Here is a 57,671-nt window from a genome sequence, read left to right on the forward strand (position 1 = left end):
TGGGAGAGGGTCGGGGTGAGGGAAGCCGCTCCACCGAGCGCCCCTCACCTTTTTTCATGGCCGCGGAACGGCCTGGAGGGGCAGTTCCACGGTGAAGGTGGCGCCCTGGGCGGGCGTGCTCTCGGCCGTCACCGTGCCGCCCATCGCGGAGATGATCTGCCGCGTCACGTACAGGCCCAGGCCGAGCCCGCCGTAGTGCCGCTCCGACACGCCGCGCTCGAAGCGGTTGAAGATGCGCCCCATGGCCTCGGGGTGGATGCCGATGCCCTCGTCCCGGACCACGAGCCGGGCCCGGTCCTCGCGCTGTTCGACGTGGAGGTGGACGGGCTTGCCGGCTCCGTACTTGAGGGCATTGGACAGCAGGTTCGTCAGCACCTGCTCCAGCCGGAGCCGGTCCCACTGGCCGGACACCGGCCCCTCCGTGTCGAGGACGAGCGCGCACCTGGCGTGTTGCGCCTCGGGTTGGAAGCGGGCCAGGACCTCGCGTGTCACCTCCGTGAGGTCCACCTCCTCGAGCAGCAGCTTCATGCGGCCGGTGGTGATGCGCGACACATCCAGGAACCCGTTCACCAGGTCCGACAGGCGCTTCACCTGCCGGCGCATCATCTCCACCTCCTTGCCCAGGCGCACCGCCAGGGGGGAGCCCGGCTCGGCCCGGATGCTCCGCTCGAGTCCCTGGAGCCGGAGGCTCAGCGGGGTCAGCGGCGTCTTCAGCTCATGGCTGGCGACGGAGAGGAACTCGTCGCGGAGGCGCACCGCATCTTGAAGCTCGACCAGGAGGCGCTCGCGCTCGGCCTGCGTGCGCTGGTCCTCGGTGGTGTCCCTCAGCTCGATGACGAGCCCCGTTGCCCCGTCCCCCTCGAGGATGGGGCTCGCGGTGAAGGCGACGGGGTAGAAGCCGCCATCCTTGTGGACGAAGACGTCGTGTCCCCGCTCCTGGCTCCGGGTCGCCAGCGCCCGGTCGATGGGGCACTCCGAGAGGGGGTAGGGCGTCCCATCCGGCCGGGTGTGGTGGATGCAGTCATGGAGCGGTCTGCCCCGCAGCTCCTCCAGGGTGAAGCCGGTGAGCTGCTCGGCCGCGGGGTTCATGAAGACGCAGTGTTGCCGGTCGTCCATCATGAAGAGACCCAGCGTGGCGTTGTGGGTGATGGTCGCGAGGCGCCGCTCGGTGCGCTCGAGGCCGCGCCGTGCCAGCACCTGCTCGGTCACCTCGAAGCCGAAGACCATCACCCCGTCCGGCCTTCCGTCCCGCCCGGGCATGGGCTGGTAGACGAAGTTGAAGTAGCCGGTGCGCGGATGAGAGGGGTCGCCCACGTGGGCGAGGGCCTCCTTGCCGTAGACGGGCTCTCCCGTCTGGTACACCCGGTCCAGCAGCTCGAAGAAGCCCTGGCCCTCCAGCTCGGGCTGGGCCTGCCTCACGCTCCTGCCCAGCAGCTCCCGGCCGCCGAGCAGCTGCGCATGGACGGGGTTGCTGAACTCGAAGACGTGCTCGGGTCCGCGGTGGATGGCGATGATGGCCGGAGCCCGCATGAAGAGGGTGTGGAGCCGTTCGCGCTGGGCCTCGGCATCGGCCTGGGCGGTCCGCGTGTGCACGTTCAGCCGGATGATGAGGGTGGAGATGGCGAGGAAGAGGGAGATCGACAGCAGGTCCTCCGGGCGCACGGAGAACGCGAACCGTGGGAGCAGGAAGAAGTAGCTGGCCGCCAGGGCGGAGAGGCCAGCGCTCAAGAGGCCAGGCCCCCACCCGCCGTTCCACGCCGAGAGAATCACCGCGCCGAAGAAGAGGAGGAACGGCGTGGCCCTGACGTAGGGGTACAGCGTGAACTGGACCAGCAGGGCCGCGGCCGTCACCAGGAGGGCGAAGCCATGGCTCATCAGCGAGGAGTTGTTCCTCCCGCCGCCCAGACGCGACTCACCCGTCGTGTCCGCCCGGTGTCGCGACTCCAGTGGCACTTCTCCTTCCATCACACCCCGCTGCGTAACAGACCGGGGAGTCAACCGCACTGGAGTCGTGGACCTGGAGCCGGTTCTGAACAGCTCCGGGGACCCACCTGACGAGAGGCCAACGCCCGAGCGCTCGTCCACATGCACCCGCCTGCTTCCGGACGCCTCCGGTGCTTCAGGGCGACGACGGGAGCGAGGTGGAGGGCGGCCCCACGGAGGGGCGGAGGGCCGGGGGCATGTCAGAGGTGGCGGGTATACCGGAGGCACCCTCGGTCGACAGGCGCATCCCCGGTCGCGGTGTTCGGCGGACCACCGGTGCTCGAGGAGTGTTGACCCCTTCGCGTCAGCGGAGCGTAACGGTCGTCCGAAGGGCCCGCGGGCCCCGTGCTTTGGGAGAGGCACGGGGTTCGCGGGAGCTGTTTCGTTCCTGTCTTGTTCCAGTGTGTTTCAGCCCCCGGCGCCGGGCCGGATGACCTTCTGCCAGGCGAGGCTCGTCTGCTTGCGCGCGAGCCGCTCCTTGCGCCGCTCCTCGGCCTCGCGGAAGGCCGCGCGCTCCGCGTCCGTCTCCAGCTCGAGTGGCGGCACCGCAATCCGCTGCCCGGTGGCCGAGACGGCCACGAAGGTGAGCAGGGCGCTCGTGGCCATGTGCTTCTCGCCGGTGAGCGGATTCTCCGCCGTCACCGTCACGCCCACCTCCATCGACGTGCGGAACGTGGCGATGACTCGCGAGTGCAGCGTCACCGTCCAGCCCACCTTGATGGGGGCGTGGAAGTGCAGGTCATCCATGGAGGCGGTGACCACCACCTGCCGGCAGTGGCGCTGGGCGGCCACGGCGCAGCAGATGTCGATCCACTCCATCACCTTGCCGCCGAACGCGCTGTTCACCGCGTTGGCGTCCGAGGGGAGGATCATCTGCGTCATCACCACTTCGGACTCGCGGGCGCTCTTGGCGGGGAGCTCGGACGGCTCGGACACGGCGGAAACCTCAGGCGAGGAAGGTGGAGACCCGGTCGAGGAACTCCTCGCGTCCCCGGCCGGTGCGGATGTCCTGGTTCGTCACGTCCAGCACCAGGCAGTCCACGCCGTACTTGTTCTGCAGCACCATGGGGAACGTGGCGTAGTACCCGTTGAGCCCGCGCAGGAAGCCCTTCTGGATGCCCTTCTCCTCCTCGCGGCCCCGCTGGCGGATGCGTCCCAGCAGCACGTCCACCGTGGGCACGTCGAAGCAGATGATCCGGTCCGGGTGCACGATGTTGCGCGTCAGCCGCTGGAAGTACTCGAAGTACAGGTCCAGCTCCGCGTTCGTCATGTGCCCCAGCCCGTGCAGGTACTTGGCGAAGATTTCCGGATCCTCGTACAGCGTGCGGTCCTGCACGCAGCTCTTCTTCACCGAGTGGATGAGCTCGTGGTGCTCGACGCGCCGGATGAGGAACTCCAGCTGCAGGGTGAAGGACCACCGCCCCATGTTGGCGTAGTAGTCCTTGAGGAAGCGGTTGTCGATGACGGGCTCGTCGAAGAGCTCGAAGCCGAAGGTCTGGCTGATGATCTTCGCGGCCGTCGTCTTGCCCGCGCCGATGTTGCCGGCCAGCGCCACGAAGCGCTTGGCGCGCGGCGCACGCACGCGGCGCACCGTGTTGCGCGCCGGGGCCTCGGGAGGGGACTCGGGCGATGAATCCTCGGGCGCGGCCTGGGGCAGGACGGTGTTGGGGGCTGTCGCGGCCTTCGGAGCGCGCTTGCGCGTGGGGGAGCGGGGCATACGGGCCATGGGCTTAACGCGGCTTTGGCTGCTCGTCCAAGACTCGGCGCAGAAGGTCCGGTCTGTCCGTCATGATACCCCCGATGCCCTCGGCCACGAGCCGGCGCATCTCCTCCGGGTCATCCACCGTCCACACGTTGCACCACTTCTCGTGCGCGTCCACCGCGCGCAGCAGGGCCTCGTCCACCAGGCGGACGTCTCCGAAGTAGAGGGGCATGTCCAGCACCGTGTAGCGCCGCTCGTCCGGTGGCTGCTCGCCCGCCCGCACCGAGAGCACGAAGGCCGTCAGCGCCTCACGCGGGTAGAAGTGGCAGGCGTCCGGCATCACCCGCGCCAGCCGCTCGCCCACCGCGTCCTGCTCGCTGCCGATACAGACATGTTCCAGCGCGCCTTCCTCGCGCAGCACCTGGAAGAAGACGTCCTCGATGCCCGGCACGTCCGGCTTCACCTCGATGTTGATGCGCAGGCCCCGGAAGGCGCGCAGCAGCTCGCGCAGGGTGGACAGCTGCACGCCCTGGCCCCGGAAGGGGAAGGTGCGGCCCCCGTCCGGGGTGAAGTGGTAGCCCGCGTCCAGCCGCCGCAGCTCGGCCAGCGTGTGCGCCGCGAGGGGGCCCTCGCCGTTGGTGCACCGCTCCAGGGTGTCGTCGTGGAACACCACCAGCTCGCCGTCGCGGGTGAGGTGGACGTCCGTCTCCAGCATCTGCGTGTGGTAGCGCTCCACCGCCATGCGGAAGGCGGGCAGGGTGTTCTCCGGCGCCAGCAGCGAGCCTCCCCGGTGGGAGATGTGCAGGGTGGGGGTGAGGCCACGGAAGTAGGGGTGTCTGGGGGGCGGCATGGGAGGGAGTCTCCGGGCGGGGCATGGTTCCTTGCCGGGGTTCATGGCCCGCCGCTATAAGGCCGGCAGAAGAGGCCGGAAGCGCGGGATTCCTGGAACTCCCGCGCGGGCCCATCCACAGGAGACGCCACCATGATTCCCCTGCGCAAGAACTTCGGCGCGGCGGCCCTGGTCGCGGCCGCGGCGGTGTTGGTTCCCGGCTGCGGAGAGGGGCCGAACCCATTCAGGTGGGGCGCGGGCGGCACGCCCGGCTGCACCGGCGTGTGCAGCGAGGACGGAGGTTTCCCGTGGGATGCGGGCTCCCCGGCCGATGGTGGCTCCCAGGCCGACGCGGGCACGGAGTCCGCTCCCGTGGTGATGACCATTTCCGAGGCCCGCGCGCTCTCCGACACCGACAGCCAGACGCGGGTCCTCCTCGAGCGCGTCGTCATCCACACGCTCGACCGCGTGGAGCGCCGCACCGAGGGGACTCAGGAGCAGGTGCGGGCCTGGTTCTGGGTGGTGGATCCCGCGCGTCCCACCCAGGGGCTCTGGGTCCACAAGGACTGGACGGACCCGCCCGTGGACTTCGTTCCCCAGGTGGGGCAGCGCGTGGACCTCATGGGCTCGATCCAGAGGGAGTCCGCTTTCGAACAGTTCCATGGCTACCGGACGGGCCTCGCCCGGGTGGAGCTCCGGCTGCTCGGCAGGTCCGTGGTGCCCGCCGACAACTTCGTGTTCCCGGGCTTCGGCGACGCGGAGGGCGGGGCCGCCCGTCCCAATCCGGAGCTCCTCGGCACGCGGGTGTTCGTGCCCGGGCCTCTCGTCGTGACCCACCCCTCGCCCCCGGCCTTCCGCTTCTCCTCCGGCTTCGAGGTCTCGGGCGGAATCCTGGTGAGTACCCGGTACCTCTCCGGAGCCGGCGCTCCGGACGGCGGCCCGGGAGGGTGCGAGGGGCTGCCCCTCCTCCTCGCGGATGGGGGCACCGGGGTTCTCTTCCCCCTGGGCCTCCGGGGGGTGTGGGATACCTACACCCATGTGCCTTGCGAGGACGAGGGCCCTGGCGGGACGTGTGTGCCGGACCCCGAGGGGGGCCGGGTGCCCGGGACGGAATCGCCGGACGGTGGGCCCGGCAACCGGTTCACCCATGTCCTCCATCCCTGGAGTTGCGGCTGGGACCTGGGGAGTGGGTGGGACGCGGGGAGTGCGGGCTCGGGCGGGTAGCCGAACGGGCGTCAGGTCTGCTATCCCACATCCGGTTCGCGCCCCACCACGGAGGTGGGGATTGCGGGTAAGCTCGGAAACAAGCTCAGCGTTTCACGTCGACGACTCCTGGGGGCTCCCATTCCCGAGAACGCGCCACAGACCGCCACCCCCTTTGGCAAGTACCTCCTCATCAAGCGGCTCGCGATGGGGGGAATGGCGGAGCTCTTCCTCGCGCAGGAGCCCCCCAGTCCCGAGCTGTTGGTAATCAAAAGGATCCTCCCGTACCTGTCGGAGGAGCCGGAGTTCGTCCAGATGTTCCTGGACGAGGCGCGCATCGCCGCGCAGCTGCATCACCCCAACATCGTCCAGCTCTTCGGGCTGGGGAAGATTGGCGAGAGCATCTTCATCGCCATGGAGTACCTGGAGGGCGTGGACCTCCGGCGCATCCTCGCGGAGGAGGCGAAGTTCACCGCCTCGGTGCCGTACGCGGTGGCCGCGCGCATCTGCGCCCAGGTGGCCTCGGGGCTCGAGTACGCCCACAACTCCAAGGGCGTGGATGGACGTCCCCTGGGGCTCATCCACCGGGACGTGAGCCCGCAGAACGTGATGGTGACGTACAACGGCGCGGTGAAGCTGGTGGACTTCGGCATCGCCAAGGCCGAGGCCCTCGCCGAGCGCAGCAAGCCGGGCGTCATCAAGGGCAAGTTCCTCTACCTCTCGCCCGAGCAGGTGATGCAGGAGCGGTTGGATCACCGCTCGGACATCTTCGCGCTGGGGGTGATGCTCTATGAAATCACCACCGGGCGCTCGCCCTACGCGCGGCCCACGACGGAGGGCATCCTCTACGCCATCCGCTTCGAGAATCCGTCCCCGCCGCACCTCATCCGCGACGACTACCCGGAGGAGCTGTCGCGCATCGTGATGAAGTGCCTGGTGAAGGACCGCAACCAGCGCTACCAGCGGGCGGCGCAGGTGCAGGCGGACCTGGAGGAGCTGCTCGAGTCGGGGCTGCTGCGGCAGAGCGACGACGTGGCGGCCTACATCGCGCGGCTGCTCGGGGAGGAGGAGGAGCGCACCATGCTCCACGTCCCCATCCCCAAGCCGGGCGGGCGCAAGGACTCCTCGGTGCAGCACGCCGCGGGCCTCGCCGCGCGCCCCACGCGCCGGCCCAGCGCGCAGAACGTGCCCTCGGCGGTGGATCCCAACGAGGCCGAGCTCGCCACGGAGATGGCCCGCCCGCGCGACATGCTCGCCGCCGTGGCCCTGGGTGACGAGGACGACGACGACGAGCCCACCGCCCTGGGCACGGTGCCCGGACGCACCTCCTCCCTTCCCGGGACGCCGCGCGCCGTCACGGGCGAGTCCACGTTGCAGGATCGGCCAGCGCGCACGCCCGCCTCCGCGGCCCGGCGTCCCACGCCCGTGCGCAAGCCCGCCGTCTCCGGCTCCGTGGCCGCGTTGGATCGCCGCCGCGCTCCGCCCGTGCCCGACGAGGACGAGGGCGCCAGCTCCGTCTCCGTCACGTCCTCCACGGTGAATGAGCGCGGGGGCGCGTACGACGACGACGACTCCCAGCCCGACTCCCTCGCCGACGAGCTCTCGCAGACGCATGATCTGCCGAGCCCCCCCGTGCGCCGCCCCGTCCGGGTCCAGGACGACGACGACGACGATGCCGAGTCCACCGCCGGGTACGATCACAGCTTCGTCACCCAGTCCGAGACCTCCCGTCCCAAGCCCGCCGGCAAGCAGCGCGGCCTGCGCCTGGTGGTGGCCGCGCTGGTGACCCTGCTCGTGGTGAGCGCGGGTGGAATCGCGTGGTTGTTCCTGACGGGGTCCAAGCCAGAGCCCGCGCCCGCGCCGCGCAGGCCCGTCACCTCCACCCGGGATGAGGTTCCTCCGGAGACCGGGGCCGCCCCCTCCACCGGGACCGGAACCGCTTCGGACACCGCTGACTCCGCCGCCACCGGGACGGGCACGGGGACGGGCGCCACTTCCGCCACTCCCGAGACGGGCACGGGCACGGGCGCCACCGCGGCCGACCTGGGTGCGACCGGGACTTCCACGGGAGCAGGTTCAACTACCTCCGGCACCGAACAGGGGAGCGAGACTCCGGAGCCCTCCGCGTTGGCGGCGGGTGGGACGCCGACCGAGGAGCCCGCCGAGACTCCGACCCCCGAGTCCCCCGCAGAGGTTCGCGTACAGTTCAAGGCACCCGCACGGACGGTGATGCGGGTGGCGGAGAGAACCGTGCGTCCCAATGGCGTCCTGCCCCTGCCTCCCGGAACCATCGAGGTCACCTATAAGTGCGCGAATCGAGGTCCTTGGAAGAGCAAGGAATTCGAGGTTCCCGGGGATTCGGACAAGCCGGTCGTCTTCAGCCTGAGCAAGCGGGATTGCAGCCCCCAGAAGACCCGACGGTAAGGGTCCTCGGGGGGGACATATGCGGTGGGCTCCCCCTCCAGCGGACAAGTGGGCGAGGGTACGCGGGAGTGGATATAAGCCGTTGGAATTCCAGGGGATTTGCTCCGCTCATCTCGTTTACACGTGTCAGACGGGTCTTTAGAATCCGGCCCGTCTATGGCGCGCGCGAAGAAGAAGAACCTGGCGAAGAAGCGAAGCTCGCCGGCGGGGCGGATCGCCCGTGAGCAGCAGTCCCTTGCACCCGAGCCCAACCGACTGCTGAAGGTATGGCGGCGAGTGCTGGAGCGGCGGCTGCGCACGCGGCTGCGGGCCCCGGTGGCGGTGGAGGTCCACGACAACACACACACGATGCTCACGTTCCAGCGACACCGGGCGCTGTGGCGGCTGAGGCTGCACCACATGTTCCTGGCGGCGCCGGACGAGGTCATCCACGCGCTGGCGGGCTACGTGCGCACCGGCGACGCGGAAGCGAGCGTGCTGCTCGACAAGTTCATCGAGCGCAACAAGGCCTACATCCGCCGCGTGTCTCCGGCGCAGATGCGCAAGCGCCTGCGCATGGAGCCGGTGGGGCAGCACCACGACTTGGGCCGCATCTTCGAGCGGCTCAACGAGCGCTACTTCCGGGGCCGCATCGACGCGGCCATCACCTTCGGGCCGGCGCCGCGCGTCACCCGGCCGCGCAAGAGCATCAAGATGGGCTCCTACTCGGCGGACTCGCGCGTCATCCGCATCCACCCGGCGTTGGATCAGCCGGTGGTGCCGCGCTACTTCGTGGAGTGGATCGTCTTCCACGAGATGCTGCACCACGTGTACCGGACGCGCCGGGGCGAGGACGGGCGGCGCTGCATCCACCCGCCCGAGTTCCTCGAGCACGAGAAGCGCTTCCACGACTACTCGCGCGCCCAGGCCTGGGAGATGGAGAACCTGGATCTGTTGCTGCGGGCGCGGGTGTCGGCGTGAGCGGGGCCTCCCCGGAGTCACAGGGGAGGCTCAGGGGAGGATGATGCCACCGGGGCTGCGCCGCTCCGTGTCGGCTGACGGGGCCCGCTGCTGCTCGGCGGCACGGGCCCTCGCCCGGACCTCGGCGGGGTCTCTCGCCTCCGGCGCGGCGCGCTGCGCCATGGTGACGAGCAGGGCCTTCTCGAAGAGGCGCTCGGCGTAGCGCGAGGGCGGTTCGGTGACGCCATGCGCGAGCCTGCGGGCCTCGGCGCGGGCGAGGCGGGCCGCTTGCTCCTTGCCGATGCGCTCGAAGTGGAGCGCCATCTCCCACAGCCGGCCCGAGTAGAGCCGTCGCATGGCCGGGGTGGCGAAGAAGGCATGGGCCTGGGTATGGGCCGCCTGGATGATCTCCTCGTTGCGCTGGGCCATGGTGAGCGCGAGTGGGCTCGCCTCGAGCTCGTCCACCGTGCGGGCCAGCCGCTCCAGCTCGGCCACGGGGGGCAGCCAGCCACGCATCTCCGGCTCCTCGTGGAGCTTGTGGCCCTCGTAGGCGAGCCGCTCGTCCTCCGGCTCCGGCGGAGGAATCTCCAGGGGCACGTCCCGCGCCTGCACGCCCAGGTGCCGCAGCACCGTGTCGAGCCCCTGGGGGAAGGGGGTGTGCGTGCGCAGGTTGAGCCCCGCGGCGGCGCCGAGGCGCTCCAGGGCCTCGGCGTGGGAGAGCTCCACGGCGGCGTCGTCCCCGGGGCGGGTCGCCTGCTTCACCACGCGCCGGTAGTCGCCGCGGCTGAGCTCCGTCACCTGGAGGCGCAGCACGCCCTGCTCGTCCGAGGAGAGGAACTGGGTGGCCTCCACACCCCCACCGCGCAGGGGACGGGCGATCTCCAGCACGCGCTCCCCGGTGCCGTCGATGCTGGTGAGGAGCGCGGGCAGCGGCTCCGGGCCCGCCGCCACCCCGGGGTGTGAGGCGTCGGAGGTGGAGGGGCGGGGCGCTTCAGCGACGTCGATGCCACGGGAGCGCAGCCGGTAGAGCGCCTTGCGGGCCGCCTTGGCGAGCCCCTTGTTTCCAGAGGCCGCGAGCGCCTCGGCGAGTGCGGGCTGACCGGCGAGCACGGAGCCCTCGAGCAGGGCGAGCGCGAGGGGCTCGGGGAGGGCCTCGACGTCGGCGGGCGGGGCGGAGGCGGGCTCGGCCGCGAACGAGCGGGCGCGCTCCACCGCGTCGGAGGGGAGGCCGGGCACCGGCGTGCCGGCGCGCAGAGCGTCCAGCAGCGGACGCGGATCGGCCAGAGGGCTCTTGGTGGGCATGCACGGACAGGTAAGGCACCGTCCGCGGCGCGGTGAGGTGGGCGGGGGCCGGGCGTGCCGGGTGACGACCACTGGCCCACACTTGCCTGGCCCGAGCGTTCAGCGGCGGCGCACCAGCCAGCTGTTGCCCGACTCGGCGGCCACGGCGAGCTCCTGACGGAGCCGCTCGCCGAAGATGCGCGAGGGGTGGACGCCGCGCACGAGGAAGTGGTCGTACGCGGGGCCCTGGGTGGCGTAGTCGAAGTCCTGGGGCCGCCACTCGGAGGGGAAGGTGGGAGGAGGCGTGCCGCGGTAGCGCAGGGGGGAGTGGGGGGTGAGGGCGAAGCTGAAGTTGGTGCTGCCGCCGCGCGCGCGGGCCAGCTCGGCGGCGCCGTGGAGGAAGACGGGGTGGCGCACCACGCGCGAGCCGCTGTCGAAGATGAGCCCCATCACACGGGGCCTGGGCGCGGTGGCCTCCGCGAGCACATCCCACTCGGCGGCCTCGCGGGAGAAGGCGCGGAAGCCCTGGCCCAGCACGAGCGCCAGCACCAGGGCGCAGGCGGCGCTGGCCCAGAGCAGCGGGCGGCGGAGCGCGGGTTGCGTCACGGGGAGGCTCGCCACGGCGAGCACGGCGGCGAGCTGCGCGTAACGGGTGTTCAGGTAGTAGATGTAGCCACGGATGTCGAAGGGGAGCAGGAAGTAGAAGCCGAGCGCGATCAGCACGAGCCCTGGCAGGCGCCAGCGGGCCACGGGGCCCTCGCCGCTGGAGTCACCGCGCACCACGCCGAGCACGAGGGCGCACGCGGCCACGACGCCCACGGCGTACAGCGGCAGGCGATCCGAACCATCCCGGAGCAGGTTGGCGAGCACCTCGAGGAGCTCGGCGCGGTTCTGCGTGAAGCTCTTCCAGGCGAGGTTCCGCGGCGACAGCATGGGGCCCCAGGCCTTCCAGGGCGCTCCCGTCTGCACCTCGGAGGGCTGGCCCAGGCGCAGCACCACCCACGACAGGAAGAGCACGACACCGGGCGTCACGCCGAGGAGCGCGGGAAGCCGGGGCCGCAGCCGGGCCTGGAAACCGCGGGCGCCGGCGTCCTCGGGGACGGGCGTGGTGAGGAGCAACCAGGGCAGGGCGAGCCCGAGGAAGGCGAAGGCCTGCACGTGGAAGAGGAGGACGGCGACGAGGCTCGCGGCGAGCCCGGAGGCCCAGAGGGGGCGCTGGCCCGCGCGGGTGAGGGCGTGGACGAAGAAGCCGCAGCAGAGCAGGGCGAGTGGCAGCGCGGCGAGGTAGTTGATGAAGCCCCAGCCGAAGTTGTCGCCATAGGCGAGCGGCAGGGCGAGCAGCGAGGGCCACGGGGGGCGCCCGAGTCCGCGCAGCAGGAAGGCGAGCGACAGGGGCAGGCCCACCACGTAGGCGGAGAGGAAGAGGCGGTTGGCCAGGTCGAGCGGGAGCAGCCAGTTGAGGAGGCTGACGGCGTAGTAGTAGCCGAGGTAGGGCGTGAGCTCGTGCCGCGCGGCGAAGAGCTGGGGGTAGAGGGTGGTGGGGTCGTCCAGCCGGTGGAGGACGGAGATGAGGTGGAGGTGCTGCGGCAGGTCCACCATGGGCAGATGCGAGGACACCCACAGGGGCAGGGCGCCCAGCACGAGGGCGGCGGTGTAGACGAGGCGATCGGTTCGCGCGGACACGGGTGGGCCGGACTGTACGTGGCGCCTCCGCGTGTCGCGAGCACTCCGCGCGGCCCGAGGAGCCTGCTCGCGGGGCGGCCCTGCTGGAGACGGGTGTGGGGCGCGTTCCCCCGGGTTTGGACAGGGGGAAACCGGTGGGATATAGCCTGGAGGGATTCGGGTCTGTCACCCGGGAGGACCGTGAAGATGAAGCACATCGGGATGACGCTGGCGGCGGTGGTGGTGGGCGGCGTGCTGCTCACGGCGGGACAGGCGGAGGCGTGCGAGGGTCACCGCGCCAGGGCCGTGCCCGTGCCCGCGCCGGTGGAGCCCGGCGAGCAGGAGACGGCGGCCGCGGTGAAGCAGGACGCGGCGAAGAAGGACAAGGCGGACGAGCTGCACGCCGCGAAGTGCCGGTGCTCGAGCGCGGCGGACTGCACGTGCAAGAAGGGCTCGTGCGAGTGCCCCAAGTGCAAGAAGCCCCGTCAGGATGTGGTGCCGGCGCTGGAGGCCGGGGGCACGCGGGAAGTCCGCGAGGTGCGCCTGGACGCCTCGGCGGGCGTCTTCATCTGACGGGCTTCTCGGCCTTCACCACGAGCAGGGGAGGCAGCCGCAGCCGCGCGAAGCCCGCGAGTCCCACGGCGGACAGGGCGTCGCGGAGCTCGTCCTCCTCGCGAGGGTGGAGGCCGGCGCGGCGCTGGACGAAGGTGGAGGCCCTGCCCGGGGGCAACCAGGTGCTGGCCACGAAGCGGCCGCCCGGACGCAGCACCCGCGCCACCTCCAGCAGCAACCGGCCCACGTCGGAGATGAAGTGCAGCGAGTGGGACAGCAGCACCGCTCCCAGCGAGTCATCCTGGAAGGGCAGGTAGGGCGCCTCGGCGCGGAGGAAGTCCACGTGGATGCCGGCCTCGCGGCCCTGGGCCACGGCCTCCTCGAGCATCGCCCGGGACAGATCCATTCCCACCACGGCGGGCAGGTCCGGCTCGCGCGCCAGGCGCCGGGCGAAGAGTCCGGTTCCCGTGCCCAGGTCCAACACGGGCGCCTCCGGATGGCCCAGCAGCGAGCGGTACAGCAGGTACTCGCTGTCCCTATCCAGGGGCGGCGCCGCGAGGGCGCGCTGCAGGGCGGGGCGCACGTAGCGCTCGTAGGAGCGGGCGATGAGCCGCTGCTCCATGCCGCGCTGGGCCAGCGCCGAGGAAGCCGGTTGGTGTGCCAGGTCCGCCACGCCCTCGGTCACCGGGAAGCTCGCCTGGCACTCGGGACAGTGCAGGGGCCCGAAGACGAGCTGGGGAGTGTCCTGGTCCGGCGTCAGCTTGCCGCGCCGGCATCGGGGGCAGCGCAGCAACTGGAAGAGGGTGCGATTCAGCCGCTGATCTCCTCGGTGGAGACGAGGATGGGCCAGCCGCGGGCCATGGCCTCGCGGAAGAAACCGGCCAGCTCGTGCCGGGCGCTGTTCACCGCGCCGAGGAACGGGTCGATGAGGGACTCCTCGCCCAGGCTGCGCCCGGGGTTGAGCTCCACCGGGTGGCCGCAGCGCTCGCAGCGGATGGAGACGGAGCGGGCCAGCGCCACGGGCACGGCGTAGCGCGCGTTGCACTCGGTGCACTTCCACACGAGTGCCCGCTCGCCCGCGTCGCGCCGGGCCAGCGACTCCAGCTCATCCGCCAGCCGCAGCAGCGCGGGCAGATCCTGCGGCGGCTGGGCGAACACGGCGGACGGACCGAAGCCCGACCCGGGGCTGCCCAGGCTGGGAGGCTTGTCCCCCTTGAGCAGGGCGCGCAGGCGGTCCTTCGCCTTCACGTCCCGGAACTCGGCGCTCGCGAAGGCTCGCTCCACCGCCTCGTGCAGTGGCGGAAGCTCCGGCTCGAGCCGCTCGTCCGAGGGCAGGGACTGGGGATGCGCCACCAAGCGGTGGCCAGGGATGGCGACGAATCGGAAACCCACGGGCCTCAGATCGCACCGCGCCGCGTCCGGTGCAAGGCACGAATACGGGGCGATGCCGAAATTGCCACGCCCGCGACAGACGGCGCGGCGCGTCAAACCCTCACTGTGACCATTCGAGCATCCGCTGCAGCGGTGCCAGTGCCGCGGCCTGCAGGTCCGCCGGCAGCGTCAACTCCGGCGTCTTGTCCTTCATGCACCGGTAGAGCTTCTCCATCGTGTTCAGCCGCATATAGGGGCATTCGTTGCAGGAGCAACCATTGTCCGGGGGCGCGGGGATGAAGGTCTTCTCCGGGGCGCCGCGCTTCATCTGGTGGAGGATGCCGGCCTCGGTCACCACGATGAACTCGCGCTTGGGGCTCTTGAGGACGTGGTCCAGCAGGCCCTTGGTCGAGCCGATGTAGTCGGCGTGCCGCAGCACGGCCTCCTCGCACTCGGGGTGCGCCACCACCTCGGCTTCGGGGTGCTGGACCTTGAGCTGCACCAGCCGCTTCTCGCTGAAGATCTCGTGGACGATGCAGCTGCCCGGCCACAGGACCATGTCCCGGCCGGTCTGCTTCATCACGTAGCGGCCCAGGTGCTGGTCCGGGGCGAAGAGGATGCGCCTATCCTTGGGCACCTGGTTGACGATCTTCACCGCGTTGGAGGACGTACAGATGACGTCGCTCATGGCCTTCACGGCGGCGGAGCTGTTGACGTAGCTCACCACGAAGTGGTCCGGGTGCTTCTCCTTGAAGGCCCGGAAGGCCGCCGGGGGGCAGCGGTCGGACAACGAGCAGCCGGCCTTCAGGTCCGGCAGCAGCACCAGCTTTCCGGGATTGAGGATCTTCGCCGTCTCGGCCATGAAGTGGACGCCGCAGAAGACGATGACGTCCGCCTTCGTCTTCGCCGCCGCCTGGGCCAGCGCCAGGCTGTCCCCGACGAAATCCGCCACATCCTGGATCTCGCTCTCCTGGTAGTAGTGCGCGAGGATGACGGCGTTGAGGTTCCGCTTCAGTTCCTGGATTTCCCGCTCGTAGTCCACTTCGGCGCCCATCGCGTCTCCCTTCCGGTTCATTTAACCGGGGGTCCGGATGGGGGCAAAGGACGAATACCCCGGGAGCGCCTCATGGCGGCTCCGGTGACGTCCGGCCAGGCGAGCGACCTCCTGGTTCACAGGACGGCACCGCCCGGAGCGATCCCCCATGGACACTTGACGCCAACCATCCCAGGAACCGCTAAGATATTCCCGGGACCGCATTGGCTGCGGATGAAGCCCGATCACCTGGTGTCCTGGATGCTGGACGTTGGAAGAGGCTTTCTCGTGGCACGAGCGGTAGGGGGAGGGGCGGCACGGGCACGTGGTCCGCACCCGGAAGAGCGTTCGACTTGCGCCGGGTACGGTTGAGCCTGCCTGCTGAGGAGGGGTCCATGAGTGTCCCGATTCGAGACGTCCTGGTGGTACATCCGAATGCAGGCAGGCGGGCCGCGCTGGCCTCGGCTCTTCCCTCGTACCGGGTGGTGGCGGTGGAGTCGAAGGTGGAGGCGGCCTTCAAGATGGCGGATGCGGCGCCGGCCCTCATCATCGCCCCTCCGGACGATGCCCGGCATTTCCTGCGCCAGGTGGCCAACGCGGCCCCTGACGCGCTGCGCGTCTTCATCTGTTCCAAGTCCGATCCCGCCGGCCTGGCGGAGCTGATGCAGAGCGCCGCCGAGGGCCACGTCTTCAGCGTGCTCGATGACGCGCTGTCCGGCCCGGAGCTGGGCCGCACCATCTCGCACCTGTTGCAGCACCAGGGCTCCGCCTTCGCCGCGGTGCCGTCCGCCCTGTATCCGGTGGCCTTCGAGTGCAACGAGCAGAGCTACTCGGCCCGGTGCGTGGAGATCGGCAACTTCGGGGCCACGCTGCTGCTGCCGGAGGACGTGCCCGCCGCCGGCTTCCCCCCGGGCACCACGCTCGAGTCGGTGCGCATCGAGCGCGAGGGGCGGTTGCTCTTCAAGACCACCTGGGCGCACGTGCAGCGGGCGCAGCCCGCGACGGACGAGCTCGGCACCCACCTGCGCCTGGGCATCTCCTGGGCCACGGCCATGCACCCCCCTCCGCCGGTGCCCGGCGTGACCATGGAGGAGCAGTCCGAGGTGGTGGCCACGTTGCGCAAGGGGTTGCGGCGCGAGGCCGTGCTCTGGATGCAGCGCGCCAACGACTCCTCCGTGCAACTGCGCCTGGAGGAGCCCGTCGTGGAGCTGCTGGACGGGGTGGCCGTGCTGCGCTGCCGCTCCGCCGGCATGCTGGAGTGCTCCAGCGGCGACGAGGTGGACCTCTTCTTCGAGATGGGCGGGCAGAGCTACTCGGGGGTGGCCCAGCTCCTCGCCCAGGACGCCGACGGCAGGCTGACGGTGCGGGTGCCGCGCGCGCTCGTCATCCGCAACTGGCGCAGCCTGCCGCGCTTCAAGCCGGAGCCCGACAACCGCTTCCTCGTCTCCTTCCTGGCCCCCATCACCGGCCAGCCCACCACCCGGGCCCCGTTGGATTTGAGCGTTGGCGGGCTCTCCTTCCCCTTCGACGCCTCCAGCGAGATCATCCCCGCGGGCTCGCGGCTCGACGCCACGCTGCTGCTGCCGGACGGCTCCTCCACCCAGTGCCAGCTCGAGGTGCGCTCCATTCACGCGCTCCCCTCGGATGGCCGGCAGGATGGGGGCTTGCGGCCCTTCCGCGCCGGGGCCCGCTTCTCGGGGCTCGCCCAGAACGCCCGGGACGCCATCCTCCGGGCCTTCATGCACTCGCGCTGCGCGGCCATCGCCGATGGCAGCGATGTTTCCTTCCAGGAGATCTGGCGCCTGATGGAGGAGGCCCGCTACCGCTTCCATCCGGACTACCCCTTCGGCGATGAAGCGGCGTTGGCGCTGCTCCAGGACACCCACCGGAAGGTGTACTCCAAGGGAGACCTGGGCCGCTGCCTCGTCTATTCCAACCCGCAGGGCCTGCAGGGGCAGATCGCCGCCCTGCGCGTCCACTCCCGCACGTGGATGGTCCAGCAGCTCGCCGTGCGGCCCGGGGTGCGCCGCAACGAGCAGATCTCCTACGAGCTGAGCAACCTCGTCGTCGAGCTGGGCGAGGTGCAGCACGACGTCGAGTTCATCCGCTACTGCTGGCGCAAGGACAACCGGTGGCCGAGCCGCCGCATGGGCTGGTTGGCGCGCGCCATGGAGACGCCGGGCCTGAGCATGTTGCAGCACTTCTGCTACATGCGCCTGCCGCTGGGTTCCGAGCCCCGTGTCGCGCCCGAGGGGTTGCCGCGCGTGCGCGAGGGCGTGCGCACCGACTACGTGTGGATCGAGCTGCACCTGCGCGACCGCGGGGAGCTGGTCCGCGTCTTGTGCGAGGATCTGCTCACGGACGAGGTGGATCTGCGCGTGGTGAGCGAGCGCTTCCGGGCGCAGGGGCTCCACCGCAGCCGCCGCGTCTTCGTCGTCGACGGGGAGTATGGGCCGCTGGCCATCGCCCTCTCCGAGGAGGGCACCCCGGGGTTGTGCCTCATCGAGAAGACCAACTCCTTCTCCCTCCTCGTTCCCAACCGCAACCATCCCCAGGCACGCGCCGCCGTCCAGGCGCTCATCCAGCGCTGCATCGAGCAGTCCCAGGAGCGGGGCCGTCCCTCCGCCATCGCCCTGGTGGACGAGGAGGACACCGAGCTCCTCCAGCAGGCGGGGTTCGAGCACCTGGGCCGCTTTTCCGAATGGATCTTCCACCGCTCGATGATCCGCCGTGGCTGTGAGCTGTGGCGCTCCGTCTTCGAGCGGCTGGGGGGAGCTGTTAATCTCGAATGGACAACCGAGGAGACCGGGGAGTGAGATACCTGATGGAGTCTACGGACGAGACGCGCCGGCTTCTCGTCCAGGAAAGAACGGGCAACGCCCGCGACGCGTTGCTGCTATCGGGACTCAAGCCCGGAGACCGGGTGCTCGATGCCGGGTGTGGTCCGGGTGGCATCTCGGAGATGATCGCCGAGCTGGTGGGGCCCACCGGCCATGTCACCGGGGTGGACCTCAGCGAGGAGCGGCTGGCGGAGGCGCGGCAGATCAACCGCCGCCGCTCGAACATGCGCTTCCAGCATGGGGACGTGCGCCGCACGGGCCTGCCGGACGCCTCGTTCGACTTCACCTGGTGCCAGTTCGTCGTGCAGTACCTGCCGGACCGGCACCTGGCGCTCCAGGAGTTCATGCGCGTCACGCGTCCGGGCGGCCGGGTGGTCATCTCCGAGTTCGATGCGTTCGGCCTGCAGAACTGGCCCTTCCCCGAGGAGCTGCGCGAGTGGTGCCACCGCTTCGTCGACGCGGTGCTGCGCGTCACGGGCTTCGACATCAACGTCGGCCGGAAGATCTTCACCGAGATGCGGCAGATGGGGCTGGGCAATGTGCGTGTGCACCTGCTGCCCTACTACATCATCGCGGGCACGGCGAACCCGGAGATGATCCTGGACTGGCAGACGCGCTTCTCCACGCTGGAGCCCGTGGTGGCGCCCGTGCTCGGTGGCCTGGAGGCCTACCGGGCCATGTGCCAGAAGTACCTGGAGTTACTGGCGGATCCGGACGCTTTGAAGTACTCGCCTCTGTTGGTGACAGAAGGAACGAGACCTTGAACCCATCGGTAGCCGAGAGTGGGCTGGAGCCCCGTCCGGACAATGCTCCGGAGGTGAGCGTCCGGGTCACGTCCACGCTGCTGCTCCACTTCGAGCGGCAGTATGGCGCCACCCGGCTCGCGGAGGTCTTCCGGGACAATCCCTTCAGTCTCTCTCTCGCCTACCTGCGGACCCCCACCAACTTCATCTCCCTGGGCTTCCTGGAGCGTCTGGCGGACGTGCTGGTGAAGGAGTCGGGGGATCCGCAGTTCATGCGCAAGGCGGGCATCTCCATGGCCGCCAGCCCCGAGGCGCTCGGATTCGTGTACTACATGATCCGCGCCTTCGGCTCGTTGGAGATCTGCTTCCGCAAGACGGTGGAGCACAGCTCCAGCTACAACCGGGTGGGCCGGTTCGAGATCGAGAAGCTCGAGCGCGAGCGGCTGGTGCTCTCCTACCGCAGTGCCGTGCCCGAGACGCGCCGGCACATCTGCGAGCTGCGCATGGGCCAGTTCGCCTCGTTTCCCACCATCTGGGGGCAGCCGCCCGCGGACGTGAGCGAGAGCCAGTGCCAGGTGCAGGGGGCGGACTGCTGCCGCTACCACCTGCGGTGGATGGATCCGCTGCCCATGTGGGGCCGCTACTCGGGGCTGGCGCTGGGCGCGCTGAGCGGGGTGGGGGCCAGCATGCTGGGCCTGGGCCATCCCGCCTTCACCGTGACGTCCATGTCGCTGGCCGGCGTGTCGCTGGGCAGCTGGGTGGACCTGCGCCGGGAGATGCGCCGCAAGGACGATGCCCTCAACGAGCAGGCCCAGGGAATGATGGGCTCGCTCGAGGAGCTCCAGCAGCGCTACGACGAGATGTTCCGCATCAACGTCGCACTGGAGGACCGGGTGGCCGCGCGCACGCGCGAGCTGACCGAGACGAACGTGCGGCTGGAGGCGGCGCTCGCCAAGCAGCGGGAGCTGGACCGGCTCAAGAGCGAGTTCTTCGACAACGTCAGCCACGAGCTGCGCACGCCCCTCACGCTCATCCTCCTCACGCTGGACTCGCTGCTGCAGCGGGGCCCGGAGGAGTTCGCCCCGCCGGTGCGCCAGCACCTGCAGACGATGAACCGCAGCGCCGCGCGCCTGCTGCGCCTCATCAACAACCTGCTGGACTTGACGAAGCTGGAGGCGGGCAAGACGAAGCTGCGCTACGAGCCGTTGGACCTCCAGGGCTTCCTCTCCTCGCTGCTGGTGCCCTTCGAGGTGCTGGCGGACAGGAAGGGCGTGGTGCTCGAGCTGGAAGGGAACGTGACCACCGCGGTGCACGTGGACGTGGCGCACCTGGAGAACGTCTTCCAGAACCTCATCTCCAACGCCCTCAAGTTCACCACGCAGGGCACGGTGACGGTGCGCCTGCGCGAGGACGAGCAGTGGGTGCACGTGGAGGTGATCGACACGGGCGTGGGCATCGCCACGCAGGATCTCTCGGTCATCTTCGACCGTTTCGCCCAGGCGGACTCGAGCGGCACGCGGCGCTTTGGCGGCACGGGCATCGGTCTGGCGCTGGTGAAGGAGACGCTGGAGCTGCACAAGGGCGGCATCGAGGTGTCCAGCGAGCTGGGCAAGGGCTCCAACTTCCACGTGCGGCTGCCCAAGGGCTCCGCGCACGTGAGCGAGGATCTGCGCGCGGGCAACGGGGAGCCGACGTTCCGGCCCACGCGCCGCTCGGCGGACATGGCGGCCCTGGTGGAGCCGGAGGGTCCTGGCGCCATCGACACGCCGGCGGTGGAGGCGTTGCCGCTGCCCTCGCCGGACGCCGTGGCGGGCCCGGATGCGCCGCGCGTGCTCATCGTGGAGGACGAGCCGGAGATCCGCGCCTTCCTGCGCCAGGTGCTCAAGCCCTACTACCGGCTGCTGGAGGCCACCAACGGCGAGGAGGGCCTGAAGGCGGCGCAGAAGGAGCGGCCGGATCTGATCGTCTCGGACGTGATGATGCCGGTGATGTCGGGCATCCAGATGCTCGCGGCGCTGCGCGGCTCGCCGGAGACGGTGGACATGCCCATCATCATGCTCACCGCGCGCCAGGAGGTGGACGCCAAGGTGGAGGGCCTGTCCATGGGCGCCAACGACTACCTGGGCAAGCCCTTCTCGCCGAGGGAGATGCTGGCGCGCATCGAGGCGCAGCTGCGTCTGCGGGACGCGGCGGTGCGCGCGGCGGAGAACGAGCGGCTGGCGGCCACGGGCCTGCTCACCTCGGGCTTCGCCCACGAGGTGCGCAACCCCCTCAACGGCCTGATGAACGCGCTGCTGCCGCTGCGCGAGAGCCTCACCAGCGGAAGCCCCGACACCGCCATGGCCGTGGCGATGTTGGACCTCATCGAGGAGTGCGGGCAGCGCATCCGCGGCCTGGCCGAGGGCCTGCTGTCCTTCGTGCGCACCGGCAGCAAGGCGGTGGCGGTGGACCTGGGCGCGTCGCTGGACGCCAGCGTGCAGGCGCTCTCGTGGCGGCTGCCGCCCGGCATGAAGGTGGAGCGCGACTACCAGTTGCCCGAGCCGGTGTGGGGTGATCCGGGCTCGCTCAACCAGGTGTGGGTGAACCTGTTGGATAACGCGGTGCGTGCCATCGGGCCGGACGGGGTCGTGAAGGTGGCCACGGCGCGCGATGGTGAGGACGCGGTGGTGTCCATCATCGACAACGGCGTGGGCATCAAGCCCGAGCACATGGAGCGGCTCTTCCAGCCCTTCTTCTCCACCCGGGACGCGGGCGAGGGGACGGGCCTCGGGCTGGCGCTCTGCCAGCGCATCGTCCTGCGTCAGGGCGGGCGCATCCGCGTCTTCAGCGAGCTGGGCAAGGGGACGCGCGTGGAGGTGCGGCTGCCGCTGGAGGCCAATCCGGATCGGATCCTCCCGCCGCTGATGGCCGAGGGGAAGGCCGTGCAGCCGCACTGGCGCACGTAGGCCCGGCTGGCGAGCGTCACCGTTCTTACGGGTAGGGCGGGCTTCTGGTACAACCAGGAGCCTTTTTTCTTTTTCTCCCCTACCGCAGGAAACCATCGCATGGCACAGAGCACGGCCGCCCCGGCCCGGGGTCACCCCAAGGGCCTCTATCTGCTGTTCACCACCGAGATGTGGGAGCGCATGAGCTATTACGGCATGCGCGCCCTGCTGGTGCTCTACATGGTGGGCGCCACCGACAAGGGCGGCTTTGGCTGGAGCCAGGGCGACGCGCTGCGGATCTACGGTCTGTACACGGGCCTGGTGTACGCCACGCCGGTGCTGGGCGGGTACCTCGCGGACCGGTACCTGGGGCAGCGGCTGTCGGTGACGCTGGGCGGCATCCTGATGATGCTGGGCCAGTTCGTGCTGGCGATGCCTGGAAACTCCGAGACGCTCTTCTTCACGGGCCTGGGCCTGCTGGTGGTGGGCAACGGCTTCTTCAAGCCGAACATCTCCACGATGGTGGGCGGGCTGTACGCGCCGGGAGATCCGCGCCGGGATGGTGCCTTCACCATCTTCTACATCGGCATCAACGTGGGCGCGTTCCTGGCGTCGGCGGTGTGCGGCACGCTGGGTGAGAAGTTCGGCTGGATGTATGGCTTCGGCTCGGCGGGCGTGGGCATGGGCCTGGGCGTGCTGGTGTTCCTGGCCTTTGGCAAGAAGCTGCTGGGCGACGTGGGCCTGGCGCCGAAGCCGGTGGAGCGCAAGGCGAGCGCGGTTGCGGCTCCGGCGCAGGCGCTGACCCGGCAGGAGTGGGATCGCGTGATCGTGATCCTGGTGCTGGCGCTCTTCGTCGTCTTCTTCTGGGCGGCGTTCGAGCAGGCGGGTGGTCTGATGAACCTCTACACGGACGCGAAGGTGGACCGGAACGTGTTCGGCTTCGAGGTGCCCACGACGTGGATGCAGGCGGTGAACCCGCTGTTCATCATGCTGCTGGGACCGATCTTCGCGGAGATGTGGACGGGGCTGGGCCGGAAGAACAAGGATCCGTCGATTCCGGCGAAGATGGCGATGGGCCTGCTGCTGCTCTCCTTCGGCTTCGTGTTCATGCTGGGTGCGTCCAAGCAGAGCGAGGCGGCGGGCGGCAAGGCGGCGCTGATGTGGGTGGTGGCGGCCTACTTCTTCCACACGGCGGGCGAGCTGTGCCTGTCGCCGGTGGGCCTGTCGATGGTGACGAAGCTGGCGCCGGCGCGGTTCGCCTCGCTGCTGATGGGGGTGTGGTTCATCGCGAACGCGGTGGCCAACTACCTGGCGGGTCTGATTGGTGGCTACGCGGAGAAGCTGGGCGAGTTCGACCTCTTCATGGCGATCACGGTGGCGACGGCGGTGGCGGGCGTGGTGCTGCTGGCCATCTCTCCGTTCCTGAAGCGGATGATGCACGGGGCGGACGAGATGAAGCCGGTGGCGGAGGAGCAGCCGGGCTCGGAGCCGCAGCCGAAGATGGCGTAACACCCTCTCCCTCTGGGAGAGGGCAGGGGTGAGGGAATTCCCGCCTCAAAGAGAAGGGCCCCGGTGAACACCCCCGGGGCCCTTTGCTTTTTGATTTCCCCTCTCCCCTCGGGAGAGGGACGGGGTGAGGGTATCGAGGCCCCGGGTTGCCCCGAGCGCCTCCCCCCGTGGACCTCGGAGCCTGCTACTTGCTCACGCTCGCGAGAGGAGGCTGGGCGCGGTCTGGAACGGGGCCGGAGGTATCCACCTGGTAGTAATCGCGGACCTCGAACTTCCGGGCCATGAGGGCCATGCCCACGGCGGCCAGCAGCGCGAGGCCGCCATAGAAGAAGAACTGGCCGGAGCCGGTGAAGACGTTGAGGGCGGCGGCGATGGCCACGGCGATGTTGGCGAGCGAGGAGGTCAGGAGCCAGATGCTCTGCATGATGCCCTTCATCTCACGCGGGGCCTGGGTGTAGGCGAACTCGAGGCCGGTGGTGGAGACGAGGATCTCCGAGAGCGTGAGGACGACGTAGGGCAGCAACTGCCAGGCGATGTTGAGCGTGGTGCCCCGCTCGATGACCACCTGGTAGTAGCCGGCGATGGCGTACGAGAGGGCGCCCACGGCGAGGCCCAGGGGCATGCGGCGCAGGGGGGTGAGCTCCCAGCCGCCGCGCTGGAAGGCGGGGTACACCACGCCCACGAGGAAGGGGATGAGGATCATCACCAGGGCGGGGTTGACGAACTGCATCTGGCTGGGCTGGAAGGTGACGGGGCCGACCTGCGGATCCATGGCGCGGGCCTGGATGACCCAGGTGGAGGCCTTCTGGTCGAAGAGCATCCAGAAGAAGGGGATGGTGGGCAGCAGGAGGGCGCTGATGCGGAGGACGGCCTTGGCGCCCTCGACGGCCTCGGCGGGGTGCTCCTTCGCGGCGCCGTCGAGCCAGTGCGAGCCCTGCCCGCGGTGGCGCAGCGCGGAGCCGACCACCTTGAGGAAGGAGTGGGGGTTGGGGCCGGTGGGGGGCACCCTCACGTAGTGATGGCGGCCGGCCCAGAAGATGGCGGTGGCGATGAACATCAGGATGCCGGGGATGCCGAAGGCCACCGCGGGGCCGAAGTGCTTGAGCGTGAGGGGGATGGTCAGCGAGGCGAAGAAGGACCCGAAGTTGATGGTCCAGTAGAAGATGGCGAAGACCTTCTTCACCAGGTGCTTGTTGGACTCGTTGAACTGATCACCCACCATGGCGCTCACGCACGGCTTGATGCCGCCGCTGCCCAGGGAGATGAGGACGAGGCCGGCGTAGAAGCCGGTGGCGTTGTTCTCGAAGATGGCCAGACAGGCGTGGCCCAGGCAGTACACGAGGCTCAGCGAGAGGATGACCTTGTACTTCCCCAGCCAGCGGTCGGCGAGGTAGCCGCCGAGCAGGGGGCAGAAGTACACGCCCGCCATGAAGAGGTGCATCAGGCTCTTGGCCTGGGCGGAGCGGGCGCCCTCGTCGGGCACGGCGTTGCGCAGCAGGTAGTCGATGAGGAACACCGTGAGGATGTTCCGCATCCCGTAGAAGCTGAAGCGCTCGCAGGCCTCGTTCCCGATGATGAAGGGAATCTGGGGGGGGAAGCGGGCGCTGGACGTCGCGGGGGGGGCGGCGGTGGACGGACTGGCCATGGACGGGAGGGTTACTCCAGCGGTGGCCCCGAGCACAACCCTCAGCGGCACAAGCCTCAGGCCAGTTCGCGCGCCTCCTCGTCGTCCAGCTCGAGCAGGGGCTTCAAACCGTGCTCGTAGAAGACCTCGGTGGAGACCTGGATGGGGAGCGAGACGTACTTGCCGCTCCGCTCATCCACCCAGTGGAGCAGGAGGCCGCGGGAGACGAGGTGCTCCAGGAGCGCCCGCAGCCGCGGTTCCGGCAGGTCGGGAAATGCCTCTCGCAGGCTGCCTTCCGGGCGGGGCACCTCGCAGAATTGGAAGACCGCCATTTCCGGACCCGCCAGCCGAAGCATGCGCGGCGCTCCGTTGCGCCCATCGCACACATACAGGATGCCGTCCATCACGCACGAGAGCAGGGAGAAGGGCCGATAGGTCTTCTTCCACTCGTACGTGGCCTGGATGAAGTCGTTGATCGCGCGGCGAAGTCCGGCATCCTGATCGAAGTCGTGCTCGTATTGGAAGAAATAGGCGATGTCCGTGGTGTCGATGGGACACCCCGCGAAGATGGCCTCGTAGATGGGCGCTGGCCGGACGTTGCGGATTCCGTACTTCCCGGGCGAGAGGAAATAGGGGCTGAAGCGCTGCAGCACGACCGGGACGACATACTTCGGGGGCGGGAGGTGCTGGATGAGCGGAACGAGAGCGGTCATCCGCTCGTAGTCCTCGCGCGTCTCCCCCGGGTTGCCCCACAGGATGCCGTAATGCGGCTCGACACCATTCGACGTGCAGTCGCGCAGGAAGCGGACCTGGTTCAGCCCTGTCGTCCCCTTGTCCATCCGCTTGAGAATGTGATCGCTGAAGCTCTCGATGCCGGGCTGGACCGCCGTCACGCCGGCTTCCGCCAGGGCCCGTACCTGGTCTCCTCGAAGGTTGGACTTGGTCTCGTAGAACAGCTCGATGCCCAGTTCCTCGTGCAAGCGCTTGAGGCCGGGCAGGAAGGTCTTGAGGTAGGCCATGTCGAGGATGTTGTCCGCCGCGGAGAACTGGCGGACGCCATGCCGGAGGAATTGGGACCGCAACTCCGCGATGACCCGCTCGGGTGACTTGGTCCGGTAGCTCAGGTTGGTTCCATTCAGCCCGCAGAAGGAGCACAGGTGCTTCTGTCCCCACCAGCAGCCGCGCGAGGACTCGAAGGGGAGCCGTGTTTCCTCCTGGAGGCCGGTGTTCTCATGCTGCGAGAAGAAGTCCTCGTAGTCGGGCACCGGCAGCTCATCCAGGGCCAGGGAGGGGGGCCCCCGGTCATGGCGGAGCGCTGTGGGGACGAGCTCACGGCGACGCGCGAGCTGGCCCTGGCGTGGACGCGAGGGAGCCGATCGACGGGGCTGCGCTTCCTCAACGCCTGGACGAGTGGGACGATGAGTGAATCGGCCTCTCCGGAGACGACGACGTCGATGACGTCGAAGTGGCGAAGGAGCGCCGGCCCCATGACACCGTCACACCCGGCGCCACCGAAGAGGATGATCATCTCGGGAAAACGCCCGCGGATGCGCTCGGCCAGGGCCAGGCTCGCCGTGAGCTGGTGGTACCCGGTCGTGAAGCCGACGATGTCGTAGTCGTCCCAGGGGATGCGCGCCATCGCGCTGTCCAGGAACCGGGGGACGTGCTCCGTGGCGATCCGCAGGAAGCCCTGCTCCGCCTCCTTCAGCGCCTCGGACGTCCCGTCACTCCCCTCCCCGCCGCGACCGACGCACTGCCGCCAGAGCTCCCGGGCATCCACTTCGGGACGGAGCGCCGTGGTGAAGCACAGCTCCGCCTCGACCTTCTCGCGCAAGGCGTTGTAGTGCGCTTCGCCGATGGCGACGGCGAACGGGATGTTGAGGTACTGGATGTCCGAAGCGATTCCCGCCTGCTGCCCGATGGCCTTCAACGTTCCCAGGCCGAGACTTCCCCATGACGGTGCGGCGAACGGCATGCTCACATAGAGGACCTTCGGCATCACTCACCTCGCTGATCGCAGTGGGCAACGAGCGTCGACAGGAGTTGCCACTGGGTGGGATTCGCTAGCAACAGGGCCTCGAGCTGCCGCCCCACGACCGCGCCGGTCAGGAGCCTCTCCCATCCGCGAGCCCGCCGGCTTCCTTCCGGCAGGGACAGCCGGACGGGTGCTTCGAAATGGCTGAAGACGTGAGTCCCCTCGCGTTGGATGCGAACGGGCAGCAGCAGTGTGCCAGGCCGCGCGCACAGTCCGATGAACGCGGCGGACACCGGCCAGCGGCGCCCGAGACACTGGACGTAGCACACCTTGTGACCCTTGTAGACGAAGTCGGGGTAGGTCAGGAGGATGCCGCCGCGCTCGAGCGCTCCGATGATGTCTCTCGGGGTCCGGGCCAGCACGAGCTCGTCGAGCTGAAAGGCTTTGTGGACCCGGTTGAAGACATCCTCCCGCGTGAGCCCCTCGCCATAGACGACGAGGGGCCTCCCCACGAACGCCTCGCGGGCAAACCACAAGGCGTCCTCGTAGGGAAGGATCATGGGCGTGAGCAGGATGGTGGGCGCGCCAGTTGTCGGGCCCACGTGGTGCTGGCCACTCATGGAGATGGACAGCCGGGGTGGCACGGGAGCGCCAGCGGCGACGGCGCGCCATGCCGCGGTGCGCTGCCGAATCCACAAGAGGTGCTCCAAGTGGCGCTTGACGAACTCCTCCTCGTCGAGTCCGGGCGGAAGGGCCTGACACGCCGCCCGGATCGTCATCGACAGGAGCTGGAGGGGGGGCAGGTCGGCACCCGCGGGCGGATTCCGGGGGAGGGCGATGTTTTGCAGATCCTTCTCCGAGATGGTTTCCAGCAACTGCTCGACGTTCCAGCTACGGGGAGCCCCGGTCCGCTCGTGCATGGAGGCTGCTCCAGTAGTCACGGAGACGTGTGGAATCCGCCAGGCTGGCGGAGATACGATCGAAGGCGTTCAGCGAGACCTGGCACTCGAGCTCATCGACGCCATGGAGGTTGGGCGAGCGGGCCATGCAGGTTCCGCCACAGACGGCCAGCCAGATACAATGGCCGCACTTGCCCTTCGTGACATCACGTGAGCGGATACGTCGGGCCACCTCGGACTGCCGGGCTTGCGCCAACGACACCCGCGCGAGGTTGCCGAGATTGGAAAGCGGGCCGTGGGGATCAATGCAGTCGCATGCCTCGAGCCGGCCATTGGCGGACACCGAGAGGAGATCCCGTGCCGCGCCACAGCGGCGGCGCAAGCACATGTTGCGGCCTGGGCCGAAGAGGAAGTTCCCGGTGTATTTGAGCACCGGGGAGACCGCAAAACCATCGAACTCCCCGTCGACTACCGCGTCGAACAGGTCATTCCAGGCCTTCACCAGCCGCGAGGCGTCCAGGGAGAGCTCCTGCCTGCGTCCCCTCCCGATGGGCTGGAACAGCGACCAGTCCCAGCCCCGCAGGCCGCAGCCCTGGAAGTAGCGCGAGAGTCCCAGGAGCTCCTCCTGGTTCACGGCGGTGATGGTCGCCATGGCGGCGGACGCGCGGACGAACTCGGGAAAGCGTTCCAGCGCCTGCTGGAAATCGCCGTGCGTTGCCGCGCCGTTCTTGCTCACACGGAGCGTGTTCTGACGGGGCGGTCCGTCGAGCGAGAACCCCCAGTGCAGTTGGTGTTCGAGCGAGAACCGGACGGAGCGCTCGTCGAGCAGGCTGAGGTTGGTCTGCCCCGTGAACTCGATGCGCTTGCCAGCGCGAGCGGCCAGCGCCCTGGCGGAGAGGACGATCTGTTCGATGCGGTCGAACAGGAGGAAGGGCTCGCCCCCATGGAAGATGACCTGGAGCCCCTGGGGCGCCAGCACGAGCGCCTGCGCGATGGCCTCGAGTGCCATGTCCACGCTCAGGTGGGTGGTGGCGTCCTCGGGCTCGAAGTCGTAACAATAGGTACAGGCGTAGTTGCAGGCACTCGTCAGCTTGAGGATGACGGTGTTCAGATGGCGCGGCTCGGGGCTCGAGCCAGCCCCGATGCCCTGGGCCCGGAGCTCCCCGGCCACCCGTGTCCGCAGGGTCTCGAGCTCTGGCGTCAGGCGCTCCGCCGGCAGGGCCAGGAGCTTGAGCAGAGGCTCGCTCGAGGCGGGGATGTACGCCGAGCGCCCTGTCTCCCGGTCCATGACGAGGAGCTTCTCCCCCCTGCGCAGGGCTGACAGGCGTGAGGGCTCGAAGCCTGGCTCGGGTTCACTCATTTCTTGCGCTCCTTCTTCCTGGCCACGGACGCCCGGCTCCTCTTCTTCGTCGTGAGCACCGCCTTGACGGACTTCTGCTTCGTGAGGACTTCCGCCGGGATGGGCTGCCGGAAGACCTCGGGATCGATGATGACGTCGTGGCCCAGATCCGTGCGATCGCAAGAGCGTGACCAGCCGATCAGGATGCCAATGTCGATTCCCATACGGGCGCTGTTGGTGAGATTGAGCCGGTTGATCCCCAGCAGCGAGCTGTTCTTGGGAAGGCCCGAGGCCGCCTTCCTGGACATGTCGAGAGCCAGCTTTTCGAGCTCCTCGTTGGACAACTCGGCCAGATTGATGTCTGGCGGTACCTGGAGGGAAATCTCTCTCACTTCTCTGGGTTCTGCTTTGACCTCATCGTCGCGAGCCATGGCGGAGTCCTCTGCGCGAGGGGACGTTTCGTTCCACCACCCTACCGCCCCGCTTCATGGCGGACCAATTGTCTGGGATTGAAGGTGTTTGGAGCTTGGCTCCAGGCATCACCGGATGTGGAGGGATGGACACTGCCATCCGTCCACGGCGTGAACCCGTGCCGCTTCGCGCATGCGCAGGGCCACGACGACGCCCGAGATGGCAGTCATCGCGGCGACCAGCGCGATGGCCGGGCAGCGGCCCCCTGCGGCGGATGGCCCGGAGCTGACGCGGGGGGGGCTGGAGGCGGTGGGGGAGCTGCGCCGCCCTCTGCTCGCGGGGGGGGACCCCTCCATGGGCGGCGCCCGCCAGCTTCCGGCGAGTTCCCGTCTACGAGAACAGATCCTCCTCCTCCTCGGAGGCACTGTCGTATCCGCTCTGGAATGCGTTGCTGGTACCGCCCTTCTTGAACTCGAGCTTCTCGTCCTTGAGGTCCTTTCGCGTCTGCTTCTTCTTCTTCGCTCCTTGCGTCAGATAGAGCGACCGGTACATGGTCGGTGTGACCTCGTCGACGATCTGATCGTGCAGCCACTGCATCACCTCGACGGAATCCTCGTCCTCTCTCTTGATACGCATGGAGACGATCCTGTCGAGCCCCGTGAGCGACGGAGCCCAGAAACCTCCGGGGTTCGGGTTGAACTGGATATTGAGCCCCATGCGATCGCGCGCGTACCGCAAGACGAGGCTACAGCCCGCGCACGGGCGCTTCTTGCCGTAGACGTGGGCCAGCCCCCGGTGCGCGGAGAGGTAGAGGCCGAGGACCAGCTTCTGCTCCGCGTGCATGCCGTCGCCGCCACCGGTGACGAAGAGGATCTTTCCTTCGTTGCTTTCGTCGTCGAAAGCCTCCCGGCATGACTCCTCTTTCGAGATGTCGAGCGTCCCGAAGAAGGAGTCCTCTCGGGTCAGGATTCCCATGAGCACGTTCACCGCGTCATCACCCAGGAGCTCGAGTCCCTCGAATACGTTCGTGAAGTGCAGGGTGTTGCCCTGGCTGCGGTCGTCGTTCTTGTGTGTCTCTTGCAGCAGGCTGAAGAGCGGATTGATGGGGCTGGAGTTCGACGACTTCCGCTTCTTCGCGCGGCGCAGCTCGCTCTCGACCGCGTCGCGCAGGTATCTCACGAGCTCTCTCAGCGACCCATCCTTGTTGGCCGCGACGACGATGCGATCGTTCACGTGCATCGACTGCACCTCGTCCTCCTTGTCCTGGCAGAGGCCGAGCTTGACGAACCAGAAGATCTGCGCGCTCAGCCAGCGGAGCACCTGCGCGTGGCGCCGGTCCTGGAAGTCTTGTGCCCCGCGCAGGACGATGTTCTTCGACCAGAACCCGCTGCGCTCCTTCAGGTTCGACTCGAGGGTCACCGACCGGAACCTCCTGGCCACGCGCTCCTTGTCGTACCGGCGCTTCTTGACGTCCTTGTTGCGCTCCTCCTGCTCCTCGTCGCTGGGGTCCTCGCGCTTGCGCTTGTTCAGGCCCTCCTTCTCGCTGTTGTCGAGGAGCCCGAGCGTTTGCGGCTTCTTCTTCGTGGGTGCGACGAGCTGCTTGACCTTCCAGTCGGGCTCGTGCCGCCGGCACTCGCAGCGATTCGGCTCGCTCTTCTGGTGCAACCGGCAGGCGCCGGTCCCGTAGCCGCACCCCTGGCACTTATACGAGAATGCTGCCTCGTTCTTGCACTGCTTGACGTGGCACCTCATCGCAGCTCCTCCACGGTGGTGGCTCGGAAGAATACACCGGCTCGAATCGGCGACAGGGAGCCGATGGTAGGGATGTGCAGCTTCAACCGAGGACGGTGAACCCTCAGCGGGTGCTGTTCATCCGCGCAGGGTCTCTGCTCAGCTCGAGGGCGGGAGGGACCCCTCCGGGCCCGGTCTCGCCCAACTTGTCCAACAGTCGGACAAGTTCGTGAAGAGCGCGCCCGGGAGGCGGGCCGCACTCGAGGCAGTGACTTGCGTCGACGGTGCGGACAGTCCCACCCCTGAAAGCACTGTGTTCCGCTGGCTCAGCGCAGCAGCGCGAGCGTGATGGGCGGCAGCGCCAGCACGGCCACGAACAGACCGCCCCACACGAGCGCCTGCTGGTTGCGCGCGCCATCCAGCGCGTCCATCACGCGCTCGTCGAGCTTCTCCTCGGCGAGCTCCTCGAGCCTCTCGAACGTCAGCTCCACGGCGTTCCGGTCGCGGCTCTCCTCGCCGATGAGCTCGATGAGCTTCGTCTCGATGTGGAGGCACACCTTGAGCTTGAGGCGCCGGAAGATGGAGCGGGAGAAGCCGCCGAGGCCCGACTCGTCATCATCGCTCGTGGCGTACGCGGTGATGGCGCGGCTCAGCACGTCCCGCAGCTTCTGGATGGGCAGGGGCTTGCGGAGAAGCTCCGGCGTGTTCACGCCCTCCACGAGGCCCTCGGCCCGCTCGAAGACGCGCGCGACGATGCGCTGGCAGAGCTTGTGCTTCCGCACGAGGTTCATCGCCACGCGGCCAATGCCGCGCCACAACCCCGCGGTCCCCAGCCCGATGGCCCCCGCCGCCATGTAGACGAGCAGCAGGCCGTAGACGAGCACCCCCCAGTTCTCCGACGGGTGGTTGAGCAGGCCGGTGCCCTTCTCGACGAAGAAGGCCACGATTCCGAGCACGAAGCCGGCGGCGCCGAGCCCGAGCGCCCGGGAGCCGACGGTGGCCGCGGCCGAGGCGATGGCGCCGGTGATGGGACCCATGTCCCTCAACGAGCGACGCGGCGCGGCGGCGGCGGCCCTGCGGCGCGTGTCCGAGTACTCGAGCTGCTCGTTCTGGATGGGTGCGTTGCTCACCGTTTCTCCCCCTGGGATACCGACGTCGAAAGAGGGCGCCACGATAGGTCGGTGTGTGCCGGGCGCTCAACGTCCCCCTGGCGGTCCGATGGGACTTCCACGGTCATGCGGTCCGGGCTGTGGGCTGCTGTAGGCAGGAGCGCCCTCGCTGTCACGTGGCATCCGCCGTAGACTCTCTCCCAGAGAGGTGATCGCCATGAAGTCCGGACTGAAGACGGGTCTGGTTCTCGGGGGAGGGGCCGCGCGAGGGGCCTATGAGGCCGGAGTTCTCTCCTACCTGCGCGAGGAGCTGGAGCCGGAGCTTGGCCGGCCGCTGAGGCTGGACATCCTCGCGGGCACGTCGGTGGGAGCCATCCACGCCTGCTACCTCGCCGCGACGAGCGACCAGCCAGCCTTGCAGGGCCGGGGCATGCGGGCGCACTGGACGGGCATGAAGGTGGAGGAGGTGCTCCGGGTGGGCGTGGGAGACGTCTTCCGGGTGCTGCGCGAGGCGCTCGGCAAACCGGCGCCCCATCCGCGAGATCTCCAGTACGGCGGGCTGGTGGATCCCCGCGGGCTGCGGGCCATCGTGAGCCGGGGCATTCCCTGGCTGGGGATCGCCCGCAACATGCGCAGGGGCCATATCGACGCGCTCGCGGTGAGCGCCACCCACGTGGGCAGCGGACGGGCCTCGGTGTTCGTCCAGCGGCGCGAGGGCGGAATCCCCACGTGGGGCAATGATCCCTCGTACCAGGCGGAGGCCACGCGCATCACCCCGCACCATGCCCTGGCCTCGGCGGCCATCCCGGTCGTCTTCCCGGCGGTACGCCTGCGCGGCGGGCTGCACGTGGATGGAGGGCTGCGGCTCAACGTCCCCATGAGCCCGGCGCTGCGGCTGGGAGCGCAGCGGGTGATCGTCATCTCGCTGCGGCACGAGGCCCTGCGCGCCCGGAAGGCCATCGGCACGCAGGAGAGCACCGAGCAGGAGCGCGAGCAGGCCCTGGCGACCGCGCCCTTCCTCGCGGGCAAGATGCTCAACACGCTGATGATGGACCGCACGGACCAGGATCTCGGCCGGCTGCGGCGGCTCAACGCCATCCTCGAGGCGGGGACGGTGGCCTACGGGCCAGACTTCGCGCGGACGCTCAGCGGCGTGCTGGGACACCACCGCAGCCAGCCCCTGCGCTACGTGCGGGAGCTGCTGGTGCGGCCCTCGAAGGACATCGGCGCGCTGGCCGCCGAGTACGTCCGCACGCCCGACTTCCGCCGCCGCAGCAACGGCCTGGCGCACAAGGCGATCCTCCGGCTGGTGGATCGGGATGCCGCGCACGAGGCGGACCTGGCCTCGTACCTGCTCTTCGACGGTGGCTTCGCGGACATCCTCATCGACCTGGGCCGGCAGGATGCCCGGGCGCTGCGCGACGAGTGGCTGCGCTTCTGGTCGGACGAGCCGCAGACCGTGGCGGAGCGGGCCACGCACCCTCCCGCGGCGAGCGCCGCCTGAGTCCCTGGTGCCGCTCGACCGGCTCAGAAGGTGTAGCGCAGGCCGATGCGCACCTGCCTGGGTGCCTGGTACTGGATGGGCTTCTTGAACTCCGGGTTGGCCGCGGTAAGGGGCCGGCCGTCGACGGTACGGACCCTGTCCGGGGTGAGCTGGCCTGCCTCCACCTCTGTTTCGAGCGGCAGCACGTTGGCGTAGGTGTAGTGCTCGTTCACGCGCGTCACCTCCTGGAAGTTGAACAGGTTGAAGGCCTCCAGGTGGAGGGACACCTCCTTGTTCCTGGCGACCCGGTAGCTCACCCCGAGGCGGGGGTCGATGCTGTGGACCCACGGAGTGCGCTCTCCGGTGGAGCCGCGCGGCAGGATGAAGGTCTCACCCATGCCGGCGCGTGGGTGGCCGCCCAGGTAGTTGATGGGGGTGCCCGACTGGCCCCGATAGGACAGGCCGAGGCTGGCGGACAACTTCGGGGTGAGCTCGAACTCCTTGGCACCGAAGACCCTGACGGTGTGCGTGCGGTCGTTCGGCAGCGGACCCGAGCGGTTCGTCTGCTGGGATGCGAAGTGGATGTCGGACCGGAGCGTCGGCTCACCCCAGCCGGCGATGGGCCGGAAGCTGCCCGCATGGTTTCCGTGCAGGCGCGACCAGGTGTAGCTCGCCTGGGCCCTCCAGCCCTGGGAGTAGAAGAGCTGGTTCAGCGCCACCGTCACCGCATCATAGGTGCGCTCCGCCTTCTGGAAGTCGCTGGCGATTCCCAGGCCGGGGTTGCCCAGGAAGCTGGGGCCGAGGTCATCGCCGCTGTCCAGGTTCTCGACGACCGCATCCAGCGCGCGGTGGGTATAGGTGGCGAGCACCCAGGTTCCTGGCAGGAACTCATATTCCGCGCCCGCGACGAGCTCGCTGGACGATGGGGGAACGAGACCGGGGTCCACGGGCTCGTCATCCGAGGAGGAAGGGAAGACCCCATTCAGCAGCGCGAGCGGCATCTGGCCGCGGTACTTCGCGTAGTGGGTGAAGAGTCTCATCTGGCCACTGTTCAGCGGATCCACCACCAGCCCCACGCGCGGCGAGAACTGCTGGCCCAGCGCGAAGGTCCGGGGGTTCTCGAACGTGTGCAACCACTGCGCGTCGTAGCGGACTCCCGCGTTCACCGTGAACCTGCGGGCGAAGGTCCAACTGTCCCGCACGAAGCCGCCAAGGGTGTCGCGGTCGTACCGGGCCGTCTGGTTGGAATCGTACCCCGCGCCGTTCCAGTAGCGGCTTCGGGTCCGCTCGTAGGACAGGAGTTCCGCGTCCAGGCCGGCCTTCACCACGTGGTTGCCGAGGAGCTCCGTCATCCAGGTGGCCTGGGCGTTGGCCTGATAGCGGTCCACCTTGTCGAGGGACATGAGATCCTCGCCACCCAACTCGTAGTACTGGACGGGACATCTCTCGAGCTGCTCGGCCACGTCGGCGCCGCAGTAACCCGCCACGTCCGGCATGGAGGGCTCGTAGGCCGTCACGGGACTCCTCGTCGGGTACATCGCGCTGGAGAGCCCCGTGGGGTAGGGCGTGCTGGAGGCCGTCTGGCGGGACCAGCCGAGGTTGGCGTCGACGAGCAGCCGATGGTCCATGAACGAGCCGTTGTACTCGAGGGCGGCCGTCGTGAAGTTGCCGTCGAGCTGTCGATGGACCAGGGACGTGGGCCTGGCGTTGATGAACTCCCGGACGCCGCCGGTCAGCGGGTCCACGGTGAGCGAGTCCTCTCCACCCGAGCGGGAGGGCGTGGTGATGACCGACAGCGACATGTAGTGCCGGGGGTTGATCAGCCAGGTCAGCTTGCCCATCGCCTGGAGGCCGCGCTCCTCGGCGCGGAAGAAGTGCGAGGTGCCGGGAATCGGCGTGCTGACGAGGGCTCCATCCGGGCCGGGGCCGCGGGCGCTGAGGGCGCGCATGTGCTCCACGCGGGTGAGCGCCGGTGCCACGCCGGCGAAGAACCACAACCGGTCCTTCAGGATGGGACCTCCCAGGGTGGCCCCCACATCACCCTGGAGACCGAGCGTGTTCTGCCCGGTGATGGTCCAGGTGGGCCCGGAGGCGGGCGTGGGCGTGCCCCCCAGGAAACCCGGAACCCAGTTGCCGAAGACCGAGCCGTGGAATTCGTTGGAGCCCGTCCGGGTCGTTGCCTGGATGATGCCTCCGGTGGCGCGGCCGTGCTCCGCCATGGCTCCTCCGGTGATGAGCGAGACGTCCTGGAGGAACTCGACACTCAGCGGCAGGGCGTTGACGCCCAGGAGCGGATCCGTGGTGGAGAGACCGTCCACCAGGTACGCGTTCTCGAAGGGAGAGGCCCCGTTGATGGACACGCCGTACGCCTCGCTCCGCGCACCCGGGGCCAGCTCGACGAGACCCTCGAAGGTGCGTGCCGCGCCCCGCTTGTCCATCGGCCGGTTCAGCGCGAGGCGTTGCGTGAAGTCCTGGTCGACGTTCCTTCCCGTGCTCGAGGAGCCCACATCGACGGCAGGAGACCCGCAGCCCAGCACGGTCGGGTCCTCCATAGGATCGGTGGCCAGTGCCATCGTCACCCGGACGGTCCGATCCGGGCGAAGCAGGATGTCCGTCCGTGAGAACGGCTTGAACGCCTCCTTGTAGAAGTGCAGGGTGTAGATGCCCGGTGGGAGCTCGGGGATGCTGAACTGGCCCTGTGCGTCCGTGACGACGGCCCGCTCGCCCTGCATGCCGGGGGTGGTCGCGACCACGACCACATCCAAGACCGGCTCGTTCGTCTCGGCGTTGCTCACCGTCCCGATGATGGCGGAGTCCGCACGGGCCGCTGTCGCGAAGCACAGGCTCACGGCGACGAGTGCTCCAGTCATCCGGAGCAGCCGTCCCAGGCGCACGTCAGGCATTCCCCTCATGGATGAGAGGATGCCACGAATCCGGAGCCCGCCGCTCCTGGTCCTCCCTACTGCTTGTACTCGTACTCGCCGCCCGGATAGACGAAGGAATCGCGCGGCGCGTACCAGCACCAGCCCTCCACCTTTTGCAGGGGGCTCGCGGGCCGCAGCGCGTAGACGGGGTGGTCCTTGGCGAGGAACTCGAGCGACACCAGCTCGAAGGGGGAGGCCAGCTCACCCACGTAGGGGTAGTTGCCGGCCACGAGCTTGCCCTTCAACTGCTTCACGTAGGTGAGGTGCCCGCGCGCCACCGAGGCGATCTTCGCGCCCACCCTGGCCACCGTGCGGATGATGGGGGTGCCATCCACGCGCGTGGTGGCCACCAGCTCGCCCCCGTTGAGCTCCAGCGTCGTGGTTCCCGGGGACGCGGGGACGCCGCGCTCGCGGACGTAGTTGCGCACGTGCTCCGAGGAGTTGAAGTAGTGCGTGAAGAAGCGCGAGGGCGTCACTCCATCCGGAGCGGTGCGGCCCGCGAGGTCCAACCCCAGGTACGTGAGCGAGTAGGCGCCGAAGCTCGAGGTCTGAGCCTCGGAGTCGACGATGTACTGGTTCATGTAGATGGCGCGGTTGGTGGCGGGCTGGAGACCCCTGGGCAGCAGCGCGGCGGCGGCGTGCGGGTCCGCGGGAATCCAGCTCGAGTACAGCATGCGGCTGTTGATGACGAGCTGTGGTGCGGCGAGAGATGACTCGGACACGTGTACTCCCCCCTGCGAGTGTGGTGGAGGCCAATGCCAGCGCAGGAGGGAGGGGCGGCGCAAGTCAAGAGCGCCGGGTGGGTCCGGTCAGGCGGCGGGAGCGGCCGATTCGGGGGGCTTGCGGCCCACGCGATTCTTCCGCGACTTCGTCAGCACGTGCTTGAGGTAGCGCCCGGTGTGGCTCTCCTTCACCTCCGCCACCTGCTCGGGCGTGCCCGTGGCCAGCAGCTGGCCGCCGCCCGCGCCGCCCTCGGGCCCCATGTCGATGAGCCAGTCCGCGCTCTTGATGACGTCCAGGTTGTGCTCGATGACGAGCACCGTGTTGCCCGCCTCCACCAGCCGGTTGAGCACGTGCAACAGCTTGCGGATGTCCTCGAAGTGCAGACCCGTGGTGGGCTCGTCGAGGATGTACAGCGTGCGGCCCGTGGCCACGCGCGCCAGCTCTCGCGCCAGCTTGATGCGCTGCGCCTCGCCACCCGACAGCGTGGGCGAGCTCTGCCCCAGCCGGATGTAGCCCAGGCCCACGTCCTCCAGCGTCTGCAGCACGCGCATGATGTCCTTGTGCGCGCTGAAGTGCAGCATCGCCTCGCGCACGCTCATCTCGAGCACCTCGGCGATGTTCTTCCCCTTGTAGCGCACCCGCAGCGTGGCCTCGTTGAAGCGCTTGCCGTTGCACACCTCGCACGGCACGTACACGTCCGCCAGGAAGTGCATCTCCACCAGCTTCACGCCATCGCCCTCGCACGCCTCGCAGCGTCCGCCCTTGATGTTGAAGGAGAAGCGTCCCGGCGTGTACCCGAACGCCCGCGCCTCCGGCGTCATCGCGAACACGTCGCGGATGGAGTCGAAGAGCTTCGTGTACGTGGCCGGGTTGCTGCGCGGCGTCCGTCCGATGGGCCGCTGGTCGATGTCGATGACCTTGTCCAGGTTCTCCAGCCCGGTGATGGCCTTGTGCTTGCCCGGTACCTCGCGGCTCTCGTACAGCATGCGCGCCGCGGCGGGGTAGAGGATCTCATTGATGAGCGTGGACTTGCCCGCGCCCGACACGCCCGTCACCGCCACGAACATCCCGAGCGGAATCTCCACCGTGACGTCCTTGAGGTTGTTCTCCTTGGCGCCCTGGATGACCACCTTCGTCTTGCCGGGCACGCGGCGCTGCTCGGGGACCGCTATCTCCTTGCGGCCGGAGAGGTACGCGCCCGTGGAGCTCTTCTCGTTGGCCATCACCTGCGCCGGCGTGCCCTCGGCCACCACCTGGCCGCCCAGCTCGCCCGCGCCCGGCCCGAAGTCCACCAGCCAGTCCGCCTCCTCCATCGTCTCCTCGTCGTGCTCCACCACCACGACGGAGTTGCCCAGGTCCCTCAGCCGCTTGAGCGTGGCCAGCAGCTTGCCGTTGTCCCGCTGGTGCAGGCCGATGGACGGCTCGTCGAGGATGTAGATGACGCCCGTGAGCTCGCTGCCCATCTGCGACGCCAGCCGGATGCGCTGGCTCTCGCCGCCGGACAGCGTGGACGCCGTGCGGTCCAGCGTCAGGTACGACAGGCCCACGTCCTCCAGGAAGCCCAGGCGGCTGCGGATCTCCTTCAGCAGCTCGGTGGCGATCTTCCGCTCCGTCTCCGTGAGCTGCATGTCCTTGAGCCAGCGCAGCGCGTCGCCGATCGTCTGCCGGCTCAGGTCCACGATGGAGCGCCCGTGCACCTTCACCGCCCGGCTCTCCGGCTTCAGGCGTGCCCCATCACACGTGGGGCACGGCTTGTCGCTGAAGAACTTCTGGTAGTAGGTGCGCATCGCCTCGGACGTGGTCGTCTTGAAGCCGCGCATCAGCCGGTTGACCAGGCCTTCCCACTCCATCTCGTAGCGGCCGCCATCGCCCCACTTCACGGTGAAGCGCTTGCCCTCGGCGCCGTACATCAGGATCTTCTTCGCCTTCGCCGGCAGCTTGCCGTAGGGCGTGTCCAGGTCGATGTCGAAGTTCTCGGCCAGGCTCTCCACGAAGTCCGCCGTCCAGCCCTCGCCCTTGTTCATGCCGCTGGCCCACGGCTCCACCGCGCCGTCGCGCAGGCTGCGCGAGGGGTCCGGGACGATTCGCTCCGGATCCATCTCCGCCTTGGTGCCCAGGCCGTTGCAGTCCGAGCACATGCCCAGCGGGTTGTTGAAGGAGAACGAGGACGGGCTCAGCTCGCCGAAGGACAGGCCGCACGCGTGGCAGGCGTTGAGCTCGCTCATGATGCGATCGCTCGCGATGCTGCCCGTCTCATCCGTGATGATGAGCATGCCCTTGCCCTCGCGCAGCGCCGTCTCCACCGCGTCGGTGAGCCGCGTGCGCACCTCCGGCTTGAGCACCAGCCGGTCGATGATGAGCGCGATGTCGTGCTTGGACTTCTTGTCCAGCTCGATGCGCTCCTCCAGGCTCTTCACCTTGCCGTCCACGCGCGCGCGGGAGAAACCGCGCTTCTGCGCCTCGGTGAGGATGTCCTTGTGCTCGCCCTTGCGGTTGGTGACCACGGGCGCCAGCACCATCACCTTGGTGCCCGCGGGCGACTCCATCAGCGTGTCGACGATCTGCTGGGCGCTCTGCTTGCCCACGCGCTTGCCGCAGTTGGGGCAGTGCTGCACGCCCACGGAGGCGAAGAGCACGCGCAGGTAGTCATGCACCTCGGTGACGGTGCCCACCGTCGAGCGCGGGTTGTTGCTGGCCGCCTTCTGCTCGATGGAGATGGTGGGCGACAGGCCCCGGATGGTGTCGTACTTGGGCTTCTCCATCTGCCCGAGGAACTGCCGTGCGTACGCGGAGAGGCTCTCCACGTAGCGGCGCTGGCCCTCGGCGTAGAGCGTGTCGAACGCCAGCGAGCTCTTCCCCGAGCCGGAGACGCCGGTGAACACCACCAGCTTCTTCTTCGGAATCTCCAGGGAGATGTTCTTGAGGTTGTGCTCCTTGGCTCCACGGATGGAGATGACGTCTGGCTCGGACATGGGGGCGCGATCTACCACTGAAAGGGCGCGCAGGTAGGGGATTCTGGCGCGCGTGCCGTTGAATGAGCTTCAACACCTGGAGTTTCAACGTGCATCCCTCCGCCGCCCGGGTGGAGAGCGGGCAGGCGGGAGGGGCTGGGGAGGCGGCCGGTTCCGCGTTAGGGTGCCGGGCCCATGCCCTCCATCCCCGAGCGCCTGCGCGGCTCGCCGCTGCTCGTCATCTCCAGCCTCATGTTCGCCGTGATGGCCTTCTGCGCGCGCACGGTGGCGGGCCGGTTGTCGGTGGGGCAGGTGGTGTGCGCCCGCTTCGCCATCGGCCTCGTCTTCCTCGCCTTCTACTTCCCGCTCACCCGCACCCGTCCACGCATGGGACGGCCCGTGTTGTGGACCCTGCGCGGCCTCTTCGGCGGGGGCTCCGTCTACTGCTACTTCGTGGCCATCGATCGGCTCGCGGTGGGGCCGGCCACGCTGCTCAACGCCTGCTGGCCCATCTGCGCCGCCATCCTCGGCATCTTCATCCTCGGCGAGCGCGTGAATGGCTACCTGGCCACCGGGCTGCTGGCCACCACCTGTGGAGCGGGGCTCGTCATCTGGAGCACCGTGCGGGGCGGCCTGGCGCTCACCTCGGGCGTGGGCGCGTGGGCCGGGGTGGCCTCCGCGCTCCTCAGTGGCGCGGCCGTCATCGCCCTGCGCGCCCTGCGCGGTGACACCGACGCCGCCTCCATCTTCCTCTCCTTCTGTCTCTTCGGGCTGCTCTTCGGCCTGCCCTTCGCCCTGCAGGACTGGCGGCCCGTGACTCCGGACATGGTGTGGCCGCTGCTCGGCGTGGGCCTGTCCTCCTTCGTGGCGCAGATGATCTTCACCTACGCCATGGGCTACGTGACGGCCGCGGCCGGGGGCATCACCACGCAGCTCACCCCGGCCTTCTCCTGGCTGCTCGGCGCGCTGCTGCTGGGCGAGCCCCTCCGTCCGCTCGCCATGGTGGGCTCCCTGGTGTGCATGGGTGGTGTGCTGTGGGGGACGGGGCTGGTCCCTCGCCTGCTCCTACCGGATGTCCGACCCGTGCCCTGAGCGGGGAGTCCGGGGGAGTGGGTGTTTCCCTTTTTCGCCTCCGAGCCTTCCGGTTTTTTCCCGTCACCTGCCGAGCACTCCGGAAATCTTTTCAACGAGGCAGGGCCGCAGGGGCAGGGTGATGCCCACTGGAGTCCAATACTTTTCCCCGTAGTCCCTCGACTTGTCACAGCGCTGGGTAATTCCGGGGTGCCGCGTCGCGGCGGGCCCCGGGGTTGCAAGAGCCCTCACCCAAGGTGTGGCTGGTGATCGCGCGGGTGGCGTGTGCGCTCGCCGATTCGGGGAGGCTGCGATGTTGGGATTGCGGTGGGTGTGCGTGGCCGCGTGCCTGATGGCGCTGGTGGGGGCGGGCTGTGAGCGGCCGTCATCGCATCGGGCTCCGTCGGGGCTGGGGGCGTCACCGGAGAAGCTGGAGTTCGGGCTCTCGGCGGTGGGCGTGACCAAGACGATGAAGGTCCGGCTGTCCAACCGGGGCCGCGCGCCCTTCATGGTGCACGGAGCGCGGGCCACCCTGCCCAACGTGGAGGTGGCGCCCTTCGACGCCTTCGAGCTGAAGGCCGGCGGGGAGCGCGAGGTGGAGGTGCGCTTCACGGCGGACGTAGAGGGCACGGTCTCCGGCCTGCTGGAGGTGCTCACCGACGCGGACAACGTGGGCAGCGAGGGCGTGGCGAAGCTCGGCCTGGATGGGCAGGGCGTGAAGGCGTTCGTGGAGGTGCCGGGACGCGCGCTCGAGTTCGGCAACGTGGAGCTGGGCCAGGTGGAGATGCGGGAGTTCGTGGTGCGCAACCCCACGCCGGTGGAGACGCCGGTGCGCGTGTCCTTCGAAGGGGCGGACGCGGATCAGTTCGGCTCGAGCGAGGCGGACCAGCCCTTCGTGCTGCGGCCGGGAGAGGAGCGCCGGGTGCCGTTGGCCTTCAGTCCGCAGCGGCTGGGCGCGGCGGCGGCGCAGGTGCGCGTGGGGGTGGAGTGCCCCATGTGCGAGCCCATCGTCGTGTCGCTGTCGGGCACGGGCATCGCCACGCTGCTGGAGGTGACGCCGCTGCGGGTGGACTTCGGCCGCGTGCCGGTGGGGGCCACCGCCGAGGAGCGCGTCATCGTGCGCAACCTGGGCACCGAGCCCATGGCGTACGGCGGGGTGAGGCTGCTGGACAACGCGGGCAATGTCTTCCGCGTGGTGAGCGCGCCCGCGGTGGGCGCCGGGGTGCTGGCCTCGGGGGCGGTGGCGGAGATTCGCGTGGCCTTCTCGCCCACGGCTCCTGGCCCGGTGCGCGAGGCGCGGCTGGAGCTGGACGTGCGGCCCATGGGCACCACGAAGCCGGGCCCCAAGGTGTCGCTGCGGGGCGAGGTGGGCAACTCGTGCGTGGTGCTGCAGCCGGATCCGCTCGACTTCGGCGTGGTGGCCGAGGGCATGAGCGCCACCCGGGACGTGCAGGTCATCAACCGCTGCCGCAACGACGTGCTGCTGAGCGACGTGACGCTCACCACGAAGAAGGGGGGCTACTTCCTGCTGGCGACGGCGCCCGCCAGCCTGCCCATTCCCGCGGGTCAGTCCGTCGCCGTGCCCATCACCTTCAGGCCGCGCGCCGGCCAGGGCGAGGGGGAGGCGGAGCTGTCCGCGAAGATCCTCAACGGCACCAGCACCTCCACCGAGGTGGTGCGGATGAAGGGCGCGGGCAAGGTGTTCGAGCCCTGCGATTACGTGTTGGAGCCGGAGGTGGTGGAGTTCGGCAGCGTGCCGGTGGGCTCCGAGGTGACGCTGGGCGCGTCGGTGCGCAACGCCGGTACCTCCGAGTGCTTCCTCCAGGGGATGCAGGTGGCGGGAGGCTCGGATGACGCCTTCCGGGCGGAGCGGCTGGGCAACCAGGTGCTGAGGCCGGGACAGCGCGCGCGGCTGCTGGTGCGCTTCAAGCCGGGAGCGGAAGGGGAGTTCTCCGGCATGGCGGAGGGGTGGGTGAACAACCCCAGCGCCGGCCACCTGCTGGTGCCGCTGCATGGCCAGGGCGTGCAGGGGTGCTTCTCGGTGCAGCCCACCAGCCTGGACTTCGGCGTCACCCGGCTCACCTGCGGCCCGCGTGAGCGCGAGCTCATCGTCTACAACGACTGCCCCGGGCCCACCACCCTCCGGGCCCTGCGCACCGAGGGCGACGCCGCCGACTTCAAGGTGTCCCACGGCTTCACGTTCCCGGCGGAGCTCGCCGCCAGGAGCAGGGCCACCGTCAAGGTGACGTACGAGCCGTCCAGTGACGGGGATGACGCCGCCGCGCTGCGGTTCGACCTGGCCACGGGCGCGCCCTACACGGTGGGCCTGGTGGGCAAGGGCGAGCTGAAGAACGAGCAGACGGACGAGTTCGTCCAGGAGTCGCAGGCCAAGGTGGACGTGCTCTTCGTGGTGGACAACTCGGGCTCGATGATGGACGAGCAGCAGAGCCTGGGCTCCAACTTCTCGGCCTTCCTCTCCCACGCGGGCAAGGCGGGCGTGGACTACCACATCGCCGTCACCACCACGGGTATCGAGCGCTCCTCGGGCGGCTGGGCGACGTGCCCGGGTGGTGCCGAGGGCGGTGAGAATGGCCGCTTCTTCCCCGTGGACAACTCCTCGCCCCGCATCATCAAGCCCACCACGCCCGCGGCCGAGGCCGTCTTCGTGCGCAACACCAACGTGGGCGTGTGCCACTGGAACGAGCAGGGCCTGGAGGCCATGTACCAGGCCCTGTCGCCTCCGCTCGTGTTCTCCGGGGATGATCCGCGCACGCCGCAGGCGCTGGACGGCAACGCCGGCTTCCTGCGCGAGGACGCCAAGCTGGCCATCATCGCCGTCACCGACGAGGAGGACTTCTCGCCGCAGCCGGTGGCCGCCTACGAGACGTTCCTGCTGGGCCTCAAGGGGGGGGATCGCTCCAAGATTCTCTTCTCCGCCATCACCGGGCCGGGCGACCTGACCACCTGCCCGCGGGCCAGCAGCACCGGCAGCCGTTACATCCAACTGGCCCAGTCCACCGGCGGCGTGGTGGAGAGCATCTGCACGCCCAACTGGGCCGAGTCCCTGGAGCGCATCTCGGAGAACGCCTTCGGTCCCAACCGCTCCTTCCCGCTCAGCGAGACGCCCTCGGACACCTCGCGCATCGTGGTGCGCGTGGATGGGGTGGTGGTGACGGACGGGTGGACGTACGACGCGACCACCAACAGCGTCATCTTCGACGTGGACAAGGCGCCGCAGGCCGGGGCGTCCGTGCAGATCACCTACCCGGTGGGTTGCTAGCACCGGCAGTGTGAGGGGCTCGAGCGGGGGCGCTCCTGGCGGGGCGCCCCTTCTCATTTTTGACACACCGCGCGGTAAACCCACTCGACAGGACGAGAGGGGCGGGGCAGGGTGGTGGGTACGATGGCTCCGGAATCCCTCCTGGTCGCCGCAGTGGGAGACATCCACGGCCGCTTCCGCCGCGTGGAAACGTGGCTGGACGCGCTGGCGGAGGCGCGGGGCCGGCCGGTGGGGCTGGTGCTGGCCGTGGGAGACGTGGAGGCCTTCCGGCACGCGGACGATCATCGGCGCAAGGCGGCCAAGCGCGGCATGCCCGCCGAGTTCGCCGAGTACGCGGACGGCGTCCGGGAGATGAAGCGGCCGTTGTACTTCATCGCCGGAAACAACGAGGACTTCGAGGCGCTGCACGACGCTCCGGAGGGTTTCCAGCTCGCGCCCAACGTGCACTACCTGGGGCGTGCGGGCCTGAAGGAGCTGCGCGGGCTGCGGGTGGGGTACCTGTCGGGCATCCACGCGCCGCGCTTCTATGAGCAGCCGCTGAAGCGTCCGCGCTCGTTGGATACGGCGAAGCAGGCCGGGTACTTCCGCGCGCCCGAGGTGGAGAAGGTGGCGGCGCTGCGGGACATGGATCTGCTGCTGGTGCACGAGTGGCCGCGAGGGCTGCCGCAGCGGGCGCAGGAGCGGGAGGTGCCACCGCCGGGCCGTCCGCTGCCCTCGTACTGGATTGGCAACCCCATCACCCGGCGGCTGGTGGAGACGGTGCACCCGAAGTGGGTGCTGTGCGGGCACTCGCACCGGGCCTTCGCGGTGTCACTCGGGGGCAACGCGGCCAGGCCCCTGTCGCGCGTGGCGTGCCTGGACCAGGCGGCTCGGCCCGAGGAGTCGGTGTTCTGGATGGAGTTCCAGGGCCGCGAGGTGGTGTGCGCCGGGTGGGGTGTTTCTGGCCAGGTGTCGTGGCGGGCCGGGCAGCCGTGGGGCCTGGGGGTGCTGCCGGCGCCCCTGGATACCGAGCCCCTGGGCACCACCGGCTACTGACGCGCGCCGGTGAGGCGTCAGTGCCCTCCGCCGAGCAGGCCCACGAAGACGACGGCGTCCAGGAGCACCACGCCCAGCCCGAGCCACATCCGACGGATGGGTGTCCGGGCCACGAAGGTCATCACCAGTCCGCCGCACAGCAGCAGCGCCTCGAGGAGGAGGAGTCCTGCGTAGTGGAGGCTCGAGCGGTAGCGAAGGCCGCCCACCTCCGTGCCGAAGCGGTACTCCTCCGGGTGGAGCAGGTAGGAGGCCAGCGTCGCCCCGCAGAGCGCCAGCAGCAGGAGGAGGAGCACCCGGAGCAACCCGTTGAGCCACCGGAGCCAGCGCGAGGCCGGTGGGCTATTCATATTTCACGGTCAGGTCCATGTCCTTGCCATAGGCCCGGAACATCTTGACGAAGTTGGGCATCTGGCCCACCAGGTCGATGCATCCGGCGGAACCCGGGCTGTCGCCTCCATGGATGGAGAACCCGCTGCGGCCGTAGGTCTTCGTCCCGGACTTGGGTTTCAGCCAGATGCGGTGCTTGCCCCAGGAGCTTTCACCCCCCGGCCAGCCGCCGCGTCCCAGCTCGTTGATCAACTTGTCGAGCAGGCTGCGCTCCGGCATCGGCTGGTACTCCCCCTGGGAGACGAGCCACTCTCCCTCGGGAATGGGCCCCTTGTCCGCCTTCTCCTGGTGCTCCTTGGTCTGGTAGCCGCTCCTTCCCGAGACCGCCGGCCAGCTGGTGGCGGAGATCTTGTCGGGGAAGGCCTGCCTCCAGCGCAGCATGTGGCCGTTGAAGTGGAGCGTGGCGGGCTCCACGGAGGCCCGGGGCGCCATGATGCGGGCGAGCTGTTGGATGACCTGCTCGTCGGTCAGCGAGGAGACCTGGACGGTGGGCGCCGAGGTGGTGAGCAACTGCCTCGCCTTCTGCATGCCCATGGGGGCGCTGCGAATGATGTGCATCTGTTGCCCTGTCCAGGACATGCCGTGCTCCTCCAGCTTCGGTAGGCCGCGATCAGGTGAACTCAGTGGCTTTCGTCGAGCACGTCAAGTGCGGAATGGCGCCTCGGCGTGGGGGCACGGAACCGCCCGGAGTCCTGAGGCGCATCACCAGCGGTGCCAGGTGAAGAGGCAGTCGATGAGCTGGGCCTTGCCTACCTCCCAATTGGCCGTGCGCGGGACGAGGTCTGGCACAGGAGTGAGGAGGATATCGTTGGACAGGCGGGTGAAACCGAAGGTGGACTCGATGAGTCCGGCGAGCCTCGCCTCGTGCGATTGGAATTCAGGGGGGAAGGGGGGAAAGCGCAGCCAGTAGTCCGCTCCGGGCAGGCTCTTGTCCGTGTGAGAGGCGTAGAGGGCATACACCGGGGCGAGCTGGCTCAGCAGCGCGACGACGCAGTCGTCACGAGGCCCCCCTGGCTTGAATCCCGGGAGGGAGACCCGAACGCTGTAACAGGGGTCATGGTAGGGAACGGTCGTGTCCCAGAGATGGCTGTTGGGAAACGTTTCACGAAGCTGCTGGATGAAGCCCGTCCAGGCAGGTGAAGGTGTCACATGGGCGTGGACCAGCGCGGTGAGGCGCTGGCCTTCTTCTGACGCGTCGTAGCGAGGATCCTCGTTGAGAAGGCCAGCCGGGTGGTAGCGGTGGACGAGGTGGACGAGCTCGTCGGCTGTTGGTTTCGGATTCATGAACGGGGTCCTCTAGAAGTGACTCTGGAGAGGACGTTGGACCCTTCTTCCGTGGCCGAGACGCACGGAGGGCTCTGTTGTCATGGAAACGTCATCGGGTTGATGCCAGATGTCCGGAATTTGGTGACGGTTGCACCCGGAATCGGGCCGGACACCTTGTCCGTCAGGATGCTCTGCATGTGCTCCCTGAATTTGATGCAGGCCAGGGCGGTTGGCTGGTGCTCCCTCAGGACACGACGTGCGGCATGGTCCGCCGCCTTGGCGGCTTCCACTTGTGCGAATTCATTCGTCACCCAGACATCCCCATACTTTTCCGGGACGCCCACTTCGATGTCGCAGGTAGCGGTTGCGGAGAACATCGGGGAAATCCTGCCCAGCAGGATGAGCACCTGGGCGACCTTCCATCCTCCTCCGTCTGGCCCGGTATAGGGCACGACGGGGCTGAACTGGAACATGGACGGCGAGATGTGGCCGCCGACGCAACCAAGCTGGCAGGTGCCGAGGGCTGCCAGTAACAGCAGGACCACTCGTCCAGTGAATGATGGCTGGATGTGCATGTGACCTCCCTGCCAGCAGTGACTCCACTGGGAAGGCTGGATGGCCTTTCCCCACCCAGGCGGCTCAGAACTGCCCGGAGAACACCACGCCGCCGAGGCCGCCGGACACGTTCATCGACATGCGCGCGGCCCGGGTCGCCGGCGCCTCCTGGCGGCCATGGAGCAACAGGGGCATGCCCACGCCGAAGAGGGTGCCCGCGGCGGCGCCCACCAGCACGTCCGTGAGGTAGTGCTTGTCCGCGCCCATGCGCAGCAGCCCGATGGAGGCCGCCGCCGGCAGCCCCACCGCCCAGATGAGCCAGCGGTTCTTGTAGCCACGCAGCTCGGACACCGTGCCCGCCGCCGTGACGAGCGCGAAGGCCATGTTGGTGTGCCCGCTGTAGAAGGACAGGTTGTTGTCGGTGGGGTGTTTGGTGAGGGGCTTCTGGTCCTCGGGCAGCACGTGGACGAAGGGGCGCTCGCGGCCCACCGAGAACTTCACCACCTGGTTCACCAGCGCGGCCACCGCCGCCGTCTCGATGATGATGGTGGCGTCCTCCGCGTAGTAGCGCGGCGGCGCGCCGCTCCCCGAGGACAACAGGTACTGCCCCCCGAGCACGCCGGCCGGGAGCAGGCCGAAGCCCCCGATGTTGCTCCACAGATCCCAGCGGTCACGCCCCTCGGGCGTTTCCGCCGCCACGCCTCGTCCCCACCGGTCCAGCGCGTTGAGGGTGTCCGTCCCATCCGCCGCGCGGTCGCACCAGCGGCAGGTCGCCGGGGCCAGCTCGTCCTTGAAGACGGTCTCGCTGGCGATCCACAGCAGTCCGGCGGTGCCGGTGATGATGCCCTCGCGCGTCCAGTTGAAGTCGAGCGCCTGGAGCGTGGGGGCGTCCGCCGCCTGCTGGGCCCCCGAGGGGAGGGCCTCGGAGGGGACTGGAGCGGCGGCCAGGGAGGCGAGCGCAAGAAAACAGAGAGCGGTAGGCATGCCGGCCAGCATAAATAGCGCCTCCGCCCCGTTCTACACTCCGCCGCCCCGTATGACCGATTCCCGCCGTACCCTCCAGGTCTTCCCCGACAATGGCCGCCGTCAAGCCGCCCTGCGCGCGGCTCGCGGCCATGCGGGAGTCGTGCGTGGAGAAGCCTTCCTGACCTGGGAGGGCTTCCTCGACGCGCTCGGAGGGGCGCGGGAGCTGGGGCGCCGTCCGTGCTCGCCCGTCGTGGCGCGCACCGTGGTGGCCTCGCTGGCCCAGGGCTTGAGCGAGACGCCCTTCGGCGACTACGTGCACGAGCCCGCCTTCGCCCGCGCCGCGCTGGAGGTGCTGCTGGACCTCAAGGCCGGTCGGCTCTCCCCTCGGGAGCTGCAGGACGCGCTGGAGGTGCTCCCTCCCGAGCGGCGCAACCGGGCCCGGACGCTCGCGCTGTTGCACCACGCCTACGAGCAGAAGATGGCCGAGCTGGCCCTGGCGGACCGCGAGGACGTGGTGCGTGGGGCGCGCGAGGCCCTGGAGCGTCAGGCCTGGCCCTCGGCCTGGGACGACGTGGGCGGCATCGTGCTGCACGGCATCTACGACGTGCGGCCCTCGGGGCTGGAGCTGCTGATGGCCCTGGCGGCCGTCTGTGACGCGCGCCGGGTGACGATGCGCGTGGAGACGCCGGTGGGTGGCTCGCCGGTGGCGGACGCGGCGCTGGCGGCCCTCTTCCGCGCCTTCGAGAACCGGGGCGAGACGCTGCCCCACGTGGACCTCTTCAAGGCGGACGTCACCTTCGAGTCCCGCCCCATGGTGGAGCTCGGCCGCCACCTCTTCTCGCCCCGAGCGGCGAAGGACGTGCTGAAGGACGCGGTGGAGGGCCTGCGGATGTGGAGCGCGGGCTCGGTCCGGGACGAGGCCCGGCTCATCGCCCGGGACGTGCGCCGCAAGGTGTCCGAGGGGGTGCCACCGGGGAGCATCGCCGTGGCGTGGCGCGACCTGGGCTCCGAGGCCCGCTGGGTGGCGGACGCGCTCGGCGAGCTGGGCGTCCCCGTGCGCCTGCCCTGGGGCGAGCCGCTCGCGCTGGCCGGTCCGGTGCGTCTGGCGTTGGATCTGCCGCTGCTGGTGGAGGACGGCTTCCCCGCAGAGCGCGTGGCCGAGCTGGTCTCCAGCCGTTACGCGCCCGCGCTCTCCCGGGGAGCGCCCGCGGCTCCGGCGACGCTCCTCACGCTCGCGGCCGTGCGGGATGACCGCCTGGGCGCGACGCGGGGCAAGGGCGCGTATGACCTGCGCCTGGAGTCCCTGGCGAGGCGGCTGGAGCCGTTGCCGGACCAGGTGCGGAAGAAGGAGCAGCAGCGCGCCCACGAGGCCCGGGTGCTGCGCGAGCGGTGCCTCTTCCTGTTGGAGTCCTGCCGCCGCATTCCAGAGCAGGGCCGGGTCTCGGAGCTGCTCGCCGCGTGGTGGCAGGTGGTGCGGCGGCTGGGGTTGCTGGACTCGGAGGGGGCGCTGGAGGCCACCTCGGAGGAGGGCCTGGGGGCGCTCGTGCTGGATGCGCGGGCCCGGGACGATGCCGCGCGGGCGGCGCTGGCCCAGCGGGTGCGTGAGCTGGAGCGGACGCTCGCGGCGGTGGGCGGAGGCCCCCGGCTGAAGCGGCGCACCTTCGGCCGCTGGCTGCAGGACATGATGCGCGACGTGCACCTGCCCGCGCGTGGGCCCGCGACGGGCGCCGTGGAGGTGCTGGACGTCCGCGAGCTGGAGGGGCGCACCTTCGAGCATGTCTTCATCGGAGGCCTGGCCGAGGGCCGTTTCCCCGGCCGCGAGGCGCCCAACGCGCTGCTGGGGGATACCGAGCGCATCGCCCTCAACAAGCACCTGGGCCGGGACATCTTCCGCCTCACGGGCGGCGAGTTCGAGGACCGCGCGCCCTGGCGTCTCACCGAGGATCGGCTCCTGTTCGCCAGCGTGCTGGCCGCCGCCGGGGAGACGGTGAGCCTGTCCTTCGCGGTGGAGGGGCAGGGGGGCCAGGAGCAGGCGCCTTCCACCTTCCTGGAGGAGGTGCGGCGGTTGACGGGCACTTCGTGGGAGGCGCGCTCGCTGCCGGCCATCGTGTCACTCGACGAGGTGCTCACCGAGGCGGAGCTGCGCCAGCGCGTGGTGTTGGAGTCGCTCGCGCTCCAGCGGCTGCGCGTCTCCACGCCGGACCCCGCCCGGAACGTGCTCCAGCGGCACTTCGAGGGTGCACCGTGGCTCGTCTCGGCGAAGGAGATGGTGCAGGTGGAGATCGAGCGCCTGCACTTCTTCGGCGACACGCGCAAGCGCGCGGGCCGTTACACCGGCGCGGTGGAGGATCCGGCCCTGGGCGAGGCCATCCGCGAGGCGTTCCGCTTCAACGAGGAGCGGCCGTTGTCGGCCTCGGCGCTGGCCCGCTTCGGGAACTGTGGCTTCCAGGGGTTCCTGTCCTACGGGCTCAAGGTGCCCGAGCCGGAGCAGCCGGGCGAGGAGTTCGATCGCCGGGGGCAGGGCGTCTTCTGGCACCGGGTGCTGGAGGAGTTCTTCAAGCGGCTCAAGGAGCGCAAGCTGCTGGGTCGGGGCCTGGAGGAGATACCGGAGACGCTGCTGGACGAGGTGCTGGACGAGGTGCGGGAGCACTTCGAGCAGCGGCACTACGTGGGCCACCCGGCGCTGTGGCGGCTGGCGCGCGAGCGGGCGAAGAACATGGTGCGCCGCATCCTCATGGACGAGCGGCGGGGCCTGCCCTTCGAGCGCTTCGAGCCCGCGGGCTTCGAGCTGCGCTTCGGGCCTCGCAACCCGGCGGAGGGGTGGAAGGACGTGACGCTCCAGGTGGGCGAGGACGTCATCCACTTCGAGGGCACCATCGACCGGCTGGACATGGCGGACGGCGAGGTGGGTGTCATCGACTACAAGTCCGGCAGGCTGTCGAAGTCGGAGCTGAAGAAGAAGCTGCTCGACTCGGACTTCCAGCTCCCGTTGTACCTGTACGCGGCGCGGGCGAGCGGTCACCGGAACACGCGCAATGCCGCGTGGTTCTCGCTGCGCACGGGAGACGTCATCTACCTGTCCGACGTGCTGGAGAAGGACGCCGTCGAGCTGGAGGAGCTGCTGTCCACCGAGCCCCAGGTGCGGGAGCGGTTGGCGGCGGAGGCGAAGCCCAACCTGGCCAACGCGGTGGAGGCGTTGGTGAACACCGTGAGGGCGGGGCAGTTCGCCATGAGACCGAAGGACTGCGGGAGCTGCGGCTACCGCGCCGTGTGCCGCATCACCGAGCGGCGGCTCGTGGAGGAGGAGGGTGCCCATGAGTAGGCCCTTCCACCTGGCGCTGGAGAAGAACCTCGCCCTGATGGCGGGTGCCGGCGCGGGCAAGACGTACAGCCTGGTGACGATGACGCTGCACCTGCTGGCCGGGGCGCGCGAGGGGGCGACGCCCTTGCGTCCCGCGCGGCTGTGCATGGTGACGTTCACCGACAAGGCCGCCGCGGAGATGCGTGCGCGTGTCCGGGCCCGGCTGGATGCGCTCGTGCATGCCGAGCCGAAGGTGCTGCTGGAGCCGGAGCTGCGGGCCTCGCTGGAGCGGCTGGGGCAGCCCTTCCCCACGAAGGACACGTGGCGTGCCCTGCGCGAGGAGCTGGGCTCGGCCTCGGTGGGTACCTTCCACTCGCTGTGCGGCCAGTTGCTGCGCCGTGCGCCGCCGGGCTCGGGGGTGGACGCGTCCTTCGAGGTGCTCGATGAGCTGGAGGCCCGCACCCTGGTGCTGGACGTGTGCGAGCGCGTGGTGCTGGACGCGCTGGAGGCCGGTGACGCGGGCGTGCGCGAGCTGTGCCAGGAGCTGACGTTCTCGGGCTCGGACTTCACCGAGGGCCTGGTGTCCTCGCTGTCCGCCACCTACGGCAAGTTGCGCGAGGAGGGCCTGCGCGCGGCCGAGGTCCGCATCTCCAGCGCGGAGGCGATGCGTGCCAGCTTCGAGGCGCTCGTCGAGCGGTGCCGGGGCCTGTGCGCCACGGTGAGCGAGCTGGACACCAAGAAGGGCGAGTGGCGTGAGCTGCGCGAGAAGCTCGAGGCCGCGCTGGAGGGCCTCACGCCGGAGAACTGCTTCGAACCCGAGCGGTTGCCCTCGCTGAAGGCGGCCTTCCTCGAGGATGGACGCGATGTGCGCCGGCTGAAGAAGGAGCCGGGCAACTCGATGAAGGAGCTGTACTGGGCCTTCTTCGGGAAGAGCGACGGCTCGGTGATGCGGCTGGAGGACGTGTATGCCGCGTGGCGCACGGCGCCCTTCGAGGACTCGTTCCGCTCGCTGCTCTCGCAGGTGGAGAAGCGCCACGAGGAGGAGTTCGCCCGGCGCAACGCCCTGGACTTCACCGCGCTGCTGGTGAAGACGAGGGATCTGCTGCGAGACCTCCCGGACTATCGTCGTCAGGTGCAGGAGCGCCTGGGGGCGCTGATGGTGGACGAGTTCCAGGACACCAATCGTTTGCAGCTCGATCTGGTGCTGCTGCTGGCCGAGAAGCGCGACGGAGGCCCGCGTCCGGTACGCCCGGAGGAGAGCCTGGTGGACGCGCTCCCCCTGGAGCCCGCCTTCCTGTGCGCGGTGGGTGACCGCAAGCAGTCCATCTATGAATTCCGCGGCGCGGATGTGTCCGTCTTCAAGGTGCTGTCGGACAAGATCGTCGCCGAAGGTGGCGTGCTCGATTTCATCCAGGGCAACCGGCGCTCGGTGGCGCCGATGCTCGACTTCTTCAACCAGGCCTTCCCCGGCGTGCTCAAGGCAGGCGAGGGTGGCGCGCGCCCCTACGAAGTGGTGTACGCACCCGAGCAGGATGACTTCACTCCGGTACGCAAGTCCCCGCTTCAAGCCCCGGCGGTGGAGCGGCTCGTGCTGGATGACGAGGAACTCTCCACGGGGGAGCTGCGCGCGGCGGACGCGGAGTCGGTCGCGAAGCGGTTGAAGGTGATGCTGGCCCCCGGGCCGGAGCAGATCCTCGTGGCGGTGAGCAAGGAGAGCGAGGAACTGCGCCCGGTGCGTGGCGGGGACGTGGCCATGCTCTTCCGGACCTTCACGCACCTGGAGGTGTACCGGCAGGCGCTCATCCGCCACGGCATTCCGCACCGCGTGCTGCGTGGACGTGGCTTCTACGGCGCGCAGGAGGTGCTGGACCTGGCCTCGCTGTTGTCGCTGCTGGCGGACCCCGAGGACGCGCTCGCCTTCGCGGCGGTGCTGCGTTCGCCGATGGTGGGCCTGTCGGACGCCGCGCTCTTCCGGCTCGCCGGGCCCGAGGGTCTGTCGTTGTCCGCCGTGGAGCGCGGAGGCTTCTCCTCGCTGGAGGGCCTGCCCGAGGGCGAGCGGGCACGGCTGGAGCGCTTCCTCACGGCGCTGCCGTCACTGCGGCGCGAGAGGGATCGGCTCGGAGTGCGGGCGCTGCTGCTGGCCGCGATGGAGGTGACGGGCTACCGCGAGTCGCTCGCGGGCACGCCGTACGCGGAGCAGGCGAGCGCCAACGTGGAGAAGCTGCTCGCGCTGGCGGGCCGGCGTGACGAGCGCGGCACGGGTGGCTGCGTCACCTTCGCTCGCGAGTTGCAGCGGTTGGCCAACGAGGAGCCCACGGAGGCGCAAGCGGATCTGCTGGAGGCGGGAGATCCTCGCGCGGTGCAGCTGCTCACCATCCACCGCGCCAAGGGCCTGGAGTGGCCGGTGGTGATGGTCCCGGCGCTCGGCAGCCTGCGGCGCTTCACCAGTGGACGGGCGCTCTTCGAGCGGACCCATGGCTTGTGCCTGCGGCCGTGGTTGCCGGACAGCCTCGAGAAGTACCGCTCCCCCCGTTACGACGAAGTGAAGGACGAGCTGCGGCGGCGCGAGACGGCCGAGTACAGGCGTGTTCTGTACGTCGCGCTCACCCGTGCCCGCGACAGGCTCATCCTCTCCGGCGGTGAGGAGCGCGGCGCGTCCGATTCATGGTGGTGCCTGCTCGACGAGCGGCTGGGCGAGGAGCCGCGGTTGCGCGGGCTCGTCGAGGACCTGGACGTGGAGACGTTGCCCGCGCCCCCGGAGGTGGACGAGACGGAGGACGTGGACCCGTTGGAGCAGGAGGCCCGAGTCGAGGCGGCACTGCAGCGGGTGCACGACACTCCGGCGCTGGCCACGCCCGAGGTGGCGGCGGTGGGGACCGAGGCCGTGCAGGACTTCATGGTCTGTCCGCGCCGCTACCGTTACGTGCACCAGCTCGGGCTGCGAGCGGAGGGCGCGCCGTGGGAGACACCGCCGCGCGTGTCACCGCTGTACATCGAGCGGGACGCCTGGGGCGCACCGGCGCTGGGTGTCTCGGACCGGGTGCTGGCGCTGTTGCGCGGGGTGGATTTCCGGCTCGCCGGGACTCCGCCCACGGAGCGGCGGGGCCGGCTGGAGGCGCTCGTGCGCGAGGTGGGCTGGGACCTGGGCGAGGACGGAGTGGAGGAGGCGCTGGCCACCGTGGAGCGCTTCCTGGGCACGGCGTTCGCTCGCGAACTGGCCGCCGCCCCCGTGTCGACCGTGCATCGCGCGTTGCCTTTCGTGCTGTCCCTGCCGGGAGAGGCCCCCGCGGCGCTCGAGGGCGAAGTGGACCTGCTGTGGCAGACGCCCGCGGGCGAGGCGCGGGTGGTCGTCTTCAAGCCGGGCAAGCGGCCGCCTCGAGGTGTGGAGGCGCATGCCGAGTCGCTGGCGGCCGTGCTGCTGGCCGCGCGGCGGCTGGTGCGCGAGGACGTACCCGTGGAGGTGGGGGTGGCCTTCCTGGGTGAGGACGTGCCGGAGCCGGAGTTCCCCGCCCCCGCCGTTGACATGCAAGTCATTGCCGAGCGCCTGCGGGAAGCCGCTCGGGGACTGGTGGAGGCGGATGTCCAGGGCCGCTGGCCGGGCAGGGAACCGTCCGTCTGCCAGACGTTGGCCTGTGGTTATGCCGGCCATTGCCATTCCGTGGCACTTCCCACTTCAGGCCGATGACGGCCCGTGGGGAAGCATGGTAAGCGGGCCGCAATATGCCGAACGTCGTCGTCATCGGAGCGCAGTGGGGAGATGAGGGTAAGGGCAAGGTCGTGGACCTGCTCACCGAGCACGCTCAGGTCGTCGTCCGCTTCCAGGGCGGCAACAACGCGGGCCATACCCTCGTGGTGGGTGGTCAGAAGACGGTGTTGCACCTGATCCCCTCGGGCATCCTCCATGCGGGGAAGACCTGTGTCATCGGCAACGGGGTGGTGCTGGATCCCGCCGTGCTGGTGAAGGAGATCGACGCACTCAAGGAGCGCGGCTTCCTCAAGGACGACTCGCACTTCCTCATTTCGGACAACGCGCACGTCATCTTCCCGTGGCACAAGCTGCTGGACACGTACCGTGAGAAGGCCCGTGGCGTGAGCGCCATTGGCACCACGGGGCGTGGCATCGGCCCGGCCTACGAGGACAAGGTGGCGCGCCGCGGCATCCGCGTGCGCGACCTGCTCAACGCCGAGCGGCTGCGCAAGCGCATCGACGAGCGCCTCCCGGGTGTGCGCGACGAGCTGCGCGAGCTGTGCCGCGCCGCCAACGAGACGGCTCCCGAGCTGGACGTGCAGAAGTTCCAGGACGAGTTCGCCGCGCTGGGCAACCGGCTGCGGCCCCATGTCACGGACGTGTCCCTCTACCTGTCGGGCCAGGTGCAGCGCGGGGCGCGCATCCTCTTCGAGGGCGCCCAGGGCACGCTGCTGGACGTGGACCATGGCACCTACCCGTTCGTCACCAGCTCCAACTGCGTGGCGGGCAACGCGGCGGTGGGCTCGGGCCTGGGTCCCACCACCATCGACAAGGTGATGGGCATCAGCAAGGCCTACACCACGCGCGTGGGCAGCGGTCCGTTCCCCACGGAGCTGACGGACGAGACGGGTGACCGGCTGCGCAAGGTGGGTGACGAGTTCGGTGCCACCACCGGCCGTCCGCGCCGCTGCGGCTGGCTGGACGGCGTGGTGCTGCGTTACGCGGTGCGCGTCAACGGGTTGTGGGGCATGGCGCTCACCAAGCTGGACGTGCTCTCCGGCCTCAAGACGCTGCAGATCTGCAACGCCTACGAGCTGGACGGCAAGCGCATCACCGAGCTGCCCGGGGACTACGAGGATCTGGCGCGCGTCAAGCCGCTCTACGAGACGCTGCCGGGCTGGGACGACAAGCTCGCCGGGGTGCGCACCTTCGACGAGCTGCCCGAGGCCGCCAAGCGGTACGTGCGCCGCGTGGAGGAGATCTCCGGCGTGCCCGTGGTGTGCATCTCCGTGGGCGCCGACCGCGGCGAGACGGTGCTCCTGCAAAACCCCTTCCGGAGCTGAGCCGTCCGCGGTTGCGGAACTCCGGACAATCGGAGTTCCCGGGAAGTCAGGCCCCAGACTCCCCCGGCAGGAAAGCGAGAGAGCGGGTGGCGGATGTCAGCCCCCCGCCTTAGCTTTTTTCGTATGGACCGGGGCGATTCGAAGGCAGGGAGGCAGGTGTTCCGCCCACACGCAGTGCTCGCGGCCATCATGGGTGCCGCGACCCTGCTCTGGCTGGGCGTCTTGTTGTACCTACTGCGTTTCGACGGGGTTCCGGTCCAGACATTCCTGTCGGCGATCTTCTTCGTCCTCTTCTTCGCCGTGTCGGTGACGTACTACGGCCGCACGCGGATCATCGTGGACTCGGGAGGCATCACGTACCGGGGCATGGTGCGCACGCGGCGCTTCTCCTTCGCGGACATCAACAAGGTGGACGTGCTGCCCGGGCCGGTGACGGTGTACGCCGTGCGCGGCAAGCGGGGCCTGGTGCACTTCACCAGCCTCTTCGCGCACCACCGGCACCTGGCGCGGCTCCTCGTCGAGCGGGCCGGGCTCTCTCCGCTGCGCGCCTGAGCCTCAGGGCGTCAGGGCGAAGGTGGCGAGCAGTCCCACCATCGCCAGTGCCGCCCCGAGGCC

The 57,671-nt window shown here is 69.4% G+C and carries 41 protein-coding genes (1 of these 41 running past the window's edge); 16 read left to right on the forward strand and 25 right to left on the reverse strand.

What is annotated here, in order from left to right; translation table 11 throughout:
• Nucleotides 1-54 precede the first annotated feature (54 nt).
• The 4 genes from Q664_RS28840 to Q664_RS28855 all read right to left on the reverse strand — a co-directional run bounded on the left by Q664_RS28840 (nt 55) and on the right by Q664_RS28855 (nt 4,535).
• The gene (locus tag Q664_RS28840) at nt 55-1,953 is read right to left on the reverse strand and encodes a sensor histidine kinase (RefSeq protein WP_052518804.1); all 1,899 of its coding nucleotides are present in this window, start codon (nt 1,951-1,953) and stop codon (nt 55-57) included.
• Nucleotides 1,954-2,391: 438 nt separating this feature from the next.
• Nucleotides 2,392-2,865, reverse strand: a complete 474-nt coding sequence (locus tag Q664_RS28845) for an acyl-CoA thioesterase (RefSeq protein ID WP_052518829.1) — start codon at nt 2,863-2,865, stop codon at nt 2,392-2,394.
• A 64-nt stretch (nt 2,866-2,929) separates the two neighbouring features.
• Nucleotides 2,930-3,700, reverse strand: coding sequence for a deoxynucleoside kinase (locus Q664_RS28850; protein ID WP_043402967.1), 771 nt, complete (start codon nt 3,698-3,700; stop codon nt 2,930-2,932).
• 13 nt (nt 3,701-3,713) lie between these two features.
• Complete coding sequence (locus Q664_RS28855) at nt 3,714-4,535, reverse strand: glycerophosphodiester phosphodiesterase family protein (RefSeq protein WP_043402968.1); 822 nt, start codon at nt 4,533-4,535, stop codon at nt 3,714-3,716.
• 132 nt (nt 4,536-4,667) lie between these two features.
• Between Q664_RS28855 and Q664_RS28860 the strand changes: the two genes are divergently transcribed.
• The 3 genes from Q664_RS28860 to Q664_RS28870 all read left to right on the forward strand — a co-directional run bounded on the left by Q664_RS28860 (nt 4,668) and on the right by Q664_RS28870 (nt 9,101).
• Nucleotides 4,668-5,738, forward strand: a complete 1,071-nt coding sequence (locus tag Q664_RS28860) for a hypothetical protein (protein WP_043402971.1) — start codon at nt 4,668-4,670, stop codon at nt 5,736-5,738.
• A gap of 195 nt (nt 5,739-5,933) precedes the next feature.
• Nucleotides 5,934-8,141, forward strand: a complete 2,208-nt coding sequence (locus Q664_RS60185; protein WP_052518805.1) for a serine/threonine-protein kinase — start codon at nt 5,934-5,936, stop codon at nt 8,139-8,141.
• A gap of 156 nt (nt 8,142-8,297) precedes the next feature.
• Nucleotides 8,298-9,101 (forward strand): hypothetical protein, encoded by an 804-nt coding sequence (locus tag Q664_RS28870; protein WP_235216921.1) that lies wholly within the window; start codon nt 8,298-8,300, stop codon nt 9,099-9,101.
• 30 nt (nt 9,102-9,131) lie between these two features.
• On the opposite strand, the gene Q664_RS28875 is transcribed toward Q664_RS28870, so the two are convergent.
• A complete protein-coding gene (locus tag Q664_RS28875; protein ID WP_043402973.1) occupies nt 9,132-10,382 on the reverse strand; it encodes a hypothetical protein in 1,251 nt (416 codons plus the stop codon).
• Nucleotides 10,383-10,481: 99 nt separating this feature from the next.
• Complete coding sequence (locus Q664_RS28880) at nt 10,482-12,044, reverse strand: hypothetical protein (RefSeq protein WP_043402975.1); 1,563 nt, start codon at nt 12,042-12,044, stop codon at nt 10,482-10,484.
• 186 nt (nt 12,045-12,230) lie between these two features.
• On the opposite strand from Q664_RS28880, the gene Q664_RS28885 reads away from it, so the two are divergent.
• Nucleotides 12,231-12,596 carry a hypothetical protein gene (locus tag Q664_RS28885; RefSeq protein WP_043402978.1) on the forward strand — a complete coding sequence of 122 codons (366 nt, stop codon included), beginning with the start codon at nt 12,231-12,233 and terminating at the stop codon, nt 12,594-12,596.
• On the opposite strand, the gene Q664_RS28890 is transcribed toward Q664_RS28885, so the two are convergent.
• The 3 genes from Q664_RS28890 to nadA all read right to left on the reverse strand — a co-directional run bounded on the left by Q664_RS28890 (nt 12,589) and on the right by nadA (nt 15,000).
• Nucleotides 12,589-13,368, reverse strand: coding sequence for a class I SAM-dependent methyltransferase (locus Q664_RS28890; RefSeq protein WP_235216922.1), 780 nt, complete (start codon nt 13,366-13,368; stop codon nt 12,589-12,591). The two genes, Q664_RS28885 and Q664_RS28890, sit on opposite strands and share 8 nt — an antisense overlap.
• 17 nt (nt 13,369-13,385) lie before the next feature.
• Nucleotides 13,386-13,967: a zinc ribbon domain-containing protein gene (locus Q664_RS28895; RefSeq protein WP_043402981.1), complete on the reverse strand. Its 582-nt coding sequence runs from the start codon at nt 13,965-13,967 to the stop codon at nt 13,386-13,388.
• A gap of 100 nt (nt 13,968-14,067) precedes the next feature.
• Nucleotides 14,068-15,000, reverse strand: coding sequence for a quinolinate synthase NadA (nadA, locus tag Q664_RS28900; RefSeq protein ID WP_043402983.1), 933 nt, complete (start codon nt 14,998-15,000; stop codon nt 14,068-14,070).
• A gap of 374 nt (nt 15,001-15,374) precedes the next feature.
• Here nadA and Q664_RS28905 point away from each other — a divergent pair, with 374 nt between their 5' ends.
• The 4 genes from Q664_RS28905 to Q664_RS28920 all read left to right on the forward strand — a co-directional run bounded on the left by Q664_RS28905 (nt 15,375) and on the right by Q664_RS28920 (nt 22,995).
• Complete coding sequence (locus Q664_RS28905; RefSeq protein ID WP_052518806.1) at nt 15,375-17,795, forward strand: PilZ domain-containing protein; 2,421 nt, start codon at nt 15,375-15,377, stop codon at nt 17,793-17,795.
• On the forward strand, nt 17,792-18,583 hold the full coding sequence (locus tag Q664_RS28910; protein ID WP_235216923.1) for a class I SAM-dependent methyltransferase: 792 nt from the start codon (nt 17,792-17,794) through the stop codon (nt 18,581-18,583). Before Q664_RS28905 ends, Q664_RS28910 begins: the two co-directional genes overlap by 4 nt.
• Nucleotides 18,580-21,507 carry an ATP-binding protein gene (locus Q664_RS28915; RefSeq protein ID WP_152622398.1) on the forward strand — a complete coding sequence of 976 codons (2,928 nt, stop codon included), beginning with the start codon at nt 18,580-18,582 and terminating at the stop codon, nt 21,505-21,507. Before Q664_RS28910 ends, Q664_RS28915 begins: the two co-directional genes overlap by 4 nt.
• 99 nt (nt 21,508-21,606) lie before the next feature.
• Complete coding sequence (locus Q664_RS28920) at nt 21,607-22,995, forward strand: peptide MFS transporter (RefSeq protein WP_043402989.1); 1,389 nt, start codon at nt 21,607-21,609, stop codon at nt 22,993-22,995.
• 184 nt (nt 22,996-23,179) lie between these two features.
• Here the strand turns inward: Q664_RS28920 and Q664_RS28925 are convergent, their stop codons facing one another.
• The 7 genes from Q664_RS28925 to Q664_RS28955 all read right to left on the reverse strand — a co-directional run bounded on the left by Q664_RS28925 (nt 23,180) and on the right by Q664_RS28955 (nt 32,104).
• Nucleotides 23,180-24,640: a POT family MFS transporter gene (locus Q664_RS28925; RefSeq protein WP_043402991.1), complete on the reverse strand. Its 1,461-nt coding sequence runs from the start codon at nt 24,638-24,640 to the stop codon at nt 23,180-23,182.
• Nucleotides 24,641-24,696: 56 nt separating this feature from the next.
• Nucleotides 24,697-25,884, reverse strand: coding sequence for a RiPP maturation radical SAM C-methyltransferase (locus tag Q664_RS28930; protein WP_043402993.1), 1,188 nt, complete (start codon nt 25,882-25,884; stop codon nt 24,697-24,699).
• A 733-nt stretch (nt 25,885-26,617) separates the two neighbouring features.
• Nucleotides 26,618-27,514 carry a hypothetical protein gene (locus tag Q664_RS28935; protein ID WP_043402996.1) on the reverse strand — a complete coding sequence of 299 codons (897 nt, stop codon included), beginning with the start codon at nt 27,512-27,514 and terminating at the stop codon, nt 26,618-26,620.
• Nucleotides 27,486-28,853 (reverse strand): radical SAM/SPASM domain-containing protein, encoded by a 1,368-nt coding sequence (locus Q664_RS28940; RefSeq protein WP_043402998.1) that lies wholly within the window; start codon nt 28,851-28,853, stop codon nt 27,486-27,488. Before Q664_RS28940 ends, Q664_RS28935 begins: the two co-directional genes overlap by 29 nt.
• Complete coding sequence (locus Q664_RS28945) at nt 28,850-29,224, reverse strand: hypothetical protein (RefSeq protein WP_043403000.1); 375 nt, start codon at nt 29,222-29,224, stop codon at nt 28,850-28,852. The genes Q664_RS28940 and Q664_RS28945 overlap by 4 nt, the downstream gene beginning before the upstream one ends.
• Before the next feature lie 409 nt (nt 29,225-29,633).
• A complete protein-coding gene (locus tag Q664_RS28950; RefSeq protein ID WP_043403002.1) occupies nt 29,634-30,995 on the reverse strand; it encodes a hypothetical protein in 1,362 nt (453 codons plus the stop codon).
• A gap of 305 nt (nt 30,996-31,300) precedes the next feature.
• Nucleotides 31,301-32,104: a hypothetical protein gene (locus Q664_RS28955; protein ID WP_043403006.1), complete on the reverse strand. Its 804-nt coding sequence runs from the start codon at nt 32,102-32,104 to the stop codon at nt 31,301-31,303.
• Between the two features lie 196 nt (nt 32,105-32,300).
• Here Q664_RS28955 and Q664_RS28960 point away from each other — a divergent pair, with 196 nt between their 5' ends.
• Nucleotides 32,301-33,587 (forward strand): patatin-like phospholipase family protein, encoded by a 1,287-nt coding sequence (locus tag Q664_RS28960; protein WP_043403010.1) that lies wholly within the window; start codon nt 32,301-32,303, stop codon nt 33,585-33,587.
• Between the two features lie 23 nt (nt 33,588-33,610).
• Here the strand turns inward: Q664_RS28960 and Q664_RS28965 are convergent, their stop codons facing one another.
• From Q664_RS28965 to uvrA, 3 genes are all read right to left on the reverse strand, one after another.
• A complete protein-coding gene (locus tag Q664_RS28965) occupies nt 33,611-36,469 on the reverse strand; it encodes a TonB-dependent receptor (RefSeq protein WP_052518807.1) in 2,859 nt (952 codons plus the stop codon).
• A 56-nt stretch (nt 36,470-36,525) separates the two neighbouring features.
• Nucleotides 36,526-37,212: a hypothetical protein gene (locus Q664_RS28970; RefSeq protein ID WP_043403012.1), complete on the reverse strand. Its 687-nt coding sequence runs from the start codon at nt 37,210-37,212 to the stop codon at nt 36,526-36,528.
• Nucleotides 37,213-37,299: 87 nt separating this feature from the next.
• Nucleotides 37,300-40,185 carry an excinuclease ABC subunit UvrA gene (uvrA, locus tag Q664_RS28975; RefSeq protein WP_043403015.1) on the reverse strand — a complete coding sequence of 962 codons (2,886 nt, stop codon included), beginning with the start codon at nt 40,183-40,185 and terminating at the stop codon, nt 37,300-37,302.
• A 174-nt stretch (nt 40,186-40,359) separates the two neighbouring features.
• On the opposite strand from uvrA, the gene Q664_RS28980 reads away from it, so the two are divergent.
• The 3 genes from Q664_RS28980 to Q664_RS28990 all read left to right on the forward strand — a co-directional run bounded on the left by Q664_RS28980 (nt 40,360) and on the right by Q664_RS28990 (nt 45,550).
• Nucleotides 40,360-41,256 (forward strand): DMT family transporter, encoded by an 897-nt coding sequence (locus Q664_RS28980; protein ID WP_043403017.1) that lies wholly within the window; start codon nt 40,360-40,362, stop codon nt 41,254-41,256.
• A gap of 292 nt (nt 41,257-41,548) precedes the next feature.
• Nucleotides 41,549-44,515, forward strand: coding sequence for a choice-of-anchor D domain-containing protein (locus tag Q664_RS28985; RefSeq protein WP_043403018.1), 2,967 nt, complete (start codon nt 41,549-41,551; stop codon nt 44,513-44,515).
• Between the two features lie 123 nt (nt 44,516-44,638).
• Nucleotides 44,639-45,550: a metallophosphoesterase family protein gene (locus Q664_RS28990; RefSeq protein WP_043403021.1), complete on the forward strand. Its 912-nt coding sequence runs from the start codon at nt 44,639-44,641 to the stop codon at nt 45,548-45,550.
• A gap of 17 nt (nt 45,551-45,567) precedes the next feature.
• Here the strand turns inward: Q664_RS28990 and Q664_RS28995 are convergent, their stop codons facing one another.
• The 5 genes from Q664_RS28995 to Q664_RS29015 form a co-directional block, all read right to left on the reverse strand.
• Nucleotides 45,568-45,897: a hypothetical protein gene (locus tag Q664_RS28995; RefSeq protein ID WP_152622399.1), complete on the reverse strand. Its 330-nt coding sequence runs from the start codon at nt 45,895-45,897 to the stop codon at nt 45,568-45,570.
• Nucleotides 45,890-46,516 (reverse strand): tlde1 domain-containing protein, encoded by a 627-nt coding sequence (locus Q664_RS55245; RefSeq protein WP_084610433.1) that lies wholly within the window; start codon nt 46,514-46,516, stop codon nt 45,890-45,892. The genes Q664_RS28995 and Q664_RS55245 overlap by 8 nt, the downstream gene beginning before the upstream one ends.
• A 123-nt stretch (nt 46,517-46,639) precedes the next feature.
• The gene (locus tag Q664_RS29005; RefSeq protein ID WP_043403027.1) at nt 46,640-47,221 is read right to left on the reverse strand and encodes a hypothetical protein; all 582 of its coding nucleotides are present in this window, start codon (nt 47,219-47,221) and stop codon (nt 46,640-46,642) included.
• An 80-nt stretch (nt 47,222-47,301) separates the two neighbouring features.
• Nucleotides 47,302-47,778, reverse strand: a complete 477-nt coding sequence (locus Q664_RS29010) for a hypothetical protein (protein WP_152622400.1) — start codon at nt 47,776-47,778, stop codon at nt 47,302-47,304.
• Between the two features lie 64 nt (nt 47,779-47,842).
• A complete protein-coding gene (locus tag Q664_RS29015; protein ID WP_043403291.1) occupies nt 47,843-48,742 on the reverse strand; it encodes a phosphatase PAP2 family protein in 900 nt (299 codons plus the stop codon).
• 52 nt (nt 48,743-48,794) lie between these two features.
• On the opposite strand from Q664_RS29015, the gene Q664_RS29020 reads away from it, so the two are divergent.
• The 4 genes from Q664_RS29020 to Q664_RS29035 all read left to right on the forward strand — a co-directional run bounded on the left by Q664_RS29020 (nt 48,795) and on the right by Q664_RS29035 (nt 57,608).
• Complete coding sequence (locus tag Q664_RS29020) at nt 48,795-52,046, forward strand: PD-(D/E)XK nuclease family protein (protein ID WP_043403030.1); 3,252 nt, start codon at nt 48,795-48,797, stop codon at nt 52,044-52,046.
• On the forward strand, nt 52,039-55,710 hold the full coding sequence (locus Q664_RS29025; protein WP_043403032.1) for a UvrD-helicase domain-containing protein: 3,672 nt from the start codon (nt 52,039-52,041) through the stop codon (nt 55,708-55,710). The genes Q664_RS29020 and Q664_RS29025 overlap by 8 nt, the downstream gene beginning before the upstream one ends.
• A gap of 35 nt (nt 55,711-55,745) precedes the next feature.
• Complete coding sequence (locus Q664_RS29030; protein ID WP_043403034.1) at nt 55,746-57,056, forward strand: adenylosuccinate synthase; 1,311 nt, start codon at nt 55,746-55,748, stop codon at nt 57,054-57,056.
• A gap of 189 nt (nt 57,057-57,245) precedes the next feature.
• Nucleotides 57,246-57,608 (forward strand): PH domain-containing protein, encoded by a 363-nt coding sequence (locus tag Q664_RS29035; protein ID WP_200883781.1) that lies wholly within the window; start codon nt 57,246-57,248, stop codon nt 57,606-57,608.
• Nucleotides 57,609-57,611: 3 nt separating this feature from the next.
• On the opposite strand, the gene Q664_RS29040 is transcribed toward Q664_RS29035, so the two are convergent.
• Nucleotides 57,612-57,671, reverse strand: partial view of an FHA domain-containing protein gene (locus Q664_RS29040; RefSeq protein ID WP_052518809.1) — the end only. The gene runs 807 nt beyond the window's last position; the window shows 60 of its 867 coding nt (coding positions 808-867); its start codon lies off the right edge, out of view — the gene reads right to left on this strand; its stop codon occupies nt 57,612-57,614.

Origin of the sequence: Archangium violaceum Cb vi76, assembly GCF_000733295.1 — a bacterium.
Taxonomy (GTDB): Bacteria; Myxococcota; Myxococcia; order Myxococcales; family Myxococcaceae; genus Archangium; species Archangium violaceum.

What these genes read in the sequence shown, in the direction of transcription:
- Q664_RS28845 (WP_052518829.1), bottom strand. Translation starts at nt 2,865, where the DNA reads ATGACGCAGATGATCCTCCCCTCGGACGCCAACGCGGTGAACAGCGCG.
- Q664_RS28850 (WP_043402967.1), bottom strand. Translation starts at nt 3,700, where the DNA reads ATGCCCCGCTCCCCCACGCGCAAGCGCGCTCCGAAGGCCGCGACAGCC.
- Q664_RS28855 (WP_043402968.1), bottom strand. Translation starts at nt 4,535, where the DNA reads ATGCCGCCCCCCAGACACCCCTACTTCCGTGGCCTCACCCCCACCCTG.
- Q664_RS28860 (WP_043402971.1), top strand. Translation starts at nt 4,668, where the DNA reads ATGATTCCCCTGCGCAAGAACTTCGGCGCGGCGGCCCTGGTCGCGGCC.
- Q664_RS60185 (WP_052518805.1), top strand. Translation starts at nt 5,934, where the DNA reads ATGGCGGAGCTCTTCCTCGCGCAGGAGCCCCCCAGTCCCGAGCTGTTG.
- Q664_RS28870 (WP_235216921.1), top strand. Translation starts at nt 8,298, where the DNA reads ATGGCGCGCGCGAAGAAGAAGAACCTGGCGAAGAAGCGAAGCTCGCCG.
- Q664_RS28875 (WP_043402973.1), bottom strand. Translation starts at nt 10,382, where the DNA reads ATGCCCACCAAGAGCCCTCTGGCCGATCCGCGTCCGCTGCTGGACGCT.
- Q664_RS28885 (WP_043402978.1), top strand. Translation starts at nt 12,231, where the DNA reads ATGAAGCACATCGGGATGACGCTGGCGGCGGTGGTGGTGGGCGGCGTG.
- nadA (WP_043402983.1), bottom strand. Translation starts at nt 15,000, where the DNA reads ATGGGCGCCGAAGTGGACTACGAGCGGGAAATCCAGGAACTGAAGCGG.
- Q664_RS28905 (WP_052518806.1), top strand. Translation starts at nt 15,375, where the DNA reads ATGAGTGTCCCGATTCGAGACGTCCTGGTGGTACATCCGAATGCAGGC.
- Q664_RS28920 (WP_043402989.1), top strand. Translation starts at nt 21,607, where the DNA reads ATGGCACAGAGCACGGCCGCCCCGGCCCGGGGTCACCCCAAGGGCCTC.
- Q664_RS28925 (WP_043402991.1), bottom strand. Translation starts at nt 24,640, where the DNA reads ATGGCCAGTCCGTCCACCGCCGCCCCCCCCGCGACGTCCAGCGCCCGC.
- Q664_RS28935 (WP_043402996.1), bottom strand. Translation starts at nt 27,514, where the DNA reads ATGCACGAGCGGACCGGGGCTCCCCGTAGCTGGAACGTCGAGCAGTTG.
- Q664_RS28940 (WP_043402998.1), bottom strand. Translation starts at nt 28,853, where the DNA reads ATGAGTGAACCCGAGCCAGGCTTCGAGCCCTCACGCCTGTCAGCCCTG.
- Q664_RS28950 (WP_043403002.1), bottom strand. Translation starts at nt 30,995, where the DNA reads ATGAGGTGCCACGTCAAGCAGTGCAAGAACGAGGCAGCATTCTCGTAT.
- Q664_RS28960 (WP_043403010.1), top strand. Translation starts at nt 32,301, where the DNA reads ATGAAGTCCGGACTGAAGACGGGTCTGGTTCTCGGGGGAGGGGCCGCG.
- Q664_RS28965 (WP_052518807.1), bottom strand. Translation starts at nt 36,469, where the DNA reads ATGCCTGACGTGCGCCTGGGACGGCTGCTCCGGATGACTGGAGCACTC.
- uvrA (WP_043403015.1), bottom strand. Translation starts at nt 40,185, where the DNA reads ATGTCCGAGCCAGACGTCATCTCCATCCGTGGAGCCAAGGAGCACAAC.
- Q664_RS28980 (WP_043403017.1), top strand. Translation starts at nt 40,360, where the DNA reads ATGCCCTCCATCCCCGAGCGCCTGCGCGGCTCGCCGCTGCTCGTCATC.
- Q664_RS28985 (WP_043403018.1), top strand. Translation starts at nt 41,549, where the DNA reads ATGTTGGGATTGCGGTGGGTGTGCGTGGCCGCGTGCCTGATGGCGCTG.
- Q664_RS28990 (WP_043403021.1), top strand. Translation starts at nt 44,639, where the DNA reads ATGGCTCCGGAATCCCTCCTGGTCGCCGCAGTGGGAGACATCCACGGC.
- Q664_RS28995 (WP_152622399.1), bottom strand. Translation starts at nt 45,897, where the DNA reads ATGAATAGCCCACCGGCCTCGCGCTGGCTCCGGTGGCTCAACGGGTTG.
- Q664_RS55245 (WP_084610433.1), bottom strand. Translation starts at nt 46,516, where the DNA reads ATGTCCTGGACAGGGCAACAGATGCACATCATTCGCAGCGCCCCCATG.
- Q664_RS29005 (WP_043403027.1), bottom strand. Translation starts at nt 47,221, where the DNA reads ATGAATCCGAAACCAACAGCCGACGAGCTCGTCCACCTCGTCCACCGC.
- Q664_RS29010 (WP_152622400.1), bottom strand. Translation starts at nt 47,778, where the DNA reads ATGCACATCCAGCCATCATTCACTGGACGAGTGGTCCTGCTGTTACTG.
- Q664_RS29015 (WP_043403291.1), bottom strand. Translation starts at nt 48,742, where the DNA reads ATGCCTACCGCTCTCTGTTTTCTTGCGCTCGCCTCCCTGGCCGCCGCT.
- Q664_RS29020 (WP_043403030.1), top strand. Translation starts at nt 48,795, where the DNA reads ATGACCGATTCCCGCCGTACCCTCCAGGTCTTCCCCGACAATGGCCGC.
- Q664_RS29025 (WP_043403032.1), top strand. Translation starts at nt 52,039, where the DNA reads ATGAGTAGGCCCTTCCACCTGGCGCTGGAGAAGAACCTCGCCCTGATG.
- Q664_RS29030 (WP_043403034.1), top strand. Translation starts at nt 55,746, where the DNA reads ATGCCGAACGTCGTCGTCATCGGAGCGCAGTGGGGAGATGAGGGTAAG.
- Q664_RS29035 (WP_200883781.1), top strand. Translation starts at nt 57,246, where the DNA reads ATGGGTGCCGCGACCCTGCTCTGGCTGGGCGTCTTGTTGTACCTACTG.